Annotated in this window: 52 protein-coding genes, 1 pseudogene and 1 riboswitch (2 of these 54 cut by a window edge); of the genes and pseudogenes, 24 read left to right on the top strand and 29 right to left on the bottom strand. The window is 74.0% G+C overall.

Annotated features, from left to right (window positions below):
• Together AC1VWI_RS22400 and AC1VWI_RS22395 are read left to right on the top strand one after the other, a co-directional pair.
• On the top strand, positions 1-1,557 hold the 3' portion of the coding sequence (locus AC1VWI_RS22400) for a SpoIIE family protein phosphatase (RefSeq protein WP_499512804.1). The gene continues 984 nt to the left of window position 1, outside the view; 1,557 of the gene's 2,541 nt are visible here — the last part of the coding sequence; the start codon falls outside the window, past its left edge; its stop codon occupies positions 1,555-1,557.
• A 221-nt stretch (positions 1,558-1,778) separates the two neighbouring features.
• Positions 1,779-3,425, top strand: a complete 1,647-nt coding sequence (locus AC1VWI_RS22395) for a glycosyl hydrolase family 18 protein (protein ID WP_499512803.1) — start codon at positions 1,779-1,781, stop codon at positions 3,423-3,425.
• 86 nt (positions 3,426-3,511) lie between these two features.
• Here the strand turns inward: AC1VWI_RS22395 and AC1VWI_RS22390 are convergent, their stop codons facing one another.
• On the bottom strand, positions 3,512-4,990 hold the full coding sequence (locus AC1VWI_RS22390) for a cellulose binding domain-containing protein (RefSeq protein WP_499512802.1): 1,479 nt from the start codon (positions 4,988-4,990) through the stop codon (positions 3,512-3,514).
• Between the two features lie 170 nt (positions 4,991-5,160).
• Positions 5,161-5,691, bottom strand: a complete 531-nt coding sequence (locus AC1VWI_RS22385) for a YceI family protein (protein ID WP_499512801.1) — start codon at positions 5,689-5,691, stop codon at positions 5,161-5,163.
• Positions 5,692-5,770: 79 nt separating this feature from the next.
• Between AC1VWI_RS22385 and AC1VWI_RS22380 the strand changes: the two genes are divergently transcribed.
• A complete protein-coding gene (locus tag AC1VWI_RS22380; protein ID WP_499512800.1) occupies positions 5,771-6,277 on the top strand; it encodes a MarR family winged helix-turn-helix transcriptional regulator in 507 nt (168 codons plus the stop codon).
• Between the two features lie 3 nt (positions 6,278-6,280).
• On the opposite strand, the gene AC1VWI_RS22375 is transcribed toward AC1VWI_RS22380, so the two are convergent.
• The 4 genes and pseudogenes from AC1VWI_RS22375 to AC1VWI_RS22360 form a co-directional block, all read right to left on the bottom strand.
• Positions 6,281-7,042 (bottom strand): energy-coupling factor ABC transporter ATP-binding protein, encoded by a 762-nt coding sequence (locus tag AC1VWI_RS22375; protein ID WP_499512799.1) that lies wholly within the window; start codon positions 7,040-7,042, stop codon positions 6,281-6,283.
• Complete coding sequence (gene cbiQ / locus AC1VWI_RS22370; RefSeq protein WP_499512798.1) at positions 7,030-7,791, bottom strand: cobalt ECF transporter T component CbiQ; 762 nt, start codon at positions 7,789-7,791, stop codon at positions 7,030-7,032. The genes AC1VWI_RS22375 and cbiQ overlap by 13 nt, the downstream gene beginning before the upstream one ends.
• A 2-nt stretch (positions 7,792-7,793) precedes the next feature.
• A pseudogene (locus tag AC1VWI_RS22365) lies at positions 7,794-8,809 on the bottom strand (energy-coupling factor ABC transporter permease).
• A gap of 121 nt (positions 8,810-8,930) precedes the next feature.
• Positions 8,931-9,494: a histidine phosphatase family protein gene (locus AC1VWI_RS22360; protein WP_499512797.1), complete on the bottom strand. Its 564-nt coding sequence runs from the start codon at positions 9,492-9,494 to the stop codon at positions 8,931-8,933.
• Between the two features lie 297 nt (positions 9,495-9,791).
• On the opposite strand from AC1VWI_RS22360, the gene AC1VWI_RS22355 reads away from it, so the two are divergent.
• Both AC1VWI_RS22355 and AC1VWI_RS22350 read left to right on the top strand, forming a co-directional pair.
• The gene (locus tag AC1VWI_RS22355; RefSeq protein WP_499512796.1) at positions 9,792-10,013 is read left to right on the top strand and encodes a CbtB domain-containing protein; all 222 of its coding nucleotides are present in this window, start codon (positions 9,792-9,794) and stop codon (positions 10,011-10,013) included.
• Positions 10,014-10,029: 16 nt separating this feature from the next.
• Positions 10,030-10,827 (top strand): CbtA family protein, encoded by a 798-nt coding sequence (locus AC1VWI_RS22350; protein WP_499512795.1) that lies wholly within the window; start codon positions 10,030-10,032, stop codon positions 10,825-10,827.
• Between the two features lie 37 nt (positions 10,828-10,864).
• Here AC1VWI_RS22350 and AC1VWI_RS22345 read toward each other — a convergent pair whose 3' ends face one another.
• From AC1VWI_RS22345 to AC1VWI_RS22310, 8 genes are all read right to left on the bottom strand, one after another.
• Positions 10,865-12,157, bottom strand: coding sequence for a Tm-1-like ATP-binding domain-containing protein (locus AC1VWI_RS22345; protein WP_499512794.1), 1,293 nt, complete (start codon positions 12,155-12,157; stop codon positions 10,865-10,867).
• 40 nt (positions 12,158-12,197) lie between these two features.
• Positions 12,198-14,309 carry a SpoIIE family protein phosphatase gene (locus tag AC1VWI_RS22340; protein WP_499512793.1) on the bottom strand — a complete coding sequence of 704 codons (2,112 nt, stop codon included), beginning with the start codon at positions 14,307-14,309 and terminating at the stop codon, positions 12,198-12,200.
• Positions 14,310-14,842: 533 nt separating this feature from the next.
• Positions 14,843-15,604 carry a DUF4118 domain-containing protein gene (locus AC1VWI_RS22335; protein WP_499512792.1) on the bottom strand — a complete coding sequence of 254 codons (762 nt, stop codon included), beginning with the start codon at positions 15,602-15,604 and terminating at the stop codon, positions 14,843-14,845.
• A 40-nt stretch (positions 15,605-15,644) separates the two neighbouring features.
• A complete protein-coding gene (locus AC1VWI_RS22330) occupies positions 15,645-16,172 on the bottom strand; it encodes a universal stress protein (protein WP_499512791.1) in 528 nt (175 codons plus the stop codon).
• 127 nt (positions 16,173-16,299) lie between these two features.
• Complete coding sequence (locus AC1VWI_RS22325; RefSeq protein WP_499512790.1) at positions 16,300-17,385, bottom strand: ABC transporter ATP-binding protein; 1,086 nt, start codon at positions 17,383-17,385, stop codon at positions 16,300-16,302.
• On the bottom strand, positions 17,382-18,236 hold the full coding sequence (gene modB, locus AC1VWI_RS22320) for a molybdate ABC transporter permease subunit (RefSeq protein WP_499512789.1): 855 nt from the start codon (positions 18,234-18,236) through the stop codon (positions 17,382-17,384). The genes AC1VWI_RS22325 and modB overlap by 4 nt, the downstream gene beginning before the upstream one ends.
• Positions 18,233-19,060 carry a molybdate ABC transporter substrate-binding protein gene (gene modA / locus AC1VWI_RS22315; RefSeq protein WP_499512788.1) on the bottom strand — a complete coding sequence of 276 codons (828 nt, stop codon included), beginning with the start codon at positions 19,058-19,060 and terminating at the stop codon, positions 18,233-18,235. The genes modB and modA overlap by 4 nt, the downstream gene beginning before the upstream one ends.
• Positions 19,061-19,083: 23 nt before the next feature.
• On the bottom strand, positions 19,084-19,470 hold the full coding sequence (locus AC1VWI_RS22310) for a TOBE domain-containing protein (protein WP_499512787.1): 387 nt from the start codon (positions 19,468-19,470) through the stop codon (positions 19,084-19,086).
• A 139-nt stretch (positions 19,471-19,609) separates the two neighbouring features.
• Between AC1VWI_RS22310 and AC1VWI_RS22305 the strand changes: the two genes are divergently transcribed.
• From AC1VWI_RS22305 to AC1VWI_RS22280, 6 genes are all read left to right on the top strand, one after another.
• Entirely contained in the window at positions 19,610-20,107 is a 498-nt protein-coding gene (locus AC1VWI_RS22305; RefSeq protein ID WP_499512786.1) for a molybdopterin-dependent oxidoreductase, read from the top strand.
• A 21-nt stretch (positions 20,108-20,128) separates the two neighbouring features.
• Positions 20,129-20,533, top strand: coding sequence for a pyrophosphohydrolase domain-containing protein (locus tag AC1VWI_RS22300; RefSeq protein WP_499512785.1), 405 nt, complete (start codon positions 20,129-20,131; stop codon positions 20,531-20,533).
• Between the two features lie 31 nt (positions 20,534-20,564).
• The gene (locus tag AC1VWI_RS22295) at positions 20,565-21,497 is read left to right on the top strand and encodes a LysR family transcriptional regulator (protein ID WP_499512784.1); all 933 of its coding nucleotides are present in this window, start codon (positions 20,565-20,567) and stop codon (positions 21,495-21,497) included.
• A gap of 112 nt (positions 21,498-21,609) precedes the next feature.
• Entirely contained in the window at positions 21,610-22,770 is a 1,161-nt protein-coding gene (locus AC1VWI_RS22290) for an NAD-dependent formate dehydrogenase (RefSeq protein WP_499512783.1), read from the top strand.
• 117 nt (positions 22,771-22,887) lie between these two features.
• The gene (locus tag AC1VWI_RS22285; protein WP_499512782.1) at positions 22,888-23,286 is read left to right on the top strand and encodes a DnaJ family domain-containing protein; all 399 of its coding nucleotides are present in this window, start codon (positions 22,888-22,890) and stop codon (positions 23,284-23,286) included.
• 144 nt (positions 23,287-23,430) lie between these two features.
• The gene (locus AC1VWI_RS22280; RefSeq protein ID WP_499512781.1) at positions 23,431-24,321 is read left to right on the top strand and encodes a YhjD/YihY/BrkB family envelope integrity protein; all 891 of its coding nucleotides are present in this window, start codon (positions 23,431-23,433) and stop codon (positions 24,319-24,321) included.
• On the opposite strand, the gene AC1VWI_RS22275 is transcribed toward AC1VWI_RS22280, so the two are convergent.
• Positions 24,291-24,719, bottom strand: coding sequence for a DUF7144 family membrane protein (locus AC1VWI_RS22275; protein ID WP_499512780.1), 429 nt, complete (start codon positions 24,717-24,719; stop codon positions 24,291-24,293). The two genes, AC1VWI_RS22280 and AC1VWI_RS22275, sit on opposite strands and share 31 nt — an antisense overlap.
• Before the next feature lie 26 nt (positions 24,720-24,745).
• On the bottom strand, positions 24,746-25,231 hold the full coding sequence (locus AC1VWI_RS22270; RefSeq protein ID WP_499512779.1) for an FxLYD domain-containing protein: 486 nt from the start codon (positions 25,229-25,231) through the stop codon (positions 24,746-24,748).
• Between the two features lie 96 nt (positions 25,232-25,327).
• Between AC1VWI_RS22270 and AC1VWI_RS22265 the strand changes: the two genes are divergently transcribed.
• The 6 genes from AC1VWI_RS22265 (at position 25,328) to AC1VWI_RS22240 (ending at position 31,530) form a co-directional block, all read left to right on the top strand.
• Positions 25,328-26,623 carry a hypothetical protein gene (locus tag AC1VWI_RS22265; protein WP_499512778.1) on the top strand — a complete coding sequence of 432 codons (1,296 nt, stop codon included), beginning with the start codon at positions 25,328-25,330 and terminating at the stop codon, positions 26,621-26,623.
• 117 nt (positions 26,624-26,740) lie between these two features.
• Positions 26,741-28,555: an APC family permease gene (locus AC1VWI_RS22260; protein WP_499512777.1), complete on the top strand. Its 1,815-nt coding sequence runs from the start codon at positions 26,741-26,743 to the stop codon at positions 28,553-28,555.
• A gap of 98 nt (positions 28,556-28,653) precedes the next feature.
• Complete coding sequence (locus tag AC1VWI_RS22255) at positions 28,654-29,382, top strand: response regulator transcription factor (protein WP_499512776.1); 729 nt, start codon at positions 28,654-28,656, stop codon at positions 29,380-29,382.
• Positions 29,379-30,875, top strand: a complete 1,497-nt coding sequence (locus AC1VWI_RS22250) for a sensor histidine kinase (protein WP_499512775.1) — start codon at positions 29,379-29,381, stop codon at positions 30,873-30,875. The genes AC1VWI_RS22255 and AC1VWI_RS22250 overlap by 4 nt, the downstream gene beginning before the upstream one ends.
• A 47-nt stretch (positions 30,876-30,922) precedes the next feature.
• A complete protein-coding gene (locus AC1VWI_RS22245; RefSeq protein ID WP_499512774.1) occupies positions 30,923-31,321 on the top strand; it encodes a hypothetical protein in 399 nt (132 codons plus the stop codon).
• Positions 31,318-31,530 carry a hypothetical protein gene (locus tag AC1VWI_RS22240; protein WP_499512773.1) on the top strand — a complete coding sequence of 71 codons (213 nt, stop codon included), beginning with the start codon at positions 31,318-31,320 and terminating at the stop codon, positions 31,528-31,530. The genes AC1VWI_RS22245 and AC1VWI_RS22240 overlap by 4 nt, the downstream gene beginning before the upstream one ends.
• Here AC1VWI_RS22240 and AC1VWI_RS22235 read toward each other — a convergent pair whose 3' ends face one another.
• The 3 genes from AC1VWI_RS22235 to AC1VWI_RS22225 all read right to left on the bottom strand — a co-directional run bounded on the left by AC1VWI_RS22235 (position 31,531) and on the right by AC1VWI_RS22225 (position 35,081).
• A complete protein-coding gene (locus tag AC1VWI_RS22235; protein WP_499512772.1) occupies positions 31,531-32,475 on the bottom strand; it encodes a ribose-phosphate diphosphokinase in 945 nt (314 codons plus the stop codon).
• 301 nt (positions 32,476-32,776) lie between these two features.
• A complete protein-coding gene (locus AC1VWI_RS22230) occupies positions 32,777-33,760 on the bottom strand; it encodes an IS481 family transposase (RefSeq protein WP_499509175.1) in 984 nt (327 codons plus the stop codon).
• 103 nt (positions 33,761-33,863) lie between these two features.
• Positions 33,864-35,081 (bottom strand): threonine synthase, encoded by a 1,218-nt coding sequence (locus AC1VWI_RS22225; protein WP_499512771.1) that lies wholly within the window; start codon positions 35,079-35,081, stop codon positions 33,864-33,866.
• A 102-nt stretch (positions 35,082-35,183) separates the two neighbouring features.
• Between AC1VWI_RS22225 and cbiE the strand changes: the two genes are divergently transcribed.
• Complete coding sequence (gene cbiE / locus AC1VWI_RS22220) at positions 35,184-36,299, top strand: precorrin-6y C5,15-methyltransferase (decarboxylating) subunit CbiE (RefSeq protein WP_499512770.1); 1,116 nt, start codon at positions 35,184-35,186, stop codon at positions 36,297-36,299.
• On the top strand, positions 36,296-37,066 hold the full coding sequence (gene cobM / locus AC1VWI_RS22215) for a precorrin-4 C(11)-methyltransferase (protein WP_499512769.1): 771 nt from the start codon (positions 36,296-36,298) through the stop codon (positions 37,064-37,066). Before cbiE ends, cobM begins: the two co-directional genes overlap by 4 nt.
• 17 nt (positions 37,067-37,083) lie before the next feature.
• Here the strand turns inward: cobM and AC1VWI_RS22210 are convergent, their stop codons facing one another.
• Together AC1VWI_RS22210 and AC1VWI_RS22205 are read right to left on the bottom strand one after the other, a co-directional pair.
• Positions 37,084-37,491 (bottom strand): DUF3224 domain-containing protein, encoded by a 408-nt coding sequence (locus AC1VWI_RS22210; RefSeq protein WP_499512768.1) that lies wholly within the window; start codon positions 37,489-37,491, stop codon positions 37,084-37,086.
• A 39-nt stretch (positions 37,492-37,530) separates the two neighbouring features.
• The gene (locus AC1VWI_RS22205) at positions 37,531-38,631 is read right to left on the bottom strand and encodes a cobalt-precorrin-5B (C(1))-methyltransferase (protein WP_499512767.1); all 1,101 of its coding nucleotides are present in this window, start codon (positions 38,629-38,631) and stop codon (positions 37,531-37,533) included.
• 21 nt (positions 38,632-38,652) lie between these two features.
• On the opposite strand from AC1VWI_RS22205, the gene AC1VWI_RS22200 reads away from it, so the two are divergent.
• Entirely contained in the window at positions 38,653-39,438 is a 786-nt protein-coding gene (locus tag AC1VWI_RS22200; RefSeq protein ID WP_499512766.1) for a cobalt-precorrin-6A reductase, read from the top strand.
• Here AC1VWI_RS22200 and AC1VWI_RS22195 read toward each other — a convergent pair.
• From AC1VWI_RS22195 to cobG, 3 genes are read right to left on the bottom strand one after another with little or no spacing between them, the layout of a single operon-like run.
• Entirely contained in the window at positions 39,426-40,922 is a 1,497-nt protein-coding gene (locus tag AC1VWI_RS22195; protein ID WP_499512765.1) for a precorrin-2 C(20)-methyltransferase, read from the bottom strand. The two genes, AC1VWI_RS22200 and AC1VWI_RS22195, sit on opposite strands and share 13 nt — an antisense overlap.
• Positions 40,919-41,551, bottom strand: coding sequence for a precorrin-8X methylmutase (locus AC1VWI_RS22190; RefSeq protein ID WP_499512764.1), 633 nt, complete (start codon positions 41,549-41,551; stop codon positions 40,919-40,921). The genes AC1VWI_RS22195 and AC1VWI_RS22190 overlap by 4 nt, the downstream gene beginning before the upstream one ends.
• Positions 41,548-42,909, bottom strand: a complete 1,362-nt coding sequence (gene cobG / locus AC1VWI_RS22185; protein WP_499512763.1) for a precorrin-3B synthase — start codon at positions 42,907-42,909, stop codon at positions 41,548-41,550. The genes AC1VWI_RS22190 and cobG overlap by 4 nt, the downstream gene beginning before the upstream one ends.
• Before the next feature lie 115 nt (positions 42,910-43,024).
• Positions 43,025-43,111: riboswitch (cobalamin riboswitch) on the top strand.
• Between the two features lie 52 nt (positions 43,112-43,163).
• Between cobG and cobN the strand changes: the two genes are divergently transcribed.
• Positions 43,164-46,775, top strand: coding sequence for a cobaltochelatase subunit CobN (gene cobN / locus AC1VWI_RS22180; protein WP_499512762.1), 3,612 nt, complete (start codon positions 43,164-43,166; stop codon positions 46,773-46,775).
• A 51-nt stretch (positions 46,776-46,826) separates the two neighbouring features.
• Here cobN and AC1VWI_RS22175 read toward each other — a convergent pair whose 3' ends face one another.
• Together AC1VWI_RS22175 and AC1VWI_RS22170 are read right to left on the bottom strand one after the other, a co-directional pair.
• Positions 46,827-48,320 carry an FG-GAP-like repeat-containing protein gene (locus tag AC1VWI_RS22175; RefSeq protein ID WP_499512761.1) on the bottom strand — a complete coding sequence of 498 codons (1,494 nt, stop codon included), beginning with the start codon at positions 48,318-48,320 and terminating at the stop codon, positions 46,827-46,829.
• A 114-nt stretch (positions 48,321-48,434) separates the two neighbouring features.
• The gene (locus tag AC1VWI_RS22170) at positions 48,435-49,160 is read right to left on the bottom strand and encodes a DUF4142 domain-containing protein (protein WP_499512760.1); all 726 of its coding nucleotides are present in this window, start codon (positions 49,158-49,160) and stop codon (positions 48,435-48,437) included.
• 232 nt (positions 49,161-49,392) lie between these two features.
• Here AC1VWI_RS22170 and AC1VWI_RS22165 point away from each other — a divergent pair, with 232 nt between their 5' ends.
• From AC1VWI_RS22165 to ppk2, 3 genes are all read left to right on the top strand, one after another.
• The gene (locus AC1VWI_RS22165; RefSeq protein WP_499512759.1) at positions 49,393-49,857 is read left to right on the top strand and encodes a DUF4442 domain-containing protein; all 465 of its coding nucleotides are present in this window, start codon (positions 49,393-49,395) and stop codon (positions 49,855-49,857) included.
• Positions 49,858-49,972: 115 nt separating this feature from the next.
• Complete coding sequence (locus AC1VWI_RS22160; protein ID WP_499512758.1) at positions 49,973-51,502, top strand: PstS family phosphate ABC transporter substrate-binding protein; 1,530 nt, start codon at positions 49,973-49,975, stop codon at positions 51,500-51,502.
• A 402-nt stretch (positions 51,503-51,904) separates the two neighbouring features.
• Positions 51,905-52,801: a polyphosphate kinase 2 gene (gene ppk2, locus AC1VWI_RS22155; protein WP_499512757.1), complete on the top strand. Its 897-nt coding sequence runs from the start codon at positions 51,905-51,907 to the stop codon at positions 52,799-52,801.
• 179 nt (positions 52,802-52,980) lie between these two features.
• Here ppk2 and AC1VWI_RS22150 read toward each other — a convergent pair whose 3' ends face one another.
• From AC1VWI_RS22150 to AC1VWI_RS22140, 3 genes are all read right to left on the bottom strand, one after another.
• Positions 52,981-54,657 carry an Ig-like domain repeat protein gene (locus tag AC1VWI_RS22150; protein WP_499512756.1) on the bottom strand — a complete coding sequence of 559 codons (1,677 nt, stop codon included), beginning with the start codon at positions 54,655-54,657 and terminating at the stop codon, positions 52,981-52,983.
• A 257-nt stretch (positions 54,658-54,914) separates the two neighbouring features.
• Entirely contained in the window at positions 54,915-55,388 is a 474-nt protein-coding gene (locus AC1VWI_RS22145; RefSeq protein ID WP_499512755.1) for a hypothetical protein, read from the bottom strand.
• Between the two features lie 101 nt (positions 55,389-55,489).
• Positions 55,490-55,744, bottom strand: partial view of a putative Ig domain-containing protein gene (locus tag AC1VWI_RS22140; RefSeq protein ID WP_499512754.1) — the 3' end only. It continues 1,827 nt past the right edge of the window; 255 of the gene's 2,082 nt are visible here — the last part of the coding sequence; the start codon falls outside the window, past its right edge; the stop codon is at positions 55,490-55,492.

Genomic DNA, 55,744 nt, shown 5'->3' with positions numbered 1-55,744 from the left:
CAGCCGGCGTTCGGCATCGGGGCGGTCTCCGCCTACCTGGAGGACACCCCGCCCATCCGGTGCCTGACCGACGGCACCTCCTGGCTCAGCTCCCGGCTGGACCCGCTGGAGCTGGAGTGGGCCGCAGGACCGGCCGGCGGCCGCGCGCTCCACTTCGGCGAACTCGGGCTCCACACGGCGATGGTGGTGCCGATCCGCGCCCGCGGGGTCACCCTCGGCGTGACCCTCTTCTTCCGGGTGCGCCGCGCCGACCCCTTCGACGGGGAGGACCTGCGCCTGGCGGAGGAGGTGGTGGCCAGGGCCGCGGTCTGCCTGGACAACGCGCGCCGCTACACCCGCGAGCGGGACGCCGCCCTCGTGCTGCAGCGCAGCCTGCTGCCGCACACCTTCCCGCCGCAGGAGGCGGTGGAGGTCGCCACCTACTACCGGCCGGCCGACGAGCTGTCGGGCGTGGGCGGCGACTGGTTCGACGTCATCCCGCTGTCCGGCGCCCGGGTCGCCCTCGTGGTGGGCGAGGTGGTGGGCCACGGCATCGAGGCGGCCGCGACCATGGGCCAGTTGCGCACGGCGGTACGGACCCTGGCCGACCTCGACCTGCCGCCCGAGGAGCTGCTGGCGCACCTGGACGACCTGGTCGTCCAGGTCTCCCGGGAGGCCGGGGAGTCCGCGACCGTCGGGGTGGGCGGCAGCGCGCTCGGGTCGAGCTGCCTGTACGTGACGTACGACCCGGTCAGCAGGCACTGCGTCATGGCCAGCGCCGGGCACCTGCCGCCCGCCGTGCTCCGGCCCGCCGGCGAGCGGTGCGGGGCCGAGGGCGGGGAGGCCGTCCGCTTCCCCCGGATGCCCATCGGGCCCGCGCTGGGCCTGGGCGGACTGCCCTTCGAGGCGGCCGAGTTGACGATGGAGGAGGGCAGCGTCCTCGCGCTGTACACGGACGGCCTGGTCGCGACGGCGGACGGCGCGGGCGACGTGCCGGACAGCGGGCGGAGCCGGCTGCGGACCGCCCTGGAGGCCGAGGACCTGCCGCTGGACGCGTTGTGCCGCAGTGTCGTCGACGAACTGGCCCCCGCCCGCCCGCACGACGACGTGGCGCTGCTGCTGGCCAGGACCCGCTGCCTGGACATCGGCCGGGTCGCCTCCTGGGACCTGCCCACCGACCCCGCGGTCGTGGCGCGGGCCCGCGAGCTGTCCACCCGGCAGCTGGAGGACTGGGGCCTGGGCGACCTCGCCTTCACCACCGAACTGGTCGTCAGCGAGCTGGTCACCAACGCGATCCGGCACGGCTCCGGTCCGATCCGCCTGCGGCTGATCCTGGAACGGGCGCTGACCTGCGAGGTCTCCGACGCCAGCAGCACCTCCCCGCACCTGCGGCACCCCCGCACCACCGACGAGGGCGGTCGCGGGCTGTTCCTGATCTCGCAGTTCGCCCAGCGGTGGGGCACCCGTTACACCGACGACGGGAAGATCATCTGGGCCGAGCAGTTCCTCGACGGGCACGGCCCCGACGTCGGCATCGACATCGGCATCGACACGGTCACCGTGCGCGAACCGGCCTGACGCCGGACGCCGCCCCCGCGCGCTCCTTCGTTCACCTGTACGCCCCGGCGAGGTCGCCGGGGCGTCGTGCTCCAGGCCGAGGGGTCGAGATGGTCCAGACCTATTGCCATCTGGTCCAGACCTTTCTACTCTGCCAGGGAACTGTGGTGGGCATGACATGGAGTCAACCGCCCACCAGGCGGCACTGGTTTCCCCGTCGGCCCCCACTCGAGGAGCACCCCTTGAGCACTGGAGACACCCCACGCACTCCACGCACCAGACGCATCAGGACCACAGCCGCCGCGGGGCTCACCGCGCTGCTGCTCCCGTTCGCCGCGCTCGTCGGTCTGGCCACGCCGGCCCATGCCGCGGGTACCACCGCCACGTACACCAAGACCCAGGACTGGGGCACGGGGTTCGAGGGCAAGTGGACGATCACCAACAGCGGCACCTCGTCCATCAGCAGCTGGACCGTCGAGTGGGACTTCCCCGCCGGCACGTCGGTGACCTCGGCGTGGGACGCCGACGTGACCGCTTCCGGCACCCACTGGACCGGCAAGAACAAGAGCTGGAACGGCACGCTGGCCCCGGGCGCCAGCATCAGCTTCGGCTTCAACGGCACCGGTAGCGGGAACCCGAGCGGCTGCAAGCTCAACGGCGGTTCCTGCACCGGCGGTGGCGGCGGCGACCCGACGCCCACGCCGACCCCGACACCCACCCCGACCCCGACGCCCACGCCCACCCCGACGCCGACCCCCACCGGCCCCGCGGGGAACAAGATCCGCCTCGGCTACTTCGCCGAATGGGGCGTCTACGGCCGCAACTACCACGTCAAGAACCTGGTGACCTCCGGCTCGGCGAGCAAGCTGACCCACATCAACTACGCCTTCGGCAACGTCACCAACGGCCAGTGCGCGATCGGCGACGCCTACGCCGACTACGACAAGGCCTACACCGCCGACCAGAGCGTCGACGGCGTCGCCGACACCTGGGACACCGGCGCCCTGCGCGGCAGCTTCAACCAGCTGCGCAAGCTGAAGAAGCAGTACCCGAACATCAAGATCCTCTGGTCCTTCGGCGGCTGGACCTGGTCCGGCGGCTTCGGCCAGGCGGCCGCCAACCCGACCGCCTTCGCCAACTCCTGCTACAACCTGGTCGAGGACCCGCGCTGGGCCGACGTCTTCGACGGCATCGACATCGACTGGGAGTACCCCAACGCCTGCGGTCTGTCCTGCGACACCAGTGGGGCCTCGTCCTTCAAGACGCTGATGTCCGCGCTGCGCACCAGGTTCGGCTCCAACAACCTGGTCACCGCGGCCATCACCGCCGACGGCACCAACGGCGGCAAGATCGACGCGGCCGACTACGCGGGCGCCGCCCAGTACGTCAACTACTACAACGTGATGACGTACGACTACTTCGGCGCCTTCGACGCGGACGGCCCGACCGCCCCGCACTCCCCGCTCACCTCCTACAGCGGCATCCCGATCGCCGGCTTCTACTCCGACGCGGCGATCCAGAAGCTGAAGGGCAAGGGCATCGCGTCGAACAAGCTCAACCTGGGCATCGGCTTCTACGGGCGCGGCTGGACCGGCGTCACGCAGTCCGCGCCGGGCGGTTCCGCGACCGGCGCCGCTCCCGGTACGTACGAGGCGGGCAACGAGGACTACAAGGTCCTCAAGAACACCTGCCCGGCCACCGGCACCGTCGCGGGCACCGCGTACGCCCACTGCGGCAACAACTGGTGGAGCTACGACACCCCGTCGACCATCGCGGGCAAGATGGCCTACGTGAAGAACCAGGGCCTCGGCGGCGCGTTCTTCTGGGAGTTCAGCGGCGACACCGGCAACGGTGAGCTGATCACCGCGATCAACAACGGTCTGAGCTAGTCCTCAGGAGCCGGGCCGTACGGGCCGGAGGGGCGGAATCGTGACCGCCCCTCCGGCCCGGTTGCGTCGGGGCGCGGCGGGATGCGTCAGCCGGTGGCGCAGGACGCGCCGTCGAGGGTGAAGCCGGTGGGCGGGGCGGAGACGCCGGGCCGGGTGCCGACCAGCCCGAAGCTGACCGAACCGCCCGCCCGCACCGACCGGTTGTACCCCTTGGCCCGGGCGGTGACCGATCCGCCGCGCTGGGCGAAGTCGGCGTCCCACATCTGCGTGACGCGCCGGCCGTCGGAGTACCTCCAGCCGACCCTCCAGTCGTCGAGGTCCTTGCGGGTCGTCAGGGTGACCGTGGCCTGGAAGCCGTCGTACCACTGCTCGTCCACCTCGTAGGTGATCGTGCAGGACGGCGCCTGCTCCTCCGGGGCGTCGTGCGCGGGCGGCGCGGCGGAGGACGGTGCGCGATCGGCGGCGGGGATGGTGTGCTCGGCGGCGGAGGGCCCGATCTCCTCGGGGAACGGCGCGCTCTGCGCGGGCTCCGGCGCCCCGGAGGCGCCCGACGCGCCCGGCGACGGCAGCGGGGGGAAACCGGGACCGTCCGGGGCGGTGCCGACCTTGCCGCCCTGGGCCGTCGGAAGGGCCCGGGCGGACCGGGGGGCGGAGTCGTCGGTGGTGACCAGGGCCGTCAGGCAGATCACGGCGGCGAGCACCGCGACCGCCCCGGCCACGGCGGCCCTGCCCGCGGGGACGCGGGTCCTCGCCCGTGCGGCACGGGCGGCGCGCGCGGCCCGCCGCGACGGCGGGGCCACGGCGGCGCCCCTGCCTGCGCTCCGGCGCCGGGCCTCCAGATAGGCGGGCCCCGCCCAGCCCAGCACCCCTTCGGCCAGCGCCTCGGGCAGCCCGCCGCCGAGCGGGGTCAGGCACACGGCCGCCCGCGCGCACTCGGCGCACCCGCGCAGGTGCCGGCGCAGGTCCTCGGGCGCCGCCTCGACGGGCATCCGGGTGGCCGCGTCCAGCAGGCGGGCGTACCGCTGGCACTCGTCGGAGGGCGGTTCCTCCTGGTGGGCGCGGAGGCAGCGGTCGCGGAAGTCCTCGCGCGCCCGGTCGGTCTCCCGCTCCACCGCGGTGACGTCCACGCCCAGCGCGTGTGCGGTCACGGCCGCGGGGCGGCACTCGACCTCGGCGGACCACAGCAGTGCCGCGTCCGGTTCCGCCATGGCGCGCAGTCCGCGCAGGGCCAGCGGTTCCGGGCGCGGTGCCCTGCCCCGGCGCGCGGCGCGTTCCGCGTTGAGCCAGATGCGGAACTCCGGCTGCAGGCTGTCGCCCTCGCCCCGGGCCTGCCAGGACGCGGCGGTGTCCCGTACGGCGGTCAGCAGCAGCGGCAGGGGCGGCAGCCCCGGTCCGGGTGCGCCGTCCGCCGCGTCGGGCGTCAGGTCCAGGCCGCGGTCGAACGCGTCGGCGGCCAGTCGGCCGCCGTCCTCGGGGGAGAGCGAGCAGAGCTGGGCGAAGCACAGCGCTTCCGCCCAGTACTCGGACAGCGGTACGGCCTCGGGGACCGGGGCTGGGGCAGTCATCGAGTGGTGAACCAACCCTTCGGCGTCGGGAGGCGGTTGCGCCTGCGCCTGGTGGTGCGGGGAGCCTTTCACGGTTTCCACACAAGTAGCAAGGCGCGACTTCGTTTGCCGAAGGGGTAGTTGGGGCGTGAGCGGTGATGTCCGCTTCCGCCCCCTCGTGAACGGCGGGATCAGCCGTGATGGACGAAGCGGGCGGCGACCGAGAGGGTCGCGGCGCCCTTGATCATGCCCATCCGGTTCCAGGTGAGGCCGAAGTCGGCCCGGTCGACGACCGCATCGGCGGTGAGCACGACGGCGTCGGCGGAGGAGGACTCGACGCGCCCGGTGAGGGCGAGCGGACGGGTGGTGCCGCGGACGGTCAGCTCGCCGTCGACGGAGAGGGCGCCGTCGGGGCCGGCGGTGACCCGGCGGGCGGTGAAGACGATCGCCGGGTGGGTCTCGACGTCGAGGAAGTCGGCGGAGTGCAGGTGGGTGTCGCGCTGCTTGTTGCCGGTGTCCAGGGAGGCGGCACCCACGGTCAGGGTGCCCTGCCCGGTGCCGTCGGCCGCGAGTTCGCCCTCGCCGCCGACCTCGGTGAACGCGCCCTTCACGGTGGCCATGCCCCACATCGTCCGGTGCGTGAGCCGCACGGCCGAGCCCGCGGGGTCGAGGGCCCAGGAGCCCGTGCGCAGACCGGTGGGGGTGGTCGTCGAGTCGCTCATGGGGTGTCGCACCCTTCAATAGCTCGCCAGATATTAAGTAGCCAGTTAGACAATAGCTGGCGTTGGTACCCTGGGCAATGTGACGGCGGAGATCCACGCGGAGACGGACGGCCGGTGCCCGGACACCGCCGACCTGCACCTGCTCGCGCGGTGGGACGCGCTGCAGTCGGGCTTCCGGCGGCTCACGGACCAGTTGCTGGCGGACGTCGAGGCGCGGTCGGGGCTGGCCCCGTCCTCGTTCCAGGCGCTGTGGTTCCTGATGACCACGCCGGAGCGGTCGGCGCCGATGTACCGGCTCGCAGGGACGCTGGGCTTCACCACGGCGGGCACCACCAAGGTCGCCGACCGCCTCACGGAGGCGGGGCTCATCGAACGCCGTCCCTGCCGGGAGGACCGGCGCGTCACCTTGGCGGTGCTGACCGAACGCGGCCTCCAGGTGGCGATGACGGCGGCGCTCACGCTGGCCGACGCGCTGCGTGAGCGCGTGGTCGGGCCGCTGGGCGGCGCGGAGCGGTTCGACGCGCTCACGGCGGCGGTCACCGCCGTCGACCCGGAGCCGCCGTCCCGGCCCCCGTGCGGGGGCTGAGGCTCAGGCCCGGACGGTGACCGAGCGGGGGTCGAAGCCGTAGGGCAGTTCGAGGCGGTGGGCGCGCATCAGGGCGTCGTCGGCGAGGAGTTCCTGGGTGCGGCCGTCGGCGACGACGGTTCCGCCGCTGAGGACGACCGAGCGCGGGCACAGCTCCAGGGCGTACGGCAGGTCGTGGGTGACCATCAGGACCGTGACGTCCAGCGAGCGCAGGATGTCGGCGAGTTCGCGGCGGGAGGCGGGGTCCAGGTTGGAGGAGGGCTCGTCCAGGACGAGGATCTCCGGCTCCATGGCGAGGACGGTCGCCACCGCCACGCGGCGCCGCTGCCCGAACGACAGGTGGTGCGGCGGCCGGTCGGCGAACTCCGCCATGCCGACCCGCTCCAGCGCCCTGCGGACGCAGGCCTCCAGCTCGGCGCCGCGCAGACCGGCCGCGGCCGGCCCGAAGGCGACGTCCTCGCGGACGGTGGGCATGAAGAGCTGGTCGTCCGGGTCCTGGAAGACGATGCCGACCCGGCGCCTGACCTCGGCCACGTTCTTGCGCTCGCCGACCGGGAGGCCGGCGACGGTCACCGAGCCGGCGCCCGCCTCGAGGATGCCGTTGAGGTGCAGCACGAGGGTGGTCTTGCCGGCGCCGTTGGGGCCGAGGAGGGCCACCCGCTCGCCGCGGGCGATGGTCAGGTCGACGCCGAACAGCGCCTGGTGGCCGTCGGGGTAGGCGTAGGCGAGGCCCTTGACCTCGAGCGAAGGTGTCACAGGAACCATCCCATCAGACAGACCAGCAGCGCCGCGGCCGGGAGCGCGGCGGCGTACGACCACTGGGCGCGCGAGGCCGTCACCTCGTCGATCACCGGCATGCTGCCGGCGTAGCCCCGGCTGACCATGGCGAGGTGGACGCGTTCGCCGCGTTCGTAGGAGCGGATGAACAGGGCGCCCGCGGACTTGGCGAGCACGCCCCAGTGACGCGGGCCGCGCGCTTCGAAGCCGCGCGAGAGGCGGGCGAGGCGCATCCGGCGCATCTCGTCGGTGATGACGTCCCCGTACCGGATCATGAACGAGGCGATCTGCACCAGCAGCGCCGGCAGCCGCAACCGCTGCAGGCCCAGGAGCAGTGCGCGCAGCTCGGTGGTGGACGCCAGCAGGACGGAGGCGGCGACGCCGAGGGTGCCCTTGGCGAGGATGTTCCAGGCCCCCCACACGCCGTTCACGCTGAGGGACAGGCCCAGCACCTCGGTGCGCGGGCCCTCGGCGACGAACGGCATGAGGAAGGCGAAGGCGACGAAGGGCACCTCGATCAGCAGCCGCCGCAGCAGGAATCCGGCCGGGACGCGCGCCACGGCGGCGACCGTGGCCAGCAGCACCGCGTACAGGCCGAAGGCCCACATCGCCGTGCGCGGGGTGGAGACCACCACCAGGACGAAGCAGAAGACCGCGGCGATCTTGCACTGCGGGGGCAGCGCGTGCACCGGCGAGTGGCCTTGCCGGTAGAGCCGGTGGGCGTGCCCCGCTCCCACGGCTAGACCTCCTCCGCGCGCGGACGGCGGCGGACGACCCAGAAGACGCCGGTGCCGAGCGCGAGGCTGGCGCCGACGCCGATCACACCGGCGAGGCCGCCGGAGAGCCGGGCGTTGCCGATGTCCTGGGTCTGGTAGTCGGCGAGCGGGGAGTCCTCGGCCGCGTGGTCCTCGGCCTTCTTGTCGATGCCGTGGTCCGCGGCGACCTTCTCCAGGCCGTCCGGGCTGGCGGAGGCGTAGTAGCTGACGAATCCGGCGAGCAGCACGGCGGCGATCAGGCCGGCGATCCACAGCGGCCGTATGCCGCCGCGCTTGGGGGTGTCGGTCACGGCCGCCATCAGACGGTCGCCTCCTTGAGTTCCAGCGGGCGGCGCAGGTCACGGGCGCCGTGGACGAGGTCGGGGCGGACGGCGACGACGGCGCCCACCGTCGCCGCGGTGATCACCGCCTCGCCGATGCCGATCAGGACGTGCACGCCGACCATGGCGGTGAAGACCTTGCCGAGCGAGACGTCGGTCGTCCCGCCCAGCGCGTAGATCCCGGTGAAGGCGACCGCCGCCGCGGGGACGGAGAGCAGGGCCGCGACGAAGGCCGCGCCCGTCACTCCGCCACGTCCCTTCGGCAGCACCTTGACCAGCCCGCGGAAGACGGCGTAGGCGACGACCACGGTGACGATCGCCATGTCGGTGATGTTCACTCCGAGCGCGGTCAGGCCGCCGTCGGCGAAGAGCACGCCCTGGATGAGCAGGACGACGGACACGCACAGCACCCCTGTGTAGGGGCCGACGAGTATCGCCGCGAGCGCGCCGCCGAGGAGATGGCCGCTGGTACCCGCGGCCACGGGGAAGTTGAGCATCTGGACGGCGAAGATGAACGCCGAGACGAGTCCGGCCAGCGGCGCGGTGCGCTCGTCCAGCTCGCGCCGCGCACCGCGCAGGCTCACCGCTACGGCTGCGGCCGCGACGGCACCGGTCGCCACCGACACCGGGGCGTCGATGAATCCGTCGGGTACATGCATGGGGGAGCTCCAGGTCGGGTCCGGCCGGCGGCCGGTCGGGTCGGCGAAGCAGGGCGCTCAATCATAGGGTCTTATTGCGACCTGTTTGCAAGAGCCTGTTCGTCGCTGGAGCGCACCCCGCTCAGCCCAGCGGGCGTCCCGCCCGCAGGTTCCAGCGTCCGGACCGCCCGCTGAATTCCGTCGCGGTCAGCGGGGGCACGTCGATCCGCCAGAAGGCGGCCTCGGGCGAACCCAGGACCCGTACCGCGCAGGCCCGGACGATCTCCGGCTCGACGACGGCGAGCACCCGCCCCGGCGTCGCGGCGAGCCCGTCGAGCCAGGCGCCGGCCCGGGCGCACAGCTCGCGCAGCGACTCGGCGTCGTGCGGTGCGGCATCCGGGTCGGAGAGCCAGGCGGCGACGGCCTCCGGCTCCTCGGCGCTCACCTCGGCCAGGGTCCGCCCCCGCCAGCGGCCCAGCGCCCATCCCGCGGGGGCCGTCTCCTGCGCGGCGAGGCCGAGCGCCTCGGCGGTCGCGCGGCAGCGCACGGTGGGCGAGACGAGCACCGGCCCCGCGGAGGGCAGGGAACCGGCCAACGCGCGGGCGGCGGCGAGCGCGTGCTCCTCCGGCGGCACGTCGTCGTCGAAACGCGCCTCGCGCAGCGCCGCGTTCACCACCGGTGAGATCAACATCACCCGGGTCGTCATGCACCCTCCTCGCCCTGCGGCGACCCCTCGGAATCGCCAACTGCCGCCTCACACCCGGCCGGTCGGTCGCACGGAAGCAGCTCCCGCGCATGCCGGGGCGCACACACGCGCCCTTGGCCGGATCACCGGATCGCGGTACCGTCACGACGACATTCACGACGACACGGCGGAAGTCCGGTGCAAATCCGGCACGGTCGCGCCACTGTATGCCCAGCCCAGCGCCAGGCGAGTCAGACCCGCAGTCGTCCGACAGAGCTCCACCGACCGGGACGCGAGTTCCCACCAGGAGGTCATGCCATGGCGCAGTCCGCCGTTCCGCCTGCCGTCGCCCCTTCCGCCGTCCCCGTGACGCTGCCGATCCGGGCGATCCTGCCCTGGGCGGTCTTCTTCGGCGTCCTGATGCTGGTCCTGCTCTACTTCGTGGGTGCCGAGCAGGGGGCCACGTCCCTCCTGTCCGGTGAGAACGTCCACGAGTGGGTGCACGACGGGCGTCACCTGCTCGGCTTCCCCTGCCACTGACAGGGGCGCCGCGCCGATGAACCCCGCCACCTCCGCCACCCCCGTCACCTCCGGCACCGTCAGGCAACTGCTGGTGCGGGGCATGCTGGCCGGCCTCGCCGCCGGCGTGCTCGCCCTGGTCGTCGCCTACCTGCTGGGCGAGTCCCGGGTCGACGCCGCCATCGCGTTCGAGGAGTCGCACGCCCACGAGCACGGCGGCGCCGAAGCGGTCAGCCGTGCCCTGCAGTCCACCGCCGGCCTGGCCACCGGCATCCTCCTGTACGGCGTGGCGCTGGGCGGCATCGCCGCCCTCGCCTACTGTTTCGCCCTCGGGCGGATCGGCCGCTTCGGTGCCCGGCCGACGGCGCTGCTGCTGTCGGCCGCCGCGCTGGTCGCGGTCTACGTCGTGCCCTTCCTGAAGTACCCGGCCAACCCGCCGGCCGTCGGCGACCCCGACACCATCGGCAAGCGCACCACGCTGTACTTCCTGATGATGCTGCTCAGCGTGCTGCTCGCGATCGCCACCGTGATCCTCGGCAAGCGCCTCGCGCCGCGCCTGGGCAACTGGTACGCGACCGTGGCCGCCGGTGGGTTCTTCGTCCTGGCCGTGGGGCTCGCGTACGCCTTCCTGCCCGGGATCAACGAGGTTCCGGAGCACTTCCCGGCGGCGCTGCTGTGGCAGTTCCGCCTGGCGGCGCTGGCGATCCAGCTGACGCTGTGGACCTCCTTCGGGCTGGTCTTCGGCCACCTGGCCGGACGCCTGCTGGAACCGGCCCCGGCGGCCGCCCCCACGGGGCGCGACACCGTGGGCGCGGGCACGGCGGCCTCCGTCTAGGCTTCCGCAGCACCGACCGTGACCGCCCGTACGACGCTCAGCGCGTCGTGCGGGCGGTCGTGTGTGCGTCGGTCCGTACGTCCGTCCGTACGTCCGTCTGCGTGTCCGTCCGCGCGGAGATCAGCGCGTGCAGCCGCTCCGCCGCGGCACGGCCGAAGGCGGGGTCGTTGATGTGCGTGTCGTACTCGGCGAGTTCCACCCGGCTGCCGCGCAGCTCCTCGCGGAGGGTGCGGAACAGCACCCCGTCCACCGCACGGTCGTGGTACGGCCCGCCCGGCGCCCCGAGGGTGGACAGCCCGCGCAGCGGCAGCAGGAGCGCGGCCGGGCCGGTGGCCGCGCGCAGCTTCGCCGCGACCTGACGGCCGAGTTCGGCGCACTCGGCGGCGGAGGTGCGGATCACCGTCACCGACGGGTTGTGGACGTGGACGTGGCGCGCCCGGAAGCGGTCCGGCAGTGAGGCGAGCGGGCCGAACTTGACCATGTCCAGCGCGCCCGGGCTCACCACCTGCGGCAGCCCGGCGCGCCCCGCGGTGCGCAGCCGGTCGGGCCCCGCGCCGAAGGCACCGCCGACCAGCTCGTCGGCGAGCTCGCTGAGCGTCAGGTCCAGCACCCCGCTGAACATGCCCTCCCCGGCCAGTGCCTCCAGGGAGCGGCCGCCGGAGCCCACGGAGTGGAAGACCAGCACCTCGTAACCGAGTTCGGTGAGCCGCGCGCGGGCGGCGTCGACCCCGGGGGTCGTCACCCCCGCCATGCTCGCCGCAACCAGCGGCCGGTCCCCGGCGGGCGCGGCGGGTGTCCCGGCGAAGCCCCTGGCCATCCCGGCGACGGCGTCCGCCGCGTTGGCCAGGATCGGCGCCGACACCCGGTTGACGCCCGCGATGTCGACGACGCTGTACATCATGGCGATGTCCGTCGAGCCGACGTACGGGGAGACGTCGCCCGCGGCCATCGAGGAGACCATCAGCTTCGGCACGCCGAGTGGCAGCGCCCGCATCGCGCGGGTCGCGATCGAGGTGCCGCCGCTGCCGCCGATGGCCAGGACGCCGTGCAGCCGGCCCTCGTCGTACAGCCGGCGCACCACCCGCGCCGCCCCCTCGGCCATGACCGTCACCGCGGCGCCGCGGTCGCCCGCCCTGCGCAGCCGTTCGGCGTCCGCGCCCGCGGCGGACGCCACGACGCTGCGGGGGATGTCGGGGGTGACCAGCGGCTCACCGGCCACGCCCGCGTCGATCAGCACGACCTCCACGGCGCCGCGCAGCAGGCGGTCCCGCAGCCAGCCGTACTCGGTGCCCTTGGTGTCCAGCGTTCCCAGCAGCGCAACGACCGGCATGGACAACAGTGTTGGGCCCGAGCCGGTGAGTGACAAGGCCTCATGACAGGGGCACGGGGCGCAGCAGCAGGAGCGCGGTGTCGTCGGTGCGGTCGGTGGCGGGACCGTCGTAGTGCACGAGCACCTCGGCGAGTTCGTCCAGTGGGAGCCGGCCCCGGCAGGACAGGGCCACGGCCAGGGCGGCGATCGCCTCGTCCAGGTCGCCGCCGGGGGTCTCGATGAGTCCGTCGGTGTACAGCGCGAGCACCGCGCCGCGGGGCAGCGTCAGCGTGGTGGTGGGGTACTCGGCGTCCGGGTCGATGCCGAGCAGCAGCCCGGTCGGCAGGCTCAGGATGTCGGTGCGGCCGTCGGGGAAGCGCAGCAGGGCCGGCGGGTGGCCCGCGGAGGCCAGCTTCAGGGCGCCGTCGGTGAGCTGGAGGTGGGCGTAGAGGCAGCTGGTGAAGAGCCCGGTGTCGAGTTCGTCGAGCAGCCGGTTGGTGCGGGACAGCACCTGGTCGGGGGAGGCGCCGGCGGTGGCGTGCGCGTGCACCGCGGTGCGCACCTGGCCCATCAGGGCCGCGGCGTTGACGTTGTGGCCCTGGACGTCGCCGATGACGGCGGCGGCACAGGTGTCGTCCAGCCGGATCAGGTCGTAGAAGTCGCCGCCGACCTCCATGCCGCTGGTCGCCGGCAGGTAGCGGGCGGCGACCTCCAGACCGGGCAGGGAGGGCAGGGTGTGCGGCAGCAGTCCCGACTGGAGGCTGTGGGCGAGGTGGTGCTTGGCGTCGTAGATCCGGGCCCGGTCCAGGGCCTGGGCGATCAGCCCGCTGAGCGAGGTCAGGGCGGCCCGTTCGTCGGCGGGGAAGGAGCGCTCCCGGGCGAAGGCGAGGATGCAGCAGCCCACGGGCCGCCCGGAGGCGATCAGCGGCAGGAACGCCCAGGCCGCCATGCCCGACTGCAGGTCCAGGTCCGGGTAGGTCCTTGTGAGGTCCTCGCGTGAGCCGAAGAAGCTGGGGACGCCGCTGGTGAGGGCCCTGGTCGCCGGGAGGCGCGCGGTGAGCGCGGTGCCGTCCAGGGCCGCCATGACCTCGGGCCGGTAGCCGCGGTCGCCGATGACGCGCAACCGGCCGCCCTCCGCGACGCACAGCACGAAGGCGTCGGCTCCGATGGCGGCCGGGAAGAGGTCGGCGACCAGGCGGACGACGTCGTCCACGCCGACGGCCTCGGTGAGGGCCGTGGCGAGGTGCATGAGGTGGTAGATCGCCCCGATCCGGATCGGCACCGCGGCCTCGTCGTAGGGCGGGGCCCACGGGGCGGGACCCGCACCCGCGTCGGTGGGGGAGATCCGCACGCTGACCCCGGTCGCGTCCGGGTAGAGCTGGACGAGCAGCCAGTGGTCCGGCGGTCGCAGGGCGGTGAACGAGACCGGCTGTCCGCTGAGCACGGCGGCGCGGTAGCGGTCCTCGTGGGCGGGATCGCGCAGCCAGCGCAGGCTCTCCCAGGGGAAGGTGCCCACGAGCCGTTCGACGGGCACGCCGACCAGCTCGGCCGTGCGGGGCGTGACGTAGGTGAGCCGACCGTCGAAGTCGAGCGCGCAGGCTCCCTCGGGCAGCCGCCGGGCCCAGTCCGCTGCGGCCAGTGCCTGGTCCGGGTCCACCGGGACCGCCCGCGCGGTCCGCAGCACGCGTGGCTCGGGCCCCGGCAGGATCGGCTCCCCGCCGCCGGCCCGTGCGAGCTGGTCGGACAGGCGCTCGCGGGCGTGCGCCACCAGCGCGCGCTCCGCGGGCGGCGCCTCGGCGGGTTGCGGCCGGGACCAGATCAGCACGAGCGTCCCGAGCACGGCCTCCCCGTCGGTGAGCGGGGCGGCCACCATGGACAGGTCGTACGGCATGACCAGGGCCGTGCGCGGATAGCGGTCGGCCAGTTCCTCCCGGGAGCCGATCCGGATCGTCCGGCCCTCCCGCACGGCGTCGGCCACCGGGGTCGAGCGCTCCAGGGGCAACCGCGACCAGGGCATCGACAGCTCCCGGGGTGCCCCGGTGATGACCTCCATGCCCAGCGCGCGGCCCTCGGGCATCACCAGGAAGACCGCACCGACATGGGCGCCCGTCTCACGCACCACTTCGGCGAGCACCTGGTCCAGCAGCTCCCGCGCGGGGGCAGTCACCACCATGTGTGGCTCCACCATCGGGCCGACACCACCTACAACGGGACGATACGCCCCTCCCGGCCCCGCCTCCTCTTGCCGGAAGCGGGGCCCTGGCGACGGGGCCCCGACCGGTTGGGCCGGGGGACGGGTGCCGTTGGTGCGCGGAGGTGCTGCGCCGCGGCGGGGCCGGGGTTGCTCGGGCCATGGGCCGCGCCGGGCGCGCTCGCCACCCGTGATCGTGGCGGGGCCGCGCGGCGCACAGGTGGCACGCCCGCCCCGTGCCTCGACGGCGCGCTCCGTCCGGCTTGTCGGGGTGGACGAGCACGGCACGGCGGGCGGCCCGGGGGACGGGTGCCGTCGGTGGGGCAGGTGCTGCGCCGCGGGGGGCAACAGGCGGCGTCCCGTGCCCGTAGGGGGGGGCTGGGCGGGGCCGTCGCGTAAGGCGGGGTGGGCGGGCCCGGTTACCGGTCCGTCCACGGCAACGGCGTCCGCCCGGGCGCCGGGGCCGCGCTGGGCGGGGGGCGTGCGGGACCGGGTGGTCGTCGCCGCGGGGAGGGTCAGCGGGCCGGGGCGGCCGCGGTGGCGGCGATCGCGCCGCCGGCCTGGTCGGCGAGGGTGACGGCGACCAGGCGGGCCTGGCGGGAGGGGACGGTGCCGGGGGTGGGGAGCAGCATGAAGCGGCCGTGGAAGTGGCCGTTGTGGAAGACGCGGAGCTCGACCTCCTGGTCCGGCAGTCCCAGCGTGTCCGCGTCCCAGGGGCGGCGGCCCCGCACCACGGTGCCGTCCTGCTCGATCCGCGGCGGGTGCCCGACGAGGGTGCCGTACTCGAAACGGCAGCCGCGCAGGTGGAGCAGGCTGACCAGCTGGTCGCGGACGTGCTCGACCACGACGTGCGGGGAGAGCGCGGACTGGGCCAGCCGTGCCGTCTCGTGGATGCGCGCGAGGTGGTCGGCGTCGGTGATCGCGATCACCGCGAGCCGCCTGGTGCGGGCGGCGAGCTGGGAGACGGCCAGGCCCACGGCGAGCAGCAGGACCGCCGTCGCCACGTCGCCCGGCCCGCTGATGGTGAACCGCTCGTAGGGCGGGGCGAAGAAGAAGTCGAACCAGGCCGCCGCGGACAGCGCGGCGAGCGCCCCGGCGCGGCGGCTGCCGAGGACGGCGACCGCCACGACCGCTACCACCAGCACCAGGGCCACGAGCGTGTTCGACACCTGGGTGCGGAAGGGCACGAGCACCAGGCACACCAGCGGCGGCAGGAGGAGCGCGGCGGGCAGGGCGAGCCGCGTCGGGTGGGCGAACGGGAAGGAACAGCGCGTCATGGTCATCGCCTCCGTCGAAGGGGCCTGCCGGGCCCCGGGGTCACCGCAGTGGCGTGGCGGCGTGCAGGGGCAGCCGCCAGGCGTTGCGGCGGTGCACGTCGTCGAGGACCTCGTGGAGCGGGGAGCGGGGTACGGCCAGCACCGGGCAGGCCGCGTGGACCAGGCAGTGCCGGGCCACCGAGGGGCTCAGCAGGCGGCGCAGCCGGCCGCGGCGTCCGGCGCCGACGACCAGCAGGTCGTCCGGGCGGTCCGCGACGTGGGTCAGCGCCCATCCCGCGGGCCCGCGGACGAGGAGCGCGCGCATGGGGAGGTCGGCCGGAAGGCCGCCGAAGGCGGACTCGACGGCGCCGACCAGCTGCTGCCGGGCCCGGTCCTGCCATTCCCGCAGCAGCGGCGGGCAGGGGGAGCGCCGGTAGGCGAACTCCCCGCCCGGCGGTTCCCAGGCGAGCACGGTGACCAGCACCGCGCCCGTGCGGCGTGCCTCGGCGGCGGCCCGGTGCAGCGCCGTGAGGCTGCCGAGGGAGCCGCTCACCCCCACGACCACGCGGTGGTTTCCGGCGTCATCCATGCCTTCCAGGGAAGACCTGCGCGGGGTGCCGCGGGGGCTTCTTGTCGTCCTCTTGTCGCCGGGCGGCGCACCCCTGACGCCGCCCTGACCCGCCGGTCCCGACCCGGCGGCCCTGACCCGCGGGGGTTCAGGCCGGATAGGCGTGCGCCTGGGCCGCCTTGACGGTGGCCCACACCTCGGCGCCGGGGTGCAGCCCGAGTTCGGCGGTGGCCACCGTGGTGAGGTCGGCGGCGAGCGGGAGTTCGCCCTGGACGTCGACGCGGATCTGGTCGCCGTGCGACTCGAGGCCCGCGACCCGGCCGTGCCACAGGTTCCGGGCGCTGGAGCCGGTGGGGCGGTCCCGGTGGAGGGTGACGGCGCCGGGCGGGAAGGCCACGAAGGCCGGACCGGAGAGTTCCTCGGTGGTGGTGATGGCCGGTCCGCCGTCGATTCGTACGGTGTGCCCCTCGGCGCGGCCCCGGTAGAGGTTGAGGCCGACGAGGTGCGCGATGTAGTCGGTGCGCGGGCGGCGGGCGATCTCGGCGGGGGTGCCCTCCTGGACGGAGCCGCCGTGCTCGATGACCACCAGCCGGTCGGCCAGCACCATGGCGTCCAGCGGGTCGTGCGTGACCAGGACGGCCACCGCCTCGAAGTCGGCCAGGTGGCGGCGGAGCTGGGAGCGGATGTCCAGGCGGGTGCGGGCGTCGAGCGCGGCCAGCGGCTCGTCCAGGAGCAGCAGGCGGGGCCGGGTGGCCAGCGCCCGGGCGAGGGCGACGCGCTGCGCCTGGCCGCCGGAGAGCCGGCGGGGCCGGGCGGCGGCGTGCTCGGCCAGGCCCATCCGCTCCAGCCACGCGGCGGCCTCGGCGCGGGCCCGCGCCTTGGGCACGCCGTGGCAGCGCGGGCCGAAGGCGACGTTGTCCAGCGCGGACAGGTGCGGGAAGAGCAGGTAGTCCTGGAAGACCACGCCCACCGGGCGGGTCTCGGGGGGCGTGCCGTCCAGGGCGGCGCCGTCCAGCCGCAGGTGGCCGGCGGTGAGCGGGGTCAGCCCGGCCAGGGCCCGCAGCGCGGTGGTCTTGCCCGCGCCGTTGGGCCCGAGCAGGGCGAGCACCTCGCCGGGGGCGGCGGTGAGCGTCACGTCGAGGCGGAAGGCGCCGCGGTCGACGACCAGCCGGGCGTCCAGGCCCTCGGGGGCCGGGCTGCCGGAGGTCGCGGGTGCTTTGTCCAGGGAGGTCATGGCGTGGTCATCCAGCGGTCGCGCAGCCCGGCCAGGACGGCGATCGAGACGGCGAGCAGCACCAGGCTGAGCGCGATGGCGGCGGCCGGGTCGCTCTGCAGGGCGAGGTAGACGGCGAGCGGCATCGTCTGCGTACGGCCGGGGAAGTTGCCCGCGAAGGTGATGGTGGCACCGAACTCGCCGAGCGCCCGTGCCCAGGCCAGGACGGCCCCGGCGGCGATGCCCGGGGCGATCAGCGGCAGCGTCACCCGGCGGAAGGCGGTGAAGCGGGAGGCGCCGAGGGTGGTGGCGGCCTCCTCGTAGCGCGGGTCGGCGGCCCGCAGGGTGCCCTCGACGCTGATGACCAGGAACGGCATCGCGACGAAGGCCTCCGCGACGACGACGCCCGCCGTGGTGAAGGGCAGCGTCACCCCGAACCACTGGTCCAGCCACCGCCCGGCGATGCCGTTGCGGCCCAGCGCCAGCAGCAGCGCGACACCGCCGACGACGGGCGGCAGCACCAGGGGCAGCGTCACCAGGGCGCGCAGCAGCCGGCGCCCGGGGAACTCGGTGCGGGCCAGCAGCCAGGCCAGGGGCACGCCCAGCACCAGGGTCACCGCGGTGGCGAGGGTGGCGCAGATCAGGGAGAGCCGCAGCGCCTGCCACACCCCGGGACTGGTGAGCTGCGCGGGCAGTTCGCTCCACGGGGTGCGGACCAGCAGTCCGGCGAGCGGCAGCACCAGGAAGACGAGACCGAGCAGGGCCGGCAGCAGCAGCGGCAGGGGCACCGGGGAACGGTGACCCTGCCGGCGGCCGGCGCGGCGCGGCCGGGACTCCAGGAGTTCGGGCGCGCCGCCGCGGTGGTCGGTCACGGCTTGAGGAAGCCCGCCTCGCTCAGCACCTTCGCGCCCTGGTCGGACCGGACGAAGGCGATGAAGGCCTCGGCGGCCCCGGCGTTGGGCGCGTCCTTGAGCAGGACGATCGGGTAGTCGTTGACGGCACCGGCGGACTCGGGGAACTCCACGCCCTCCACCTTGCCGGCGGCGGCCTTCACATCGGTCTTGTAGACCACGGAGGCGTCGACCTCCTTCAGCTCCACCTTCGTCAGGGCGCTCTTGACGTCCTGCTCGTAGGAGACCGGGGTGAGCTTCAGGCCGGCGCCGTCCAGCGCCTTCTGCGCCGCGGCGCCGCAGGGCACCTCCTTGGCGCACAGGGCGACTTTCATCCCGGACTTGGTGAGGTCCTTGAGGGACGCGACGTCCTTGGGGTTGCCCGGGACGACCGCGATCTCCAGCTGGTTGCGCACGAAGGTCGCGGGCGCGCCGGCCGCGTCCTTGGCGTCGGTGACGATCTGCATGGTCTTGGGGGAGGCGGCGGCGAAGACGTCGGCGGGGGCACCGGAGGTGATGCTGGCGGCGAGCGCGTCGCTGCCGCCGAAGTTGAAGGAGACCTTGGTGCCGGGGTGGGCCGCCTCGAACTCCTTGCCCAGTTCGGTGAAGCTCTCCTTGAGGGAGGCGGCGGCGAAGACGGTGACCGTGCCCTTCAGGTCGCCCGCGGAGGACGTGCCCGCCGAGGGCGAGGACGACGCGGAGGCGCCGGCGGAGTCGTCCGAGGAGGAACAGGCGCTCAGGGCCAGCAGCGCCGCGGTGCCTCCGACGGCCAGCTGAAGGGTCCGGCGGTGCGTGGGACGGGTCATCACAGGGCTGCTCCTCCGAGTCTTCACGGTCTCTCGACGACCACGTTGGTCGACTTGATGACGGCGACCGCCGGGACGCCGGGCTCGAGCTTCAGCTCCTCGGCCGACTCCCGGCTGATCATGGACACCACGCGGAACGGGCCGGCCTGGATCTCCACCTGCGCGGAGACGTCGCCGAGGATCACCTCGGTGACGATGCCCGCGAAGCGGTTGCGGGCCGAGGAGCCGGTGTGCTCGCGTTCGGTGCGGTTGAACTCCCGGGCGAAGGCGGCCAGATCGGGGCCCTCGATGATGCGCCGGCCCTGCTCGTCGCGCTCCGCCCGCAGCCGCCCGGCATCGACCCAGCGCCTGAGGGTGTCGGCGCTCACGCCCATGACTGCGGCCGCCTCGCCGATCCGGTAGGTGTGCATGACTCGATCATAGTGACGCAGATGCGAGCGGGAAGCCCCTTGTCGGATTGCATCAGCCGGATAACGGCGCATGGAGGGTTGCATGTGCGTTTCCACGACCGCCGTGCGTGGGTACGGTGATCGGGGGAGGTGGAAGCCCGTGACCGTGTCCGTTCCCGCGCCGCCGCCGGGGCTCGCCGGCTTCAGGCTGAGCGGCGACCTGGCCCGCCCCGCGCCGCTCACGGTGCCCGACCTGCGCGCCTGGCCCCAGCACACGGCCCGGGTGAGCTTCGAGTGCCAGACCAGCGGTGTGCAGCACCACCGTTTCGAGGGCCCGTTGCTCCACGAGGTGCTGTGCTCGGCCGGTCCCGGCTTCGACCCCGGCCGACGCAAGGACCGGTTGCGCTTCCTCATCGCCGTGACCGGGGCGGACGGTCACCACGCCTTGCTGTCCTGGGCCGAGATCGACCCGGACTTCGGGCACGCCCCCGTGCTGCTGGCCACCCGTATCGACGGCGCCCCGCTGGACGCGTGCGGCCCGCAACTGGTGCTGCCCCAGGACCGCTGCGGGGCCCGGCACATCAGCGGCATCACCGCCATCCGGGTGGACGGGGGCTACGGCGGCGGCCCGGCGGCGGGCAGCGACCGGGGCCTCTGAGCGGGCACTACGATCGGCGGAATGCGATCCTCCCCCGCCGGCCTGGTCCGTGAGTTCCACACCGCCTTCGGCCTCGACGTCCGCCCCCGTCCGACCGAGATCACGCCCGAGCACGCGGCGCACCGTCAGGACCTGCTCGCCGAGGAGGTGGCCGAGGTCGCCGAGGCCGCCGGGACCGGTCCCCTGGACCACCTCGCGCACGAACTGGCCGACGTGGTCTACGTCGCGTACGGCACCGCGCTGGTGCACGGCATCGACCTGGACGAGGTCATCGCGGAGATCCACCGCGCCAACATGAGCAAGCTGGGCCCCGACGGCCGGCCCACCCTGCGGGCCGACGGCAAGGTGCTCAAGGGCGAGCACTACCGGGCGCCCGACGTCGCGGCGGTGCTGCGCGCCCAGGGCTGGACGCCCGCCGGGGAGTAACGCGGCGGCGCGGCGTGTGCGACCGTGAGCCATGCTGCTTCGCCAACTGGAGTACCTGGTGGCCCTCGCCAGGGAACGGCACTTCGCCCGCGCCGCCGACGCCTGCTTCGTCTCGCAGCCCTCGCTGTCGGCCGGCATCCGCAAGCTGGAACGCGAGCTGGACGTGCCGATCGTGCGGCGGGGCCGGCGCTTCGAGGGGCTGACCCCGGAGGGCGAACGCGTGCTGCTGTGGGCGCACCGCATCCTGGCCGAACGGGACGCGCTGCAGCAGGAACTCTCCGAGATGCGCGGCGGGCTGGCCGGCACGCTGCGGCTCGGCGCGATACCCACGGCGCTGACCGCCGCGTCCCTGCTGACGACGCCGTTCTGCGAGCGTCACCCGGGGGTGCGGGTCAGCCTGGAGTCGCTGTCCTCACGGGAGATCAGCGACCGGCTCGCGGAGTTCGAGCTCGACGCGGCGATGACGTACCTGGACGACGACGCCCTGCGCCATGTGCGCCGCTTCCCGCTCTACGAGGAGCGTTACCTGCTGCTCACCCCCGCGGACGCGCCGCCGGCCGGGCTGCCGGTGGCGGGTTGGGCGCAGGCGGCCGCGCTGCCGCTGTGCCTGCTGTCGTCGCGGATGCGCAACCGCCGGATCATGGACGAGTGCTTCGCGGCGGACGGGGTCACCGCGTCACCGGCCGTCGAGACCGACTCGGTCGCCGGGCTGTACGCGCACCTGGCGGGCTCGGGCGGGCGCTGGTCGAGCGTCATCTCCCACGCCTGGCTGCACATGTTCGGGGTGCCCGCGGGGATGCGCGTGGTGCCGCTGGAGGGGCCCGCGCACGGTCCCCGGGTGGGGCTGGTGATCGCGGACCGGCGGCCCGAACCGGTGCTGGCCAGGGCCCTGCTGGCGGTCGCCCGGCAGGCGCGGGTGCGGGACGCGCTGGACGCGCTGGTGGAGGCGCACCTGGGCGGCTGATAGCGCCGCGCTATCACGCCATAGCGACGTTCGCTTTGACCCCCCGGCGGCCGGGCCGCGACCGTGAAGTGACCTTCCGCAGCGTCCACTTCACGGATGAGGAGCCGCAGTCATGGCAAAGGTGCTGTGCGTCCTGTACGACGACCCGGCCGACGGTTACCCGACCACGTACGCCCGCGACGACCTGCCGCGCATCGACCACTACCCCGGCGGCCAGACCACCCCCACGCCGCAGGCGACCGACTTCACCCCCGGCGCGCTTCTGGGCAGCGTCTCCGGCGAACTCGGCCTGCGCCGCTTCCTGGAGGAGCGCGGCCACACCCTGGTCGTCACCTCCGACAAGGACGGTGACGGATCGGTCTTCGACCGCGAGCTGGCCGACGCCGACGTGGTCATCTCCCAGCCCTTCTGGCCGGCCTACCTGACGCCCGGGCGCATCGCCGCGGCCAAGAACCTGAAGCTGGCCGTCACGGCGGGCATCGGCTCGGACCACGTCGACCTGGACGCGGCCGTCGCGCGCGGCATCACCGTCGCCGAGGTCACCTACTGCAACAGCATCAGCGTCGCCGAGCACGTGGTGATGATGACGCTGTCGCTGGTGCGCAACTACCTGCCCTCGCACCGGGTCGTCCTGGACGGCGGCTGGAACATCGCCGACTGCGTGGCCCGCTCCTACGACCTGGAGGGCATGCACGTCGGCACGGTCGCGGCGGGCCGGATCGGGCTTGCGGTGCTGCGCCGGCTGGCGCCCTTCGACGTGAAGCTGCACTACACCGACCGGCACCGGCTCCCGGAGTCCGTGGAGCAGGAGCTCGGGCTGACCTGGCACGAGAGCGCCGCGGACATGGTGCCGCACTGCGACGTCGTGACCGTCAACGCCCCGCTCCACCCCGAGACCGAGGGCCTCTTCGACGACAAGCTGATCGACACCATGAAGCGCGGCGCCTACCTCATCAACACCGCACGGGCGCTGATCGTCGACCAGGACGCCGTCGGCAGGGCCCTGCGGGACGGACGGCTGGCGGGCTACGCGGGCGACGTCTGGTACCCGCAGCCGGCGCCCGCCGACCACCCCTGGCGCACCATGCCGCACCACGGGATGACCCCGCACATCTCCGGTTCCTCGCTGTCGGCGCAGGCCCGGTACGCGGCGGGCACCCGCGAGATCCTGGAGTGCTGGCTGGACGGCAGGCCGATCCGGGACGAGTACCTGATCGTCGCGGGCGGGGCGCTGGCGGGTACGGGGGCGCACTCGTACTCCATCAGCGGCTGACCGGTCCCGGGCCGCCGACCCGCAGGGTGCGCGGGCCGGCGGCCCGGCCGGCGTGCAGGCCGCCCCCGCCCACCCCGCCCTTCCCGCCCCGGGCCGGCGGGAGGGAGAATCGACCCCATGACGGAGCGCAAGCCACCGGGCGTCCCCTTCGAGTCCTGGGTCGACAAGCAGATCCGGGAGGCGGCGGAGCGCGGCGCCTTCGACAACCTGCCCGGCGCGGGCAAGCCGCTGGCCGGTCTGGACCGGCCCTACGACGAGCTGTGGTGGATCAGGGAGAAGATGGCCCGTGAGGGGCTGTCCCACCTCCCGGCCAGCCTCAGGCTGCGCAAGGAGGTGGAGGACGCGATGGACGCCGCCTCCCGTGCCCCCTCGGAACCCGAGGTGCGCCGGATCGTCGAGGAGGTCAACGACAAGATCCGCACGGGTCTGCGCACCCCCATGGACGGTCCGCCGCTCAACCTCGTCCCGTACGAGGTGGAGGACGTCGTCGCGCGGTGGCGCGCGGAGCGGGGCTGAGGGCGCGCCTCGGGCGCCCGCCCGCCGGTGGCCCGGGGCGCGGACAACTCGCTGCGGCCCGCTTCCGGTTCGCCCGGGCGGTCGGCGGGCCGGCGCCGGCGCTCCCCGGTTGCGGGGCCCGGCGGGCTGAAAAATAGTCGGACTGTGAAAGGGCGGCCACGGGTCAGGTTCCCGGAGGGGCTCCGTGCGTGGTTCGCGGACCTGCCGGGGCGGGCGCGCGCCCTGCGGGCCGACACGGAGCGGCGGTTCCCCATCATCACCCGGCTCGCCGCCCGGCTGCTGAGCGTCAACGTGCTGGACGCCGCCACCCGGCTGGCCGCCCAGGCCTTCCTGACCGCCGTGCCGCTGCTGTTCGTCATCGCGTCCCTCGCGCCGGAGGGCGTGCGCAAGGAACTCCTCGACTCGCTGGTGCGGGTGCTGGGGCTCTCCGGTCCAGCCCGTGACCAGTTGCGCTCGGTCTACGAGTCCGATCCCGGGAACCTCCGGGGGACGGTGGGTGTGGTGGGCACCCTGATGGCCCTGCTGTCGGCGACGGCCTGCAGCCGGGCGATGCAGCGGGTGTGCGAACGTGCCTGGCACCTGCCGAAGTCGGCGGCGCGGATCGCGGCCTGGCGCTGGTTCGCCTGGGTGTGCGCGGCGCTGCTCTACCTGGCGGTCCAGGGGCCGCTGCGGGAGGGCTTCGGCGTCGGCCGCTGGCTCGGCGTCCCGCTGTCCCTGGTGAGCGCGGTGGGCCTCTGGTGGTGGACCCAGCACCTGCTGCTGGGCGGCCGGATCGGATGGTGGCCGCTGCTGCCGGGTGCGCTGCTCACCGCGGTGGTCCTGGAGACGGCCGTCTTCGCCGCGCCGCTGTACGTGCCGACGGCGCTCAACCGCAGCCTGCAGACGTACGGCTCGCTGGGCTCGGTGTTCACCCTGCTGTCCGGGCTGATCGCGTTGTGCGTCGTGGCGACGGTGTGCCTCACCGTGGGCGCGGTGTTCCACGGCGACCAGCCCGGGGGCGGCGGTCAGGCGGCCGGTGAGCGCTCCGGCCGGTAGTGGGCGAGCGCCCAGATGATGAAGATGTCGAGCGCGATCAGGATGACCGACCAGAACGGCAGGTAGGGCAGGTACAGGAAGTTCACGATGATGCCCAGGCCCGCCAGGACGACACCCATGATGCGTGACCAGAGCGCGGCGCCGCTGAGCAGCCCGGTTCCGGTGACCACCAGGAGCACTCCGAGGACCAGGTGGATCCATCCCCACCCGGTCAGGCTGAACTTGTAGACGTAAGTGCCGACGCGCGCGTACACGTTGTCGGCGGCGATCCCCGAGATGCCCTGGAAGATCGCCAGGACACCGTCGACCAGCAACAGGACGCCGGCGAAGGTGACCCCGCCGCTGACCCAACCGTTGCGGTGGTTGCCGGTCCTCGGTGTCGTGCCGGTGGCTGCCATGGCTGCCTCCTCGCGGTGATGGTGCTTCAGTGCCGCAGCGCCCGTTCCACCTGGGCCTTGACCGTGCCCGTCAGGTCGCGGTTGCTGCGTACCGTGGCCTGCCCGGACTTCTGCGGGGCCACGTCGGCGACGTTGACCACGGCGGCGTCGAGGAGGTTCCCGCTGGCGTCGCGGAAGGTCACCTCGACGGTGTAGGTGGCCTGCTTGTCGCCGCTGTTGGTGGCCGTGACCTTGGTGGTGGCCTTGCCGCCCTCGACGGTCACGGGGTCGAGCTTGACGTCGTCCTTCGCGTTGACGCCGTTCTTGATCTTCGCCAGCTGGGACTGCGCGGCGGCGGTCGCCGAGGCGACGGCCTCCGCGCCCTCGGACACCAGCGAGGACGCGGCGGACGCGGCCTTCGACGCCTTCTCGGCGGGGGTGCTGTCGTTGTCCGAGCAGGCGCTCGCGGTGAACGCGACGGTGGACAGTACGACCGCCGCGCACACCGCGCGGCCCCGGTACGGCCTCGTCATTGCCTACCTCCACAGACTCATGCGCCTCAAATGGCACATAACTCACCATACGTATTAAATTGCCGTGTCGCGTGGTGAAGGAGAGGCGGCGGTGGCATGGCGGATTCAGCGCCCCAGAGGCGTGACGATCTCGCCGAACTGCGTGCCCGGCTGTCGGCACTGGAGGCGCGGGAGACCGTTCCCGCAAACGCCGGACCGCAAGCCCCGCCGCCGCTCCGACGACGGCCCGTGCGGGCCTTCTTCTCCGCCCTGTTCATCGTCGTGGCCTGCGTCCTGGTGCCGCTGAGCGCGCTGGCGGTCTGGGTCGACTCCGAGATCGGGGACACCGACCGCTACGTCGCCACCGTGGCGCCCCTGGCGAGCGACCCCGCCGTCCAGAACGCCGCCGCCAACCGCATCACGTCCGTCGTGATGCAGCAGATCGACGTCAAGAGCCTGCTGGACGAGGTCGCCCCGCAGGACCGCCCCCGCCTGGACGAACTGCTGGGCCGCGTCTCCGGCCCCCTGACCAGCGGCATCCAGAGCCTGGTGCACTCGACGGCGGACAAGGTCGTGCGCAGCGACACCTTCGAGAAGGCCTGGACCGACGCCAACCGCAGGATCCACGAGTCGCTGGACAAGGCGCTGACCGGCCAGGGAGGCGGCGCGGTCAAGCTCACCAACGACACCGTGGCCATCGACCTCGCCCCGGTCATCGACCGGGTCAAGCAGCGGCTGGTCGACGCGGGCCTGACGATCGCCGCGAAGATCCCCGAGATCCACACCGACTTCACCGTCGTCCGCTCCGACAAGATCGGCAAGATCAGGACCGCCTTCCGGCTCCTGCAGCTCGCCGGTCTCTGGCTGCCGATCGTCGCCGTCGTCCTCGCGGCCGCGGGTGTGCTGCTCGCCGTCCGCAGGCGGCGCGCCCTGGTCGCGGCCGCGCTGGGCTTCGCGGCCGCCGCCCTCGTGCTCGGTGCGGCGCTGACCGTCTTCCGGGCGATCTACCTCGACGCGCTGCCCGCGAGCGTCGACCAGCAGGCCGCGGGGACGGTCTACGACACCCTGATCCGCTTCCTGCGCGGGACTGTCCGCGCCGTGTTCGTGCTGGGCGTCGTCGTCGCGCTGGGCGCCTGGCTGAGCGGGCCCGGGCGGTACGCCCGCCGCACCCGCGGGGTGTGGGAGTCCGTGCTGGGCGGCGCGGGGGACGCGGCGCACCGGGTGGGGCTGCGGACCGGTCCCGTCGGCCCCTGGCTCGTCCGCCACAAGCTGCTGGTCGGCTGGATCGTCGTCGCCGCCGCGGCCCTCGCGCTCGCCTTCTGGTCCTACCCGACCGGCTGGGTCGTCCTGGGGCTGGCCCTCGCCGTCGTGTTCGTCCTCGCCGCCGTGGAGTTCCTGGCCCGGCCCGACTGACCGCTCACCCGATCGGCCGCCCCGCGCTGCGCAGGGATGGCCGCCGCCGGAGGCTGACGGGAGGGCCCGCCGGCGGAGGAGACCAGCCATGAGCCAGACGCAGCCGGCGGGCGGGCGATGACCTTCGGCCTGGCACGCGGCCAGGAGCGGCCCAGGGTGCCGCTGCGGCACGGCGAGGGGGACCGCTCCCTGCTCACCAGCGTCCAGGGGCTCGCCGCGCTCTCGCTGGACGCCCTCAGCTCGGTGGCGTACGGCCCCGAGGCCATCGTCCTCGTGCTGATCGCCGCCGGCACCGCGGCCCTGACCGTGACGCTGCCCGTCATGCTGGTCATCGCGGGGCTGCTGGTCGTCCTGGTCATCTCGTACGGGCAGGTCATCGCGGTGCACCCGGACGGCGGCGGCTCCTACGCCGTGGCCAAGAAGGACCTCGGGAGGCGGGTGAGCCTGCTGGCGGCGGGCAGTCTGGTCGTCGACTACGTGCTCACCGTCGCGGTCAGCCTGGCCGCCGGCGCCGCCAGCCTCGCCTCGGCGTTCCCCTCGCTCACCCCCTACCTGCTGGAGATCTGCCTGGGCGGGCTGGCCCTGCTCACCCTGGTGAACCTGCGTGGCGTCGCCGACAGCGCGCGGGTGCTGATGCTGCCCGCCGCGCTGTTCGTCCTGTCCATCGCAGGGATCGTCGTCGCCGGCCTGCTGCGCGACCACCCCGCGGCCGTCGTCGGCACCCCGCAGCCCGTCCACGTCACCGAGGCGCTGAGCGTCCTGCTGGTGCTGAAGGCCTTCTCCTCCGGCTGCTCCGCCCTGACCGGGGTGGAGGCCATCGCCAACGCCGTGCCCTCCTTCCGGCCGCCCAAGGTGCGCCGCGCCCAGCGCACGGAACTGATGCTCGGCGCGCTGCTGGGGCTGATGCTGATCGGGCTGGCGTTCCTCATCCGCCGGGACGAGGTCGCCCCGCGCGGCGGCGTGACCTTGCTGGCCCAGCTGACCGCGGGTTCCTTCGGCACCGGGTGGCCGTACTACGCCAGCAACCTCCTGGTCACCCTCGTCCTCGGGCTGGCCGCGAACACCAGCTTCGGCGGTCTGCCGGTCCTGATGAGCCTGCTCGCCCGGGACAACCGGCTGCCCCACGTGTTCGGGCTGCGCGCCGAGCGGCCCGTCTACCGCTACGGCGTGGTCGCCCTGGCCGTGGTGGCGGCGCTGCTGATCACCGCCGTCGACGCGCAGACGCAACGGCTCATCCCGCTCTACGCCATCGGGGTGTTCACCGGCTTCACCATCAGCCAGACCGGGCTCGTCCGGCACTGGGCGGGGGCACGCCCGCGCGGCTGGGTGCCGCGTGCGGCGCTCAACGGGCTGGGGGCCCTGCTGACCGCGCTGGCCGGGGTGATCCTGGTGACCACCAAGTTCACCGAGGGCGCGTGGATGGTCGTCGTCGTGGTGCCCCTGCTGATGCTGCTCTTCGCCCGCATCGAGCACTACTACGCGGAGGTCGGCAGGGAACTCGGCCTCGGCACCGTCCCCGACCGGCCGCGGCGCACCAACAGCCTGGTCATCGTGCCACTCGGCGGGGTCAGCAGACTCGCCCGGCACGCGCTGACCGCCGCCATCGCCCTCGGCGACGAGGTCGTCGCGGTGACCGTCGAGCCCGACCAGGCCAAGGCGCGCGACCTGCTCGACACGTGGGCCCGCTGGCAGCCCGGCGTCCGCCTCGACGTCATCGAGAGCCCGCACCGCTCACTGGTGCTGCCGATCCTCTCCTACGTCCGCCGCATGTCGCAGGACGGCCGGCAGATCGCCGTCCTCATCCCCGAGATCCAGCCGCGCCACGCCCGGTACCGCATCCTGCAGAACCAGCGCGGCATCCTCCTCGCCACGATCCTGCGCGCCCGCACCGACGCCGTCGTCTGCCTCCTGCCGTACCGGCTGGACATCTGACCCGGCGCCCGCCCCGGGGACGGTGACCCGGGCGGCGCCGGTGCCGCCCGCGCCCGGGGCCTGCTCGTGGTCGGGTGGTTGGGCCTACCATCGCGGCCGTGAGAACCGATGCGCACACGGGCGGCCGGGTCCTGGTCGCCGACGACGACGCGGCCATACGCCGGTCGCTGCAGCGGGGGCTGCGGCTGGACGGCTTCTCGGTGAGCCTGGCCGACGGCGGCAGGGCCGCGCTCGCCGCCGTACGCGAGGGGGCGCCGGACGTGGTGGTGCTCGACATCTCGATGCCCGACCTCAGCGGGATCGAGGTGTGCCGCGCGCTGCGTGAGGAGGACAACGACGTCCCCGTCCTGATGCTCTCCGCCCTGGACGAGGCGGCCGACCGGGTCGCCGGGCTCCAGGCGGGCGGGGACGACTACCTGGTCAAGCCGTTCGCGCTGCAGGAACTGGTGCTGCGGCTGCGGGCGCTGCTGCGCCGCCGCCCCCCTGCCGCGGGCGGGCGGGTGCGCGCCGGGGGCCTGCTGGTCGACCCCGCGACGCGGGAGGCCCGGCTGGACGGGGAGCCCCTGGCGCTGACCCGGCGGGAGTTCGAGCTGCTGGAGGTCTTCGCGCGCAACGCCGGGCTGGTGCTCACCCGCGACCAGTTGCTGGACCGGGTCTGGGGCTACGACTTCGACGTGCGCACGGACGCCGTGGACACCTTCGTCAGCTATCTGCGGCGCAAGATGGAGGCGGGCGGGCGGCCGCGGATCCTGCACACGGTGCGCGGCGTCGGCTTCGTCCTGCGGGACGACCGGGTGGACCGGGACGACCGGGGTGACCGGTCGTGAGGCTCTCCACGCGGGTGGCGCTCGCCGTGGGCGTGGTCGTCCCGCTGCTCGTCCTCGCCTCCGGGGCGCTGCTGATCCGGCTGGTCGCCGCCGACCTGCACGCCCAGCAGGACGCCCATCTGCGCGAGCGCGCCACAGCCGTCGCGGCGGACGCCAAGGCCCTGCTGCGGGCCACCGCCGCGGACCGTCCGGCCGCCGAACAGGCCCGCACCCGCAGGCTGTTCAGCTCCGCCCTCGACGTGGGGATCCGGCTGACCGGTCCCGAGGGCACAGTGTCGGGCGGCCCCCAGCCGGACGCGTCGGCGCCGCTGCCCGCCCGTGCGTCCGCACCGGTCACGATCCGGGCCGGGGGTGCCCGCTGGCGCGTGCTGTCGGTACCGGTGAACGGCGGCCGCAAGGGGGTCCAGGGCACCTTGTGGCTGTTCTCGCCGGACGCCGCCACGAAGACCCAGCTGCAGCAGGTGCGCCGCCGGGTGGTGACGGTGGCGTTGCTGGCCGCCCCCGTGTCCGGGCTGCTGGCCTGGGCCGCGGCGGGCCGCGCCGTCCGCCCGTTGCGCCGGCTCCAGCAGCGCGCGAGCGGCCTCGACCCGCGCGTCAGCGCCGTACGCCTGGACCACACCCCGGCCCGGATCACCGAGGTCGACGACCTGGCGCACACGCTGCAGACCGTGCTCGCCCGCTACGACGAGCAAGCCGCCAGGACCGGCGAGGCGCTCGCCACCGCCCGCTCGTTCGCCGCGGTCGCCTCCCACGAGCTGCGCAACCCGCTGATGAGCATGGGCACCAACCTCGACATCCTCGCCGGCCACCCCGGCCTGCCGGACGACGAACGCCAGGAGGTCGTGGACGACCTGCGCGCCGAACACGCCCGCGTGCTGGGCCTGCTGGTCATGCTGCGCGCCCTGGCCCAGGGCGACCTCGTCGAGGAGGACGCCTTCGGCCCGGTCGACGCGGCCGAACTCGTCGACGCCTCCGCGGCCGGCCTGAGGCGCCGCCACCCCGAGGCGCGGGTCGAGGTGACGGCCGTGCCCGGCCTCCTCGTCCACGGCTGGGAGCAGGGGCTGCGCTCGATGACGGACAACCTGCTGGCCAACGCCGCCGTCCACGGCCGCGCTCCGGGAGGGCGGCCCGACGTGGAGGTGCTGCTGCGGCGCAGCCGCGACGAACGGGCTCCGGCCGTCGTCCTCACCGTCGACGACCACGGCCCCGGCATCCCGCCCGGGGCACGGGCGGCCGTCTTCGCCCGCTTCCACCGGCGTCCGGACAGCCCCGGTTCCGGGCTCGGACTGACCCTGGTCGCCCAGCAGATCGCGCTGCACCGGGGGACGATCGCCGTACTGGACCGGCCTGACGGCACGCCCGGCACCCGTTTCGAGGTGCGGCTCCCGCTCAGCGGCGTCCGCGACCCGGAACCGACCCTGCCGCTGCCGCGCCGCGACTGGCTGTCGGAACGTTCCGGGGAGCCACAAGGTTTCCACAAAGACGGTCCCTAGCTTCCGTGGTGAAGGCGCTCCGCGCTTCCGACCCGAGGGAGGACCTCATGCGAGCCCGCACCACCGTCGTGGCCCTGGCCACCGTCGTCACCCTGCTGGGCCTCGCCGGCCCGGCCACCGCCGACAGCGGCGGCAGCCCGTCCCCGGCCGCCGCGCCCACCGGGGACGGCGCCAAGGGCCTGTGCAAGCGCGCCGGGAAGATCGACGCGCGCATCGACCGGGCGCTCAAGCGGCTGAACGGGCCGGTCACCCGGCGCGGCTCGGTCGAGCGGCTGGAGAAGCGGGTCGCAGGCGCCAAGGCCGCGGGGCACGAGGAGATCGCGACCTACCTCAACGACCGGCTGACCTTCCGCACGTCCCTCGTGCCGACCCTGGAGAAGCGCCGCACCGACCTCGCGCGGGTCCGCAGCTGGTGCGCCTCCCACGACAACGGGGCCGCCTCGTGACCCGCCGCCTCGCGGCACTGGCCGTGGCCGCCGCATTCTGCGCGGGGCTGCTCACCGCCTGCGGCCCGTCCGGCGGTTCCGCCTCGGCCCCGACCGCCCCGGCGGCTCCGGAGGCCCCGGCGGCTCCGTCCGGTTTCTCCCGCATCGTCGACGACGCGGAGAGCGCGGCCGCCGCGGCGGACGCCGACGCGGCGCGCGGGGACGGCTGATCAGGCCGGGTCGAACAGGGCGCTGACCGACTCGCCGTCGTGGATCCGCCGTACGGCCTCGGCCAGGGCGGGCGCCACGGAGAGCACCCGCAGCTTCTCGGTGTGCTGCTCCTCCGGCACGGGCACCGTGTTGGTGCACACGATCTCCAGCACGTCCGGCTGCTCCGACAGGCGCTTGAGGGCGCCCGCCGCGAACAGGCCGTGCGTGCAGGCGACGCGGACCGAACGGGCGCCGAGCTCCCGCAGCCGCGCCAGCAGTTCCAGGACCGTGCTGCCCTTGGCGATCTCGTCGTCCAGGACGATCACGTCCCGGCCGGCGACCTCGCCGATCACCGATCCGATGCTGACCCGGTCGTCGGCGAACCGCTGCTTGGCCCCGGCCGCGACCTGCACCCCCAGCATCCGGGCGAAGGCGGCCGCCTCCTTGGCGTTGCCCAGGTCCGGGGAGACGACCGTGGTGCGCGACAGGTCGTTGCCGCGGAAGTGGGCGGCCAGCTCGCGCAGCGCGTGCAGGTGGTCGACGGGGACACTGAAGAAGCCGTGCACCTGCGGGGAGTGCAGGGTCATGGTGAGCACCCGGCTCGCGCCCGCCGCCACCAGCAGGTCCGCCACGAGACGCCCCCCGATCGAGATCCGGGGGGCGTCCTTCTTGTCCGAGCGCGCGTAGGCGTAGTGCGGCATGACGACGGTGATCCGGCCGGCGGAGGCGCCCCGTGCGGCGTCGCACATCAGCAGCAGCTCCACCAGGTGCTCCTGGACCGGGGCGACCAGCGGCTGGATCAGGAAGACGTCCCGTTCACGGCAGTTGGCCTGCAACTGCACTTCCAGGCAGTCGTTGGCGAAGCGGCTGACGCGCGCCGGGCTGAGCGACACGCCCAGATGGGCGCAGAGCTCCGAGGCCAGTCGAGGGTGGGCACTGCCGCTGAAGACCGCGATGTCGCGCACGGGGTCATCCTAGGCCGCGTCGTCAAATGAACTCCCCCAGCTCCGCTGGGGGTGCCCCCACCGCCCGAAGGGCGGGCCCAGCGGCTCCCCCAGCTTCGCTGGGAGGTGCCCCCAGGTGCGGTGCATCGCAAGGCGGAGATTCGTCCTCGTAGTGGGCTACTCGGACGATTCGACAACTCCCCCGGGCCGAAGGCTGAGGGAGTGCCGTGGCTGGGGGCACCTGCCAGCGCCAGCTGGGGGAGCGTCGCGGGGTGGGGGCACCCCCGGCCGAAGGTTGGGGGCGGGCATGTGACGACGCGGCCTAGGTGTATTGACCCGCAGCGTTGTTGACGCGGCTGATTGGGGGCTTGCCTCCGAGTGCGGTGTGGCAGCGATGGTGGTTGTAGGTGTGGAGGAAGTCTGCCAGGGCTTTGGTGCGCTCTGCGTTTGAGGTGTAGGGCCGTAGGTAGGCCCATTCTTCGAGCAGGGTGCGGTTGAAGCGTTCGACCTTGCCGTTCGTCTGTGGCCGGTAGGGCCGGGTGCGTTTGTGGGTGATTCCGGCCGCGACGAGGGTGTCTCGCCAGGCCTTGGATTTGTAGCAGGAGCCGTTGTCGGTCAGGACACGCTCGACGGTGATCCCGTGGGCGGTGAAGAAGACTTGCGCCCGTTGCCAGAAGGCGATGGCGGTGTCCTTGCGCTCGTCGGGCAGGACCTCGCTGTAGGCCAGGCGGGAGTGGTCGTCGATGGCGGAATGGATGTAGCTGTAGCCGATCACCGGCGTGCAGTTCTGCCGCTGGGTGGTGGTGGCTTGCCGGTTTCGGTCTCCCGCGGCCCTGCCCACGGTGCGCCAGCCGCCTCCGTCCGGGATGTTGCCCAGTTTCTTGATGTCGACATGGACCAGCTCGCCCGGCCGGGCCCGTTCATAGCGGCGGATCGGCTCGCCGGTGGGTCGGTCGATCCAGGCCAGCCGGTGCAGGCCGTGCCGGGTCAGGATCCGGTGAACTGTCGAGGCCGGCATCCCGAGGATCGGCCCGATCCGTGCCGGGCCGAGCTTACGAGTGGTCCGCAGGTGACAGACCCGGGCCTCCATGGCGGCCGGTGTGCGGTGAGGGACGGTGTGCGGCCTGCTCACACGGTCGTGCAGGCCGGCGTCGCCCTCGGCCCGCCAGCGGCGGACCCACTTGTGCGCCGTGGCGCGCGAGATGCCCATCTCCGCCGCGACATGAGCGACCGGGCGACCCGCGCACACACGCTCGACCAGCAGCCGCCTGCCGTGCACGGTCAGGCGGGCATTACGGTGGGACACGAAGACCTCCGGTGCGGTGCAGTCCTAGACAGCTCCACCACACCGGAGGTCTTCGCCGTGATCAAGACCCAGCAGGTGTCAACAACGCTCGTGATCAATACACCTAGGGGCCGGGCTCACCCAGACGGCGCAGCACCGTGGCCCAGTCGGGGGCGGGTGGCGGCAGGCGCAGGGAACCCACCGAGGCGTCCTTGAAGCCGCTGGACGTCGACACGCACACCACCGGGCCCTCGAAGCGGTCCGCGCCGTACTGGCGGAGCCCGGCCAGCCCGGCCGCGGCGGACAGCTCCGTCCACAGGCCCGCGCGGGCCAGCTCGGCGCGCGCCGCGGCCAGTTCGGCGTCGGTGACGAGCAGGGCCTCGCCGCCGCTGTCGCGTATCGCCGGGACCCCGCGGTAACTCCCCACCTGGCAGGCGATGGAGTAGGCGGCCGTCGGGGCGACCGGCACGGTGACCGCGGGCAGCCCCCGGCGGATGGCGGCGGCGAGCGGGCCGCCCGCGGCGGGCTCGCAGCTGAACAGGCGCGGGACGGCGGAGGTGAGGCCGAGGCGGCGGAGTTCGGCGAAGCCCTTGGCGATGCCGAAGAGCAGCTCCCCGTAGCCGGTGGGGACGAACACCGCCGCGGGGACGCCGACGTCGCCGAAGACCTCGTACGCGACGGTCTTGTAGCCCTCCGCGCCGAAGGGGTGCCCGGTGTGCGTGGGGGTGAGGTTGCTCACCGGGTGGAGGCCGTACTCCTCGCTGATGCGGCGGACCAGCGGCCAGCGCGCCTCCACGGGCACGGGCAGCACCTCGGCGCCGTAGGCGTGCAGGAAGGAGACGACCGCGGGGGGTGCCTGCGGGGAGGTGAGGACGACGCAGCGCAGTCCGGCCCGGGCGGCGTACGCGGCGGCGGAGGCACCGTGGTTGCCGGAGGAGGCGACGACGACGCCGGGCGCGCCGCAGGCGAGGGCCGCGCTGACCGTGCAGCGGTTGAGGCGGTCCTTGTGGCTCCAGGTCGGATTGCGCGACTCGTCCTTGACCAGGACGCCGCCGCCCAGGTCGATCAGTGGGGTGCCGCCCTCGCCCAGTCCCGGCGCCGGGAGCGGCGGCAGCAGGGGTGCCCAGCGGTCCAGGCCGTGCCGGGCGGTGGCGCCCGGGGCGCCCGCGGCGCCGAACAGGCCGTGCGGGACGCGGTCGTAGGCGTAGTCGACCTCGACGGGGTAGGAGACGGTGTCCGTGCTGGTCCGCGGGCAGCCCTCCGTCAGCGGCGGCCACAGGGGGTAGCCGACGGCGGGGTCACCGAGCGAACGCTGGCCGACGGCCAGGGAGTCCGTTGCCACGGGTCCGAGCGTAGTGGCCCCGGGCCCGGGGCCCACCTGGCACTTCACGTAGAGTGCGGCTGCTGTGCCCGACCGTTTCCGCCGACCTCCGAGGTGACCGTGATGGACGACGACGCGTCCGCCCCCGTGGCCGTCGTCGGGATCGGCGCCGACGGCTGGCCCGGTTTGCCCGCGACGTCGCGGGAGGCGCTCGCCGGGGCCGGGGTCGTCCTCGGCGGCCCGCGCCAGCTGGAGCTGCTGCCCCCCGAGGTGACCGCCGAACGGGTCGCGTGGCCGTCGCCGCTGCGGCCGGCCGTGCCGGGGCTGATCGCCGCGCACGCGGGGCGGCGGATTGCGGTGCTGGCCAGCGGTGACCCCATGTTCCACGGCATCGGCCGGACCCTCACCGAAGTGCTGGGAGCGGACCGCCTGCGGGTGCTGCCCCACCCCTCCTCGGTGTCGTACGCCTGCGCGCGGCTCGGCTGGGCGGTGGAGGACACCGACGTGGTGAGCCTGGTCGGGCGGCCACCGGCCACGCTGGCGGGCGCGCTGTACGACGGACGCCGGGTGCTGGTGCTGAGCCGGGACGCGGACACCCCGGCCGCGGTGGCCGGGCTGCTGCGCGAACGGGGCTACGGTGCCAGCCGGTTGCGGGTGCTGGAGCAGCTGGGTTCGCCCCGCGAACGGATCCTGGACGGCACCGCCGTCAACTGGCCGCACCCGCCCGGCGATCCGCTGAACGTCGTCGCGGTCGAGTGCGCCGCGGAGCCGGCGGCGGCACCACGGCTGGGCCTGGTGCCCGGGCTGCCCGACAGCGCGTACGAGCACGACGGGCAGCTCACCAAGCGCCACGTACGGGCCGCGACCCTGGCCGTGCTCGCGCCCGCGCCCGGCGAGCTGCTGTGGGACGTGGGCGGCGGCTCGGGTTCGATCGCCGTCGAGTGGATGCGGGCGCACCGCACCTGCCGCGCGGTCACCGTGGAACGTGACGCCGTCCGCGCGGAGCGCATCGCCCGGAACGCGGCCGCGCTCGGCGTTCCGGCGCTGCGGGTGGTGACCGGCGCCGCCCCGGCCGCGCTGGACGGACTGCCCGTCCCCGACGCCGTCTTCGTCGGCGGCGGGCTCACCGCGCCCGGCCTCCTGGAGGCCTGCTGGGCGGCCCTGCGGCCGGGCGGGCGGCTGGTCGCCAACACCGTCACCCAGTGGTCCGCCGTCAAACCCGCGGGAGTGCAGCCATGACCGTCCACTTCATCGGCGCCGGACCCGGCGCCGCCGACCTGATCACCCTGCGCGGCCTGCGGATCCTGGCGGCCAGCAAGGTGTGCCTCTACGCCGGGAGCCTCGTCCCCCGCGAACTGCTCGCCGAGTGCCCGCAGGACGCCCGGCTCGTGGACACGGCCCAGCTCACCCTCGACCAGATCACGCAGGAGCTGGTCCGCGCCCACGAGGAGGGCCACGACGTGGCCCGGCTGCACTCCGGCGACCCCTCCGTGTTCAGCGCCGTCGCCGAGCAGATGCGCCGCCTCGACGCGGCCGGCGTCCCGTACGACGTCGTCCCCGGCGTCCCCGCCTTCGCGGCGGCCGCCGCGGCCCTCAAACGGGAGCTGACGGTGCCGACCGTCGGCCAGACCGTCATCCTCACCCGCATCGCGCAGCAGGCCACGCCCATGCCGCAGGGGGAGGACCTGGCGACGCTGGGCCGCAGCGGCGCGCTGATCGTGCTGCACCTGGCGGCCCGCTACGTCGACCGCGTCGTGGCCGAACTCACCCCGCACTACGGGGCCGACTGCCCGGCGGCCGTCGTCGCGATGGCCTCGCGTCCCGACGAACTGGTGCTGCGCGGGACGCTCGACGACATCGCGGGGCAGGTCAAGGCGGCCGGTGTGGTCCGCACGGCGGTCATCATCGTCGGCCGCACGCTGGGCGCGGAGCAGTTCCGCGACAGCCACCTGTACTCGGCCGAGCGCGTCCACCGGCACGCGGCGGACTGCGGCGCCTCCTCCTAGGGTTCGCGCCAGGGGCCTCAGCCGAGGTCGTAGTCGAACCAGATCCGGTGGGTGCCGTCCTCGTCGACCGCGAGGCCGCCGGTGCCGGTGATGCCGGTCAGTTCGGCGGTGCCGCTCGTGGGGACGATGACGAAGAACTCGGCGGCGCGGTCGCTTCCGGAGGTCGTCGCCGAGTGCGCGAAGTTGAAGGTGCCCTCGCGGTCGTTCAGCGTCCCCTCGAAGGACTCCATCGCCACGTACGTCCCGATGCCGCTCGCCTGGTCGTAGGCGGCGGTGAACAGGGTCGACGAGCGGCCGGTGACCTCGCCCTCGAAGGTCTTCCCGATCGTGGCGACCCCGACCGGGGTCCCGGTGGTCACGGCCGGCTCCGGCACGAGTTCGGTCGGCACGAATGCCGTGACGGTGAACGTTCCCGCGGCTCTCATGCGTTGAGCCTAGCGACGGGGCCGGCCCCGCGCGGCGGGTCAGCCGGCGCGGCCGACGATCGTCCCGGCGCGGTCGACGCAGATGACGTCGACGGCGACGGGGGCCTCGCGCAGGACGCCGACGGCGGTGCGGCGGGCGGCCTCGGCGACCAGGTCGCCGAGGGGGACGCCGTGGGCGAGGCAGGACTGGACGGCCTGGAGGCCGGTGTTGGCGGTGGCGACGGCCTCGGCCAGGGCCTCGTCGGCGCCGCCGCGGCGGGCGAGGTCCGCGAGGAAGGCCTTGTCGACCTGGGAGCGGGAGGAGTGCAGGTCGAGGTGCCCGGCGGCCAGCTTGGACAGCTTGGCGAAGCCGCCCGCGATGGTCAGCCGCGGCACCGGGTGGCGGCGCAGGTACTTCAGCACGGCGCCCGCGAAGTCCCCCATGTCCAGCAGCGCGTCCTCGGGCAGCCCGTGCACGGCGACGGCGACCTTTTCCGACGTCGACCCCGTGCAGCCCGCGACGTGGGTGCGGCCCGCCGCCCGTGCCACGTCCACACCGCGCCGGATGCTGTCGATCCACGCCGAGCAGGAGTAGGGCACGACGATGCCGGTGGTGCCGAGCACCGACAGCCCGCCGAGGATGCCGAGCCGGGGGTTCCACGTGCTGCGCGCCAGCTCCTCGCCGTCGTCGATGGAAACGGTGATCTCGGCGTCGCAGGCGGCGCCGTGGCGGGCCGCGACCTCGGCGAGGTGGTCGCGCATCATCGTGCGCGGGACGGGGTTGACGGCGGGCTCGCCGACGGCGAGCGGGAGCCCGGGACGGGTGACGGTGCCGACGCCGGGGCCGGCACGGAAGACGACCCCGCTGCCGGGGGCGCCGTGGCGCACGGTGGCCCGGACGAGCGCGCCGTGGGTGACGTCGGGGTCGTCCCCGGCGTCCTTGACGACGCCCGCGGTGGCCCAGCCGGGGCCGCGCTCCTCCACCGCCAGGGCGAAGGCGGGCCGCTGCCCCTTCGGCAGGGTGATCGTCACCGGGTCGGGGAACTCGCCGCCCAGCAGGGCGGTGTACGCGGCGGTGGCGGCCGCCGTCGCGCAGGCACCGGTGGTCCAGCCGTGCCGCAGCCCGGTCCGCTCCAGCTGGGCGCTCCGGCCGCCGCTCACGGCGCACCGTAGGGTGCGGGGGTGACCGGCAGACTGCAGCACGTCCTCGTCCTGGGCGGCACCACGGAGGGACGCCGCCTCGCGGAGGCGCTGGCCGCCGAGCCGGCGGCGTGGCGGGTCACCAGCTCGCTCGCGGGGCGGGTGGAGCGGCCGCGGCTGCCGCCGGGCGCGGTGCGCACCGGCGGCTTCGGGGGCCCGGCGGGGCTCGCGGCGTGGCTGCGCGCGCACGCGGTCGACGTGGTCATCGACGCCACCCATCCTTTCGCCGGGACGATGTCCTTCAACGCCGCCGAGGCGGCCTCGGCCACCCATGTTCCCCTGCTCGCGCTGCGGCGCCCCGGGTGGGTCGCCGGTCCCGGCGACCGCCGGCACCCGGTGGCCTCACTGGCGGAGGCGGCCCGGGTGCTGCCGGAGCTCGGCCGGCGGGTCTTCCTCACCACGGGCCGCACGGGGCTGGCGGCCTTCGCGGGGGTCACGGACCTGTGGTTCCTGGTGCGTTCGGTGGACGCCCCGCAGCCGCCGCACCCGCCGCGGATGGAGGTGCTGCTGGAGCGGGGCCCGTTCACCCTGGACGGGGAGCTGGAGCTGATGCGCCGGCACCGCGTCGACGTGCTGGTCACCAAGGACAGCGGCGGCACCGCCACCGCGCCCAAGCTCGCGGCCGCCCGCGAACTGGGCCTGCCCGTGGTCGTCGTGGAGCGCCCGCCGGTCCCGGCGGGCGTCCCCGTCGTCCCGGACGTGCCGGGCGCGCTGGAGTGGCTCCGCGCGCACGGCCTGAACGGGGGCCCTGGGCGTCAGGCCGGGTAGCGCCGCGGCGTCCACACCACCGTGGTGCCGTCGCCGCGCCGCACCGCCCTCGTCTGCGACGAGCCGACGAGCAGCACGCACCGCATGTCGACGGTCGCCGGGTCCAGGTCCTCCAGCGTCGTGACCCGTACGGCCTGCTCGGGTCCGCCGACGTCCCGGGCGACGACCACGGGCGTCCCCGGCACACGGCCCTCCCGGAGCACCTTCAGCGCGGTCTCCAGTTGCGTCCTGCGGCTGCGGGACGCCGGGTTGTACAGGGCGAGCACGAGGTCGGCGGCCGTGGCGGCGCGCAGCCGTTCCTCGACGACCGTCCACGGCTTGAGCCGGTCCGACAGCGACACGACCGCGTAGTCGTGACCGAGGGGCGCGCCCGCGAGCGCCGCCGCCGACTGGGCGGCGGTGATGCCGGGCACGACCCGTACGCGGACACCGAGGTAGGGCTCGGCGGAGGCGGCCTCCAGCACGGCCGTGGCCATGGCGAAGACGCCCGGGTCGCCCGAGGACACCACGGCGACCCTCCGCCCGCGCCGGGCGAGGTCGAGGGCGAACTCGGCGCGTTCGGCCTCGACGCGGTTGTCGGAGGCGTGCCGCGACTGCCCGGGGCGGACCGGGACGCGCTCCATGTAGGTGGTGTAGCCGACGAGTTCGTCCGCCCCGGCGAGGGCGGACCTCGCCTCCGGCGTGAGCCACATCGGCCCGGCCGGGCCGAGGCCGACGACCACGACCTCGCCGTCCGCCGGGGACGGGTCCGGGGCGGGCCGTTCGTCGACGCGGCTGGGCAGCACGGCGACGGCGAAGTAGGGCACCGACTCCGGGTCGACGTCGGCCAGCATCTCCCGGCGCTCGGCGTCCATCGTGGCCCGCTCGACGTAGTGCGCGTCCGCCAGGCGTCCGGCGGTCTCCAGGGCCCGGCGCACGGCGGGGAAGGTGCGGCCGAGCTTCATCACGGCCGCCGCGTCGGCGGTCGACAGCCTGGCCGCCAGCTCCTCCTCCGGCAGCGTGCCGGGCAGGATCGTCAGGACCTCCTCGCCCTCCACCAGGGGCCGCCCGATGCGTGCGGCGGCGGCGCTGACGGAGGTGACGCCGGGGATCACCTCGGCCGGGTAGCGGTCGGCGAGCCGCTTGTGCATGTGCATGTACGAGCCGTAGAAGAGCGGGTCGCCCTCCGCGAGCACGGCGACGGTGCGCCCGGCGTCCAGGTGCGCGGCGAGCAGCTCGGCCGACTCGGCGTAGAAGTCGTCCAGCGCGCCCCGGTAGCCGCCGGGGTGGTCGGTGGTCTCCGTCGTGATGGGGTACATCAGCCGCTCCTCGATCTGCTCGGGGCGGATGTGCGCCGCGGCGATGGAGCGGGCGATGCTGCGGCCGTGCCGGGCGCAGTGGTAGGCGATGACGTCGGCGGAGCGGATGACCTCCACGGCCCGCACGGTCATCAGGGAGGGGTCGCCGGGGCCGAGGCCCACTCCGTAGAGACGGCCGGTGGTCATACGATTTCGCTTTCGGTCGCAATGGCGTTGAGGGCGGCGGCCGCCAGGGCGCTGCCGCCGCGCCGGCCCCGCACCACCAGGTGCTCCAGGCGCGAGGGGTGCGCGGCCAGGGCGTCCTTGGACTCGGCGGCGCCGACGAAGCCGACGGGCACGCCGATGACCGCCGCGGGGCGCGGTGCGCCCGCCTCGATCATCTCCAGCAGCCGGAACAGGGAGGTCGGGGCGTTGCCGACGGCGACGACGGCGCCCTCCAGCCGGTCCCGCCACAGTTCCATCGCGGCGGCGCTGCGCGTGGTGCCGAGTTCGGCGGCGAGCGCCGGGACGGCGGGGTCGGAGAGGGAGCAGACCACCTCGTTGTCCGCGGGCAGCCGCTTGCGGGTCACGCCGCTGGCGACCATCTGCACGTCGCAGAGGATCGGTGCGCCGGCGCGCAGCGCGGCGCGCGCGTCCGCGACCACCGAGGGGCTGTAGGCCAGGTCCCGTACGAGGTCGGTCATGCCGCAGGCGTGGATCATGCGGACGGCGACCTGCGCCACGTCCGGTGGCAGGCCGTCGAGTTCCGCCTCGGCGCGGATGATGGCAAAGGACTGACGGTAGATCTCCGGTCCGTCCTTCTCGTACGCGATCACGTCGTCCTCGGGGGTGGTGGGGTGCTGGTGCTGGTGCGGCGGGCGGTGTGCAGGGCGGCGGGCAGGTCCGCGGTGACGTCGGCGGGTCCGGCGGGTTCAACTCGGACGGCGCCGGCCACGGCGACGCGGTAGCGGCCGTCGGCGCCGGCGACCACGTCGACCCACGAGCCGTCCGGGTGCCCGCAGCGGCGTTCGCAGCCGGAGAAGTGCACGGGCAGCAGGCGGTGTCCGGGTTCGGGGGCGGCGTCGCGCAGTGCGGCCCCGGCGTCGGCGCGTACGTCCGCCAGCGACTTGGCGCACCCGGGCCGTCCGGCGCAGGCGGTCACCCCGCGCCACGGGGAGTCCTCGCCGGTCAGGAACCCGGCCGCGGCGAGGCGTTCCAGCGCCTCGGGGGCCGTGTCCGCCGGGAGTCCCGGGAGGACGGCGCCGCGCCAGGGCGTGATCCGCAGCTCGCCTTCGCCGGAACGTGCCGTCTCCGCGAGGAGCCGCCAGGCCCCGGTGGTGAGGCGGCCCAGGCGTACGCCCACGGACAGCGCGCAGGAGGTTCCGTCCGGGTGCGGGACGGGACCGAGCCGGGGCGGGCCGCCCACGGTCGCGTTCGAGGGACCTGCGGGAGGGGCGCCCGCCGCGTGCAGCAGCACGGCGAGGGCGGCGCCGTCCGGGTCGATGTCGGTGACGCGCCAGGCACGGGCGCCGCGTTCGGCGGCGAGGGTGAGGAAGGTCTCCGCGGCGCGCACCGCCCAGCGCGGCGCGTCGCCGGCCGGTACCTCCGCGACGGGCCGTCCGGCGATGCGGAGTTCGGCCGTGGCGGTGCCGGACCGCGCGATCAATGTCACATCGGCGCCGAGCGCGGCGGTGTCACCGCGGCCGTCGTCGAGGGCGAAGAGGAAGCGGCCGGAGAGCCCCGCGGCGGCCGGCGAGGCGCACAGCAGGGCGTCCAACTCGCGTATCCAGCCCCGCAGGTCGCCGTGACCGCGGCCGTCGAGCCCGGCGAGCGGTGAGGCGACGACGTTGCGGGCCCGTTCGTGGGCCCACGAGGGCAGCAGTCCCGCCGCGCCGAGCAGCGCCGCCAATTCCGCCCCCGCGCCCGGGTCGCGCAGCCCGCGCACCTGCAGGTTTCCGCGGGAGGTGAGGTCGATGCGGCCGTCGCCGAGGCGGTCCGCGGCGGCCGCCAACGCCTCGGCCTGACGTATCGTCAGCAGGCCGCCGGGGATGCGGATCCGGGCCAGCGCACCGTCGTCGGCGGCGTGCAGCCGCAGTGCGCCGGGGCAGGCGTCGTCGCGTCCGCGCCCCGCCGTCGCTGCGGCGAAGGCGCCGCTCACGGGGGGATCGGAGGGCGACGGCATGGCCGCGAGCATACCCGCGGGGTACTCGGGGACGTACGGGCCGCGGGGCCCGTGCGAGCGGCCCAGCGCTTACTATGCTGCGCGGGCAGGTCACCCAGCCGCGCCCACGCCATCGACGGCATCAGCGGAGGAAACCGGTGCGAGTCCGGTGCGGTCCCGCCACTGTCACCGGGGGCCGGCGTGCGAGCGCCGGGGCCTCGGGAGCCAGGAACTCCCGCCGTCCTCCACCGGCCCGGGGCGCGGACCCCGAGGAAGGCACGCCTGACGTGATCCTGCTGCTGTCGACCTCCGACACCGACCTGCTCAGCGCCCGCGCCGCGAACGCCGCCGGCGGTGCCGTCCCGTTCCGCTTCGCCAACCCCGCCCGGCTGGGGCCGGAGGACCTGACCGGCCTCCTCGACGGCGCCGACCTGGTCGTCGTACGGCTCCTCGGCGGACGCCGCGCCTGGGAGGAGGGCCTGGACGCGCTGCTCGCGGGGCCCCGGCCGGTGGTCGTGCTCACCGGTGAACAGGCCCCGGACGCACAGCTGATGGAGCTGTCCACCGTGCCCGTCGGCATCGCGGCCGAGGCCCACGCGTACCTCGCGCACGGCGGCCCGGCCAACCTGGAGCAGCTGGCCCGCTTCCTGTCCGACACGGTGCTGCTCACCGGCCACGGCTTCGAACCCCCCGCCTCCGCCCCCTCCTGGGGCAGGCTGGAGCGCGCCGCGACCGTCACCGACGGCCCGCTGGTCGCCGTCCTCTACTACCGGGCCCACCACATGAGCGGCAACACCGCCTTCGTGGAGGTCCTCTGCACCGCGATCGAGCAGGCCGGCGCCCGGGCGCTCCCGCTGTACGTGGCCTCGTTGCGCGCGCCCGAGCCCGAGCTGCTCGACGCCCTGCGCGGTGTGGACGCCGTCGTCACCACCGTGCTCGCGGCCGGCGGCACCCGCCCGGCCGACGCCTCGGCGGGCGGCGACGAGGAGGCCTGGGACGCGGGGGCGCTCGCCTCGCTGGACGTGCCGGTGCTGCAGGCGCTCTGCCTGACCTCCTCCCGTGAGACGTGGGAGGGCAGCGACGAGGGCCTGTCCCCGATGGACGCCGCGACGCAGGTCGCCGTCCCCGAGTTCGACGGCCGGCTGATCACCGTCCCGTTCTCCTTCAAGGAGGTCGACGAGGACGGCCTGCCGGTCTACGCCGCCGACGCCGAGCGCGCCGCCCGCGTCGCGGGCATCGCCGTCCGCCACGCACGGCTGCGGCACATCCCGGTCGCGGAGCGCCGTCTGGCGCTCGTGCTGTCCGCGTACCCGACCAAGCACTCCCGGATCGGCAACGCGGTGGGCCTCGACACCCCCGCCAGCGCGGTCGCGCTGCTGCGCCGGCTGCGGGCCGAGGGCTGGGACTTCGGGCCCGGGCAGGAGATCCCGGGCCTGGTCTCCGGTGACGGCGACGAGTTGATCCGGGCCCTGATCGACGCGGGCGGCCACGACCAGGAGTGGCTGACCGAGGAGCAGCTGGCCGCCAACCCGGTGCGCATCCCGGCCGCCGACTACCGCCGCTGGTTCGCCGCGCTGCCGCAGGAGCTGCGGGACGCGGTGACGGAGCACTGGGGCCCGCCGCCCGGCTCGATGTTCGTCGACACCAGCGCCGACCCCGAGGGCGACATCGTGCTGGCCGCGCTGCGCCGCGGCAACCTGCTGATCCTCATCCAGCCGCCGCGCGGCTTCGGCGAGAACCCGATCGCGATCTACCACGACCCGGACCTGCCGCCCTCCCACCACTACCTCGCCGCGTACCGCTGGATCGCCACCGCGCAGGCCGACGGCGGCTTCGGCGCCGACGCGATGATCCACCTGGGCAAGCACGGCAACCTGGAGTGGCTGCCCGGCAAGAACGCGGCCCTGTCCGCCGCCTGCGGCCCCGACGCCGCCCTCGGCGACCTGCCGCTGATCTACCCGTTCCTCGTCAACGACCCCGGCGAGGGCACCCAGGCCAAGCGCCGCGCCCACGCCACCCTCGTCGACCACCTGGTCCCGCCGATGGCCCGCGCGGACTCCTACGGCGACATCGCGCGCCTGGAGCAACTGCTCGACGAGCACGCCGCGATCGCCTCGATGGACCCGGCCAAGCTGCCCGCCGTCCGGGCGCAGATCTGGACGCTGATCCAGGCCGCGAAGCTCGACCACGACCTGGGCCTGGAGGACCGGCCGCACGACGCGGAGTTCGACGACTTCCTGCTGCACGTCGACGGCTGGCTCTGCGAGATCAAGGACGCCCAGATCCGCGACGGCCTGCACGTGCTGGGCCAGGCACCCGCCGGCGCCGCGCGGGTCAACCTGGTGCTGGCGATCCTGCGTGCCCGGCAGATCTGGGGCGGCACCGCCGCCCTGCCCGGACTGCGGGAGGCCCTGGGCCTCGACGAGTCCGCTGCCACCCGCGTGACCGCGGACGCGGCCGAGGAGCAGGCCCGCGCGCTGGTGCAGGCCATGGAGGACGCGGACTGGGCGCCGGAAGCCGTCGCCGAGGTCGCCAAGGGCCTGCCCGAGGACGTGGCCCGCGTGCTGGAGTTCGCCGCCCGGCAGGTCGTGCCGCGGCTGGCCCGTACGACGGACGAGACCGATGCCGTCGTGCACGCCCTGAACGGCGGCTTCGTGCCCGCCGGCCCGTCCGGCTCGCCGCTGCGCGGCCTGGTCAACGTGCTGCCGACCGGCCGCAACTTCTACTCGGTCGACCCCAAGGCCGTGCCCAGCCGGCTCGCCTGGGAGACCGGCCAGGCCCTCGCGGACTCCCTGCTCGCCCGCTACCGCGAGGACAACGGCGGCACCTGGCCGGAGTCGGTGGGCCTGTCGCTGTGGGGCACCAGCGCGATGCGCACCGCGGGCGACGACGTCGCCGAGGCGCTGGCGCTGCTCGGCGTGCGGCCGGTGTGGGACGACGCGTCCCGCCGGGTCACCGGCGTCGAGGCCGTCCCGGCGCAGGAGCTGGGCCGCCCGCGCGTCGACGTCACCTTGCGCATCAGCGGCTTCTTCCGGGACGCGTTCCCGCACGTCGTGGGCCTGCTGGACGACGCGGTGCGGCTGGCCGCGGGCCTGGACGAGCCGGACGAGGTCAACTTCGTGCGCGCCCACACCCGTGCCGACCTCGCCGCGCACGGCGACGAACGGCGCGCCACCACCCGCATCTTCGGCTCCCGGCCGGGGACGTACGGGGCGGGTCTGCTGCAGCTGATCGACAGCCGCGACTGGCGCAGCGACGCCGACCTCGCCGAGGTCTACACGGTCTGGGGCGGCTACGCCTACGGGCGCGGCCTCGACGGGCGCCCGGCCCGCGAGGAGATGGAGACCGCCTACCGGCGGATCGCGGTGGCCGCGAAGAACACCGACACCCGTGAGCACGACATCGCCGACTCCGACGACTACTACCAGTACCACGGTGGCATGGTCGCCACCGTCCGCGCGCTGACCGGCCGTTCCCCCGAGGCGTACATCGGCGACTCCACCCGCCCGGAGACGGTGCGCACCCGCTCCCTGGCCGAGGAGACCTCCCGGGTCTTCCGGGCCCGGGTCGTCAACCCCCGCTGGATCGAGGCGATGCGGCGGCACGGCTACAAGGGCGCCTTCGAACTGGCCGCCACCGTCGACTACCTCTTCGGCTACGACGCCACGACCGGTGTCGTCGCCGACTGGATGTACGACAAGCTCGCCCGCACCTACGTCCTGGACCCGGAGAACCGCGCCTTCCTCCAGGAGGCCAACCCCTGGGCGCTGCACGGCATGGCGGAGCGGCTGCTGGAGGCGGAGTCGCGCGGCATGTGGGCCGAGCCGGACCCGGAGGTCGTCGCGCAGCTGCGGCAGGCCTTCCTGGAGACCGAGGGCGACCTGGAGGGCGGGGCGTAGCGCGGAGCAGCGGGAAGGCGGCCGGTCCTGTCGGGACCGGCCGCCTTCATCTCACCCGTTGAGGCCGTGGCCGAGGACGGGGTACGGAAGGGTGAACGCGATCCCCAGGTCCGCCGGGCGGAAGCGGGTCGAACTCTTCGTGGCGATCCCGCTGCTCGTGCCGCGCATCGTCCAGACGGCGCCCTCGTTGTAGTCGAAGTGGTAGTCGGCGGGGAACTTGTGGGGTGCGGCGACGACGAGGTCCGACCTGCCGTCCCGGTCGAGGTCGCTGAGCACCACGTCGTCGCCGAAGTCGTCCAGCCCCACCCCGGCGCCCAGGACGCCGGCGGACTCCTGCGAGATCGACTGGGCCCCGGCCGTCACCAGGCCCTTCTTGGAGCCGCGCAGGATCAGGACGGACCCCGAGTTGACCTTCTTGACGGTGTCCCCGGGCACGCCGATGGCCAGGTCGCGGTACCCGTCCCCGTTGACGTCGCCGAACGCCAGGCTGTCGCCCATCCGCTCGTTGGTGTCCGGGGCGCTCGGGATGCCGGGGGCGGCCTGGTGGATGACCATGGATGCCCGGCCGGTGCCCGGCCCCCCCTTGGCACCGTAGACGAGGGTGACCATGCCGCCCTTCTTCCAGCCGACCGGCGCGTAGAACTCGAGGTGGTTGTTGCCCCAGCCGACGGCGACGTCGGCGTAGCCGTCGCGGTTGACGTCGCCGATGGCCACCCGGTCGCCCATGGGAAGGGAACCGGCCTTCACGAGCCCCTTCTTCGAGCCCCGGTAGAAGACGCTCTTCTTCGGGGTGGTCCCCTTCCCGTAGGTGTTGGTGACCACCAGATCGCTGATGTGGTCGCCGTTGACGTCGCCCGCGGCGATGTCCTTGTGGGCGGAGTCGCTCGTCAGGACGTAGTGGCCGCCCGTCGCACCGCTCCTGGTGATCCCGCCCTTGTAGACGACCACCACGTTGGGGCCGTTCGCGGTGCGATTCATGATCGCGGCGATGTCCCGTTGTCCGTCGCCGTCGAAGTCGGCGACCGTCAGTCCGGTGCCGAAGGCGAGGTAGGGCTCGTGCGGCGTGGGTACGGCGGTCTGGGTGGTCAGTCCGTTGCGGCTGCCCCAGAAGACGGTGAGGCTGGGCCACTTCTCGACCTGGTATTCGGTGGACTGCGCGGTCTGGGCCACGACGAGGTCGGCGAAGCCGTCCTTGTCGAGGTCACCTATGGCCGTCCGGCCGCCGAAACGCGCGTTGTTGTCCTCGTGGGTGGCGCCGGCCATCGTCAGGAGGGTGCTGCGCGCACCGCTGAGTCCCTCCGCGCCGCCGTACATGGCCACGACGGAGCCCGTCGTGATGTCCTGGACGACGTCCGTGATCGCGCCCACCACGATGTCGCGGTACCCGTCCCCGTTGAAGTCGGCCCAGACCCCGGAGCCGTGGACCCGGGGCGGGGGGGGATGGGGCACCTGCGCCTGGGCCGATCCCGCGGATGCCGCCGCGGGCAGTACCGCCGTGGCTCCGATGGTGAGCATCGCGAGCGTGCGGCGGTAGGAACGGTTCATCAAGTGGCCTGCCTTTCCCGGACACGGTGTTTCCCTCACATCTCCCCGTTGGACATCCGGAGGCCATGTGGGGTTGTGCCCAGGGGACACACGAAGTCACCGCTGCCGCAGGGGTCACCCGACGGTCGGCGCGGCCGAGGCCGGCGGCGCCGCCGAGGGGTTGACGATGAGCGTCGGCTCGCCCGGGACGGGTGTCGGCGCGACCAGGTCCTTGGGGTCCGTGGTCGGACTGGCGGTGGTCTGCGCGACGATCGTCGGGAAGTCCACCAGCCCGGTCCGCTCCATGACGGTGATGTGGTCCAGCACGGTGTCGTTGGCCTGGTCGGCCAGCTGCCGCACGAGGCTGTTCATGGTCGTGGAGCGGACCTTGGCGATCGTGTTGAAGATCTGGCCGTGGGTCAGCCGCAGGATGTTGGCGAGCTTCCTGTCGAAGTCGCCCCCGGAGGCGGAGGACAGGGTGCCGAGGAAGCCCATCTGCTGCGGCGTGGGCTGGTTGGGCAGCGGTATGCCGAGCTGTGTGGCCACCGTGCGGTCGGCGCTGTCCAGTGCGGTGTGCCCGTCGATGAGGTGCCGCCCGGCGGTCTTGACCGCCTGGGTGGTGCCCTTCTGCTCCGCCATCTGCCCGGCGGGGAACTCCCACAGCCCGGCGAGGCGCACCTTGACGACGAATTCCCGGTCGAGGGGGGTCAGCGGCCCGTACGCGGTGGTCACCGCCTGCGCCTCGGGGGAGGACGCCGCCACGTTCGCCCCGGACATCGCCGGGTACGCGAGCGCGGCGATCGTGCACACCAGCGCTCCGGCGACCAGGGCGGTCCCCGCCGTGAACCGGTTGGCCTTCATCGCGCCTCCTGGGTCGGGATCCGTACGCGCTTCCGGACGGTAGGGCCCGTCGCGGCGCGGCGGTACTCCTGCGCGATTTCCCTGAGCGCGGGCGGGAGTTGTTGGTACGGTGCAAAATTTCGCCTGTGCAACGGAAAGGGCCCGCGGCGCGGGGCATGTCTCCCCCCGGGTCTTGGGCGGGGCGACGGCTCCCCGTAACGCGGACGTCGGCCGGGGGCGCGAGCCTGGGCGCATGGACGCCACCGCGCTGGCACGCTCCCTGCTGGAACCGGTACCGGCCCACCGGACCGCGGGGATCCAGGTGCTGCGGGCCGAGGACTGCGCCGCCGAGGTGGCGCTGGACACCCCGCACGGGCTGACCAACGTGATCGGCAGCCTGCACTCCAGCGGGCTGATCGCCCTGCTCGACGCGGCGGGACTGGCCGCGGTGATCGCCGCGGTCGAGGCCCCCGGGGAGTTCGAGGGCGTGGTGCCGCTCGGGGCCGCGGCGACGGTGGAGTTCCTCGCCCCGGCACGCGGCCGGCTGGTGGCCTCCTGCGCGCTGGGCGAGTCCGCGCGGCGCACGCTGCGGGGCGTGCTGTCCGGGGACGGCGACCGGGCACGGCTGGCGACGCTCGCGGAGATCAGGGACGCGACGGACACCGTGGTGTGCCGCGGGGGCTTCGACTGGAGCGTCCGCCGAGTCCGCCGCGCCTGACCGGGAAACGCCCGGCGAACATCTGACGGCAGGACAGGGAAGGCGCCGCCGGGCCTCCGGCGGCGCCGTACGGTGACCGCACTGCAGGAGAGATCACCGGGGAGCGGGGCGAGAGGTGGGCGACTGGCTGAGCGCCGACAACGTGGTGGCGGTGCTGACCGCGCTGCTCGGTCTGGTGGTCTCCGTCGGCGTGGTCTGGTACGAGCGCCGCGTCCCGCGCCGGCGGCGCATCGGCTACCGCGTCCAGATGGACACCCCCATCGGCAGCGACGACCCCGACGGCGGGGGCGGCGGCCGCAGCGTACGGCTCGGGCTCTTCAACGACCTCCCCGACATGTCGGACGCCACGCTCGTGCTGATCCGGGTCGAGAACGACGGCGGCGAGGCCGTCACCGACACCGACTACACCAACCGCGACCCGGACCGCGCGCTCACTGTCGTCTTCGCCGGCCGCACGGTGCGGGGCGTGGCCGTCACCGAGGCCGACGCCGGGCCGCTGATGGACCACTTCGCCCCCGCGGGGGACACCGGCGGCGTCCGGCACCAGGGCAACGTGATCCACCTGCCCCGGGTCCCCCTCAACCGGGGCCAGCACTTCAAACTGCTCGTACTGCTCACCGGCGGCCACGTCGGCGGCGGCGTCCGGGTCACCGGCGGCGTCCGCGACGGCGTGGTGGTCCCCAACAAGGCCATGCCGGTGGACGCCAAGCCGCCGCTGTTCAGCCGGGCCGCCCGGTGGATCACCATCCTGCTCACCCTCTGCGTGACCGTCCTGGCCGGCATCATCGTCGTCCGCGAGGACCCGCCGCCGCCCATCGGCTGCGCCGCCGGACGGCTCACCGTCACCGGCTCCACGGCCTTCGCCCCGGTCATGGACGAACTCGCCCGCCGCTACGCCGAGGACTGCCCCGACGCGAGGATCACGGTCGACGCGCACGGCAGCAACGAGGGCGTCCGTGAACTCGCCGACACCGGGGCCTCCGGCGTCGTCGCCCTCTCCGACGGCCCCAAGCCGGACGGCGAGCCGCGCCTGGAGGAGAACCGCGTCGCCGTCTCCGCCTTCGCGCTGGTCGTCAACGACGACGTCCCGGTCCGGGACCTGACCGTCGAGCAGATACAGCGCATATACAGCGGGTCCGTCGTCAACTGGAGGCAACTGGGCGGCCCCGACCTGCCCGTTCTCCTGGTCAGCCGCAACGCCGACTCCGGCACCCGCGACCTGTTCCGCCGCCACATCCTCGGCGGCCACGGCGAGCCCGCCTTCACCTCGCGCGACTGCCGCACCCGCAACTCCCCCGACGACAAGGCCATCCGCTGCGAGCTGGACAGCACGGAACAGGTCCTCAAGACCGTCGCCCGCCTCCCCGGCGCCATCGGCTACGGCGAACTGCGCGCCGCCACGGCCTCCCAGGGCCTGCACACCCTGAGCATCAACGGCCGCACCCCCACCCCGGCCGCCATCGGCGACAGCAGCTACCCCTTCACGGAGATCGAGTACGCCTACACCTACGACCGCCCCGCCACGGGCTCGCTCGCCGCGAGCTTCCTCACCTACATGATCCGCGGCGCCGGCCAGGACGTCGTCAAGTCCCACGGCCACCTCCCCTGCTACAGCCCCGAAGGCCTGGAACGCTGCCGCCGTTGACCCCCCGCCCCCCCGCGCCGCTGCTCCCTCGCTCACCCGCCCGCCCGGCCACCCCGTCCGCGCACCCACGACCGGACACCCACGACCGGACACCCACGACCGGACACCCACGACCGGACACCCACGACCGGACACCCACGACCGGACACCCACGACCGGACACCCACGACCGGACTCCGTGCCGTGCGCCCCGGAGCCGGTGGGGATCCGCGGCCGGGGCCGTGGTTGTGGTCGGGGGCCGCTTCAGCTCCGTCGTGTGATCTTGAAGCACGCCGGGGCGCGGGAGCTGTACCGGTGTACGTCATGTGGGGTTCGCCGGGGCGTGGGGCGGGGTGGCGGGGGGCAGGGTTACGGTGGGAAAGGCGTACGCCCGTTCCCGCGGACCCGGAGGTGAGAGGCGGCATGACGACGCTCCCGCACCCCGCGGACCTGGATCTGCTCGCCGGGATGCAGGTCGACTACACCGACCAGGACGACCCCGTGCTGATCCGGCCGGACGGCAGCCCGGTCGAGACGTGGCGCGAGAACTACCCGTACGACTTCCGCATGGAGCGCAAGGAGTACGAGTGGCACAAGCGGCTCCAGCAGATAGAGCTGCTGAAGCTGCAGAGCTGGATCAAGGAGACCGGCCGGCGGCTGGTGATCGTCTTCGAGGGGCGCGACGCGGCCGGCAAGGGCGGGACGATCAAGCGGTTCACCGAGCACCTGAACCCGCGCGGGGCGCGGGTGGTGGCGCTGGAGAAGCCGACCGAGCGTGAGCGCGGGCAGTGGTACTTCCAGCGGTACGTGGAGCACCTGCCGACCGCGGGCGAGATCGTGCTCTTCGACCGCTCCTGGTACAACCGGGCCGGCGTGGAGCGGGTCATGGGCTTCTGCACGGATGACGAGTACCAGCGGTTCATGCGGCAGGCACCCGCCTTCGAGCGGATGCTCGTGGACGACGGCATCGACTTGGTGAAGTTCTGGTTCTCCGTGTCGCGCGACGAGCAGCGGACCCGCTTCACGATCCGCCAGGTCGACCCGGTGCGGCAGTGGAAGCTCAGCCCGATGGACCTGGCCTCCCTGGACCGGTGGGACGACTACACCGAGGCCAAGGTCACGATGTTCCGGGAGACCGACACCGAGCAGGCGCCCTGGACGGTGGTGAAGAGCAACGACAAGAAGCGGGCCCGCGTGGAGGCGATGCGCGCCGTGCTGGGCCGCTTCGACTACGGCGACAAGGACGAGGAGGTCGTGGGCGTGCCCGACCCGAGGATCGTCGGTGCCGCCGCGAACCTGCTCGAGGCCGGCGAGGCCTGAGCCCAGGTCCCTGGCGCCGTGGATGATTCGTCCATCTCCGGCTCCCAATCGGGACAAATCATCCATTGACGGCAGCGGCCCCCGCCGCGCGACCCCCCCCGCATCCGGCCGACACGGGCGAGGCCGCCCCGGAGGTTCCGGAACGGCCTCGCCCGTGTGCGTCCGTCCGCCGGACGGCGTCACTTGGTGAAGTACATGTACTTCCAGGGGCCGTAGGTCGTGGTGTTCACGGAGTCGCCCGAGGAGCCCTTGACGTACGAGGAGCGCATGCGAGCGCGGATGCCGGCCTCACCGGGGGCTTCGAGCCGCACGGCCGACTTCCCGTTGGTGGCGAGCCAGAAGTACTGGCTGCCGGCCGAGTACCACTTGCCCTGGTAGTAGACCTGCAACTCGAACCGCTGCTTGCGGTTCTCGTAGTAGCTCATGGACGTGGTGAACACCGGGTCGGTGTTCTTGTGGAACCAGTAGTACGTGGTCGAGCCGATCTTGCCCGTCTTGTAGTGCCGGGAGACGGACGTGGAGACCTTGATCTGGGTGCCGACCGAGCGGGACACGGACTTCGGCGCGTAGGAGAAGTCGCCGCCGAACGAGGCCCAGAAGGTGGTGTTCCGGTAGAGCTTGTAGGTCACCTTGAAGTCGCCGGAGGAGTTGACCTTGCCGGTCTTGACCAGCTTCTTCGTGCCGTCCGCCGCCTTGGCGTAGATCGACACCACGCGGCTCTTGCCGGTCTTGCCGAGGTGGCCGGTGACGGTGGCCGTCGAACCCCAGGAGTAGGTCGAGTGGTTGGTCTTGACGCTGACCGAGGTGGCCGCGCGGGAGACCGAGACCGTGTCCTTGCCCAGGGCGGCGGTGTGCGTTGCGTCGCCCGCGTAGTGCACGGAGTAGGTGACGGTGCCGCCGGTGTACGGGGTGTCCGCGAAGCTGAACGTCCCGTTGGAGGCGACCGTCTTGGTGCCGAGCGACTTGCCCTTCGGGGTGGTGAGGTCGGTCCGGGTCACCGTGACCTTGGTGCCGGCCGGGAAGGGCGCGGAGGCCGTGAGCCTGCCGCTGACCGTGATCTTCGTGGTCCGCTTGGCGGTGGCGGGGGCGTTCACGGTGAGCGTGGTGGCGGCCCGGGTGACGTTGACGGTCCTCCTGGCGGTGGCGGCGGCGTGGGTCGCGTCGCCCGCGTAGGTGACCGTGTAGGTGTTGTTGCCCTGGACAGCGGGGGTGTCCTTGAGCTGGAAGACGTTGTACTCGCCGATCGTCGCGGTACCCAGCGGGGTGCCGGTCCCGCCGTGGCTGTCGGTGCGGGTGATGGTGACCGCGGTACCCGGCGCGTAGTCCTCGGTCGAGCCGAGGGAGCCGCTGATCGTGACCTCCGCGCCGGGCAGGGCCGTCGCCGGGGCGGACACGTTGAGGGTGGTCGAGGCCCGGGCGACGGTGACGGTGCCCGTCGCGCTGGCGGCGGCGTGGGTTGCGTCGCCCGCGTAGCTGACCGTGTAGGTGTTGTCGCCCTGTACGGCCGGGGTGTCCTTGATCTGGAAGGTGCCGTCTTCGGCGACGGTCGCGTTCCCGAGCGCGGTGCCGGTCGTGTCGGTCGGGTCGGTGCGGGTGACGGTGACCTCGGTGCCGGCCGCGAACGGCTCGGTGGAGCCGAGGATGCCGGTGACCGTGACCTCCGCGCCGGGCACCGCCGTGGCGGGGGCGTTGACGGTGAGGGTGGTCGCGGCCTCGGCGACGTTGGCGGTGTCCCCGGCGGTCGCGACGGCGGTGGGGCCGTCGGCCGCGGCCGGCGTTGCCGTGACCCCGAGCAGGGACGCGGTGGCGAGCAGGACGGACAGAGCCGTCCCGCCCGCGAGGTGGCGGGTGCGCAAGCTGGTTCCCCCCAGGCAGGCGTGGGTGGCCGGAGGTCTTCCGGCGAGACGTGGGTGCGCCGCGGGGCGCGGACCCCCGTGGCGGGCCCGGCGCGCCTTCGTCGGCGGCAAGAGGGAACGCTACGTCATGCCTCTGACAGCGGGCCACTGCATTGTCGGCCCGCGCCGATCCGTTACCGCCGCTTCGCCCGGCGGTGGGGATCCCGTGGCCGATTCGATGCCCGGCGCCGTACAACCTCCTTGCGGAGAGGGCGTGTTCACCGGTCGGCGACCCGCACGGTGACGGTCCACTCCCGCAGTCCCAGGCACGCCACCTGGTCCGGGGCGGTGGGTGTGGCGCACAGCGGCTGGGTGGCGGTGAGCCGCGCCGTGCCGGATGCGGTGGCGCGGTAGGCGGCGATGGTGTCGCCGCGGGGGGCGCCGATGCCCGCGTTGGTGGGGGTGAGGGCGCCGCCCTCGCTGGTGACGGGGGACCACGGGCGGTCCGGCGTGCCGTCGAGGGTGACGCGGACGGTGCCGCCCGCGGTGAGGCAGACGGTGCGGCCGGTGTCCGCGGCGGTGAGCGCGGCCTCGGACACGCAGGCCCCTCCCGTGCCCGCCCCGGAACCGGCGCTGCCGGTGGCGCCCGGGGCGCTGCTCCGGCCGCCGTCCGCGGGGCCGCCGGACTGCGTGCCGCAGCCGGTGAGCAGGAGTGCGGTCGCCGCGAGGACCGCGGCTGTCGTATGACGCATGGATGGCCTCCCTTCCTCTGTGAAAGGTTTGACGTGTTCCAGGCGCAAAAGGGTCCCGGCCGCCTGCCGGCGGCCGGGACCCTTCCCGCGGGGAGGCGGGGTCAGGCCGTGGTCAGGGCGGTGTCGTCGACCACGAAGCCGGTCTGCAGGGAGGAGTCCTCGGTGCCGGTGAACTTCAGGGTCACGGTGGAGCCGGCGAAGGAGGACAGGTCGAAGGACTTCTGGGTGTACCCGGTGCCCTTGTTGAGGTTGGACCAGGTCGCCAGGGTGGTGGAGCCGGCGGTCAGGGTCAGCTTGTCGTAGGCGGCGGTGGTGGTCGTCTCGGCGGAGTCGACGTGCAGCCAGAAGGTCAGCGT

It is taken from the genome of Streptomyces sp. TOM-9 (genome assembly GCF_056858595.1).
The sequence above is the reverse complement of the archived record's forward strand: the minus strand, read 5'-3'. Positions and strand labels throughout refer to the sequence as shown.

Excerpts from the sequence above, each read along its gene's own strand:
- cobM (WP_499512769.1), top strand. The coding sequence starts at position 36,296 with ATGACCGTCCACTTCATCGGCGCCGGACCCGGCGCCGCCGACCTGATC.
- AC1VWI_RS22335 (WP_499512792.1), bottom strand. The coding sequence starts at position 15,604 with ATGACGCGCTGTTCCTTCCCGTTCGCCCACCCGACGCGGCTCGCCCTG.
- AC1VWI_RS22330 (WP_499512791.1), bottom strand. The coding sequence starts at position 16,172 with ATGGATGACGCCGGAAACCACCGCGTGGTCGTGGGGGTGAGCGGCTCC.
- AC1VWI_RS22290 (WP_499512783.1), top strand. The coding sequence starts at position 21,610 with ATGGCAAAGGTGCTGTGCGTCCTGTACGACGACCCGGCCGACGGTTAC.
- AC1VWI_RS22165 (WP_499512759.1), top strand. The coding sequence starts at position 49,393 with ATGGACGCCACCGCGCTGGCACGCTCCCTGCTGGAACCGGTACCGGCC.
- AC1VWI_RS22390 (WP_499512802.1), bottom strand. The coding sequence starts at position 4,990 with ATGACTGCCCCAGCCCCGGTCCCCGAGGCCGTACCGCTGTCCGAGTAC.
- AC1VWI_RS22195 (WP_499512765.1), bottom strand. The coding sequence starts at position 40,922 with ATGACCACCGGCCGTCTCTACGGAGTGGGCCTCGGCCCCGGCGACCCC.
- AC1VWI_RS22265 (WP_499512778.1), top strand. The coding sequence starts at position 25,328 with ATGGCGGATTCAGCGCCCCAGAGGCGTGACGATCTCGCCGAACTGCGT.
- AC1VWI_RS22170 (WP_499512760.1), bottom strand. The coding sequence starts at position 49,160 with ATGAAGGCCAACCGGTTCACGGCGGGGACCGCCCTGGTCGCCGGAGCG.
- AC1VWI_RS22350 (WP_499512795.1), top strand. The coding sequence starts at position 10,030 with ATGAACCCCGCCACCTCCGCCACCCCCGTCACCTCCGGCACCGTCAGG.
- AC1VWI_RS22375 (WP_499512799.1), bottom strand. The coding sequence starts at position 7,042 with ATGGTTCCTGTGACACCTTCGCTCGAGGTCAAGGGCCTCGCCTACGCC.
- cbiE (WP_499512770.1), top strand. The coding sequence starts at position 35,184 with ATGGACGACGACGCGTCCGCCCCCGTGGCCGTCGTCGGGATCGGCGCC.
- AC1VWI_RS22270 (WP_499512779.1), bottom strand. The coding sequence starts at position 25,231 with ATGACGAGGCCGTACCGGGGCCGCGCGGTGTGCGCGGCGGTCGTACTG.
- AC1VWI_RS22295 (WP_499512784.1), top strand. The coding sequence starts at position 20,565 with ATGCTGCTTCGCCAACTGGAGTACCTGGTGGCCCTCGCCAGGGAACGG.
- AC1VWI_RS22275 (WP_499512780.1), bottom strand. The coding sequence starts at position 24,719 with ATGGCAGCCACCGGCACGACACCGAGGACCGGCAACCACCGCAACGGT.
- AC1VWI_RS22210 (WP_499512768.1), bottom strand. The coding sequence starts at position 37,491 with ATGAGAGCCGCGGGAACGTTCACCGTCACGGCATTCGTGCCGACCGAA.
- AC1VWI_RS22340 (WP_499512793.1), bottom strand. The coding sequence starts at position 14,309 with ATGGTGGTGACTGCCCCCGCGCGGGAGCTGCTGGACCAGGTGCTCGCC.
- AC1VWI_RS22310 (WP_499512787.1), bottom strand. The coding sequence starts at position 19,470 with ATGCACACCTACCGGATCGGCGAGGCGGCCGCAGTCATGGGCGTGAGC.
- AC1VWI_RS22175 (WP_499512761.1), bottom strand. The coding sequence starts at position 48,320 with ATGAACCGTTCCTACCGCCGCACGCTCGCGATGCTCACCATCGGAGCC.
- cobG (WP_499512763.1), bottom strand. The coding sequence starts at position 42,909 with ATGCTCGCGGCCATGCCGTCGCCCTCCGATCCCCCCGTGAGCGGCGCC.
- ppk2 (WP_499512757.1), top strand. The coding sequence starts at position 51,905 with ATGACGACGCTCCCGCACCCCGCGGACCTGGATCTGCTCGCCGGGATG.
- AC1VWI_RS22360 (WP_499512797.1), bottom strand. The coding sequence starts at position 9,494 with ATGACGACCCGGGTGATGTTGATCTCACCGGTGGTGAACGCGGCGCTG.
- AC1VWI_RS22300 (WP_499512785.1), top strand. The coding sequence starts at position 20,129 with ATGCGATCCTCCCCCGCCGGCCTGGTCCGTGAGTTCCACACCGCCTTC.
- AC1VWI_RS22285 (WP_499512782.1), top strand. The coding sequence starts at position 22,888 with ATGACGGAGCGCAAGCCACCGGGCGTCCCCTTCGAGTCCTGGGTCGAC.
- AC1VWI_RS22385 (WP_499512801.1), bottom strand. The coding sequence starts at position 5,691 with ATGAGCGACTCGACGACCACCCCCACCGGTCTGCGCACGGGCTCCTGG.
- AC1VWI_RS22145 (WP_499512755.1), bottom strand. The coding sequence starts at position 55,388 with ATGCGTCATACGACAGCCGCGGTCCTCGCGGCGACCGCACTCCTGCTC.
- AC1VWI_RS22345 (WP_499512794.1), bottom strand. The coding sequence starts at position 12,157 with ATGCCGGTCGTTGCGCTGCTGGGAACGCTGGACACCAAGGGCACCGAG.
- AC1VWI_RS22260 (WP_499512777.1), top strand. The coding sequence starts at position 26,741 with ATGACCTTCGGCCTGGCACGCGGCCAGGAGCGGCCCAGGGTGCCGCTG.
- AC1VWI_RS22245 (WP_499512774.1), top strand. The coding sequence starts at position 30,923 with ATGCGAGCCCGCACCACCGTCGTGGCCCTGGCCACCGTCGTCACCCTG.
- AC1VWI_RS22355 (WP_499512796.1), top strand. The coding sequence starts at position 9,792 with ATGGCGCAGTCCGCCGTTCCGCCTGCCGTCGCCCCTTCCGCCGTCCCC.
- modA (WP_499512788.1), bottom strand. The coding sequence starts at position 19,060 with ATGACCCGTCCCACGCACCGCCGGACCCTTCAGCTGGCCGTCGGAGGC.
- AC1VWI_RS22325 (WP_499512790.1), bottom strand. The coding sequence starts at position 17,385 with ATGACCTCCCTGGACAAAGCACCCGCGACCTCCGGCAGCCCGGCCCCC.